Here is a 56,416-nt window from a genome sequence, read left to right as displayed (position 1 = left end):
AAAAATATCAAAACGTTGGCGGTGTAATTACACCAACGGGTGTGAAAATATCAAGTGAGAAATTCGTGCAAATGGTTTACCAACAGGCGTTGGCAAACCTGGCCGATATTTCGCAACTTAAAAACATCACATCGATGCTAAAAAACTACACGTCTACAGGGTGGCAATTTTCTTTGGAGTCGAAAAACGGCCCATCTGAAACGCTGCTTGGTGTAGACGATAATGGTGAATTGTGGCTCGCCGGTCTTGTTCGCGGGATACAGGAATATGTTGAACAGTTGATCCCGACATCATTAGCGAACAGATATAAAGGGCTTCAATGGGCGCTGGTGGATAAATCAGGAAAGCTCGGGCTTATCACCATTGACGATGATGGCGCTATGAACATTGTCGGGATGGACGATGCACTTCAGGATCGTGTTTCTTCCCTTTGTTCATCAACATTTTCCCGTCGCATTGTGGGATTTCAATATGTGGTTTTAGCAGATGATTTAAAGTCGGCACTGCTCGCTATTGATGATGATGGCGGTTTCTATATTCCAGGTATTGAAGGCCCGCTTCAGGATAATTTGGGTGAGTCCCTTGCAACGATAAAAACCGAGAACGGCGTGCCGGCGGCGGCATGGCGAGGAAATGTTGTGTGGTCAGAGAGGCCAGTGCTCACCGCTCAAAAACTGACATCTACCGGATTTATTTTCAGTTATGTGCCTGGTGGCGAAGCAACAGCCGGCAATGGGGTTAAGTACGAACCATCCATTCGAGAAATGCCGATCGATGCGAACGAGGTGCATGGCGGTGGTTCGGGTGGCCAATCACTGAACACGCCGAAGGATGGTGCTGGCATTAATATTGTCAATCGCGATCCTGCGTTTCGTGGTCGAGTACTCGTCGGCGCAAATGGAAGGCCGGAAGGCGGCGGTATGGATCCTGTAAGCGAGTCAGACCTGTCTACGCTTAACGATGCGCAGTATCCGGCTGCAGGATGGCGCCAGGGTAATGTGTTGCCGATGTATTATGCGATTCTCCATCAAAATCCTGGCAATCAGGTCTTTATTCATGCCCCATTTGCGGCAGGCGGCCGCTCTTTTGCTGAGATAAGCAAAGGGACCATCCCTTATCAAAACTCGCTGGAATTCGTGCAGCTTGGGAAAAATGCATCCGATGGAGTAGGGAAACGCTACACGTTCAAATTCATGACGTTTGAGCATGGAGAAACGGATAACGACAACGGCAGCTCGCAGAATCCTGGTGATTATCTCGCGAAAATGACGCCTTATTTCTCGGGCATGCAAGTTGACTTCAAAGCGATTACCGGCCAGACCGAGAATTTCGCAGAGGTAGTTGGGCAGGTCGGCAGTCGCATCAATACAAAAAATCAGCAGGTAGACGATCAAGGCAACCCAATCGGCGAGCCTGTGATTGTACAGCGGTACTCTGTCACCGCCACCGACCAGTTAACTTATGTGCGTCAGAACGCGGCAAAGGCCATCATGTACGGCCCCAAATACCCGCTTAACTGGCTCTATAACGATGCAACGCTGAGCCATCTGAATGCCGCCGGTAAAGTGCTGCAAGGCGAATATGCCGCACAGGCTATCTACTGGCATCTGTATGACCCAGTGAAAAAAGGAACCTGGACGGGGCTCAAAGCTCGCTCATTATCAGTGAATGGTAGCACTATCGACATCGTGTTCGATGTCCCATACCCGCCGCTGGTAATTGATACAACAACAATTGCTGATTGCCCTGGGCAAGGCTTCTCGTTGCAAGATGCCTCTGCTGAGGTTCAGTCGGTAGTAGTTATCGCACCAAACACTATCCGGCTTAATCTCAATCAGTCTCCAGCAGTTACAGATCACCTATTGATTGGATTCACCAACACTGTTCCAGCAACCCAAGACTTTATCTATCCACTGGTTTGCCTGCGTGATAGCTCAACTCAAACATCACGCTGGCTCACTAAGAATAACCAACCCTTTCCGCTATATAACTGGGCATGCCTCGATCGCCTACCACTGAATGGAGCATTTTAAATGACAGCAGCTATCAATACTGGCAAAGCCTATGCGGGTTTTCGTGCCGCTCTCGACTTGTCGGCATCAATCCTTGACCCACAGGCGCTCTTTAATGCCTACAAAGCGCGGGTAGTGGCAGACGGAGGCACTATCCCGGACGAGTCTGGTTGCTTGGCGCGGTTTTCATTTTTACTGAACAATGGAATGTATGACCGAGCGACGGTATGTGCTGCGCCGGCATTCGGACTAAAGGCGGATGGTTCAGGAAACGTCCAGACCATTTACAACCTGCTTGGTGTTGACGGTGATTTGATTGCAGGTTCCCAGGGCACTCCACCGTTGCCGATGACGTATGATGCTACCGCGCGCGCGGTTATCATTCAAATTACATCCGGCGGTGGCTGGTTCTTAAAGAGTCGCGCAAACCAGGTTATTCAAAAGGGGGGCGCGTACCTTATCGCTGGCCGCATGAGCGATCTGTACCGTGCGGACAATAACGGTATTCAGCTTGGGTACAATATCAATAACCTGCCGCTGGCATATCTGCGGACAATGATCACTAACAATAACGCCATAACCGAATCGTGGCGATATGGTACGCGTGACAGTGCCTGGCCAGCCGGCACTGGCGGAGCGGTAGGTGCTGCAACATCAATCTATGCTGACTATGTGCCATCAGCAGGACTTTTCAAAGTCGCGTCTGGTGTCATTGAAGGCTATGAGAAAGGAAAGCTGTCGGTAACTTCCTCTGTGGCAGCTACCGGTAAGCTTGCAGATCTGAGCAGTTTCACTGCCCCATTATTGGTTGGTGGGACGCAGGGAGCGGGCAGTGTAGGCGCATGCTATGGCGCTTTCAAAGATGTGATATTACTGCACACTGCCGATGAGTCTGATGCGGTATTGGCTTCTCGTCTCGGGATGTGATGCGCTGCCGGGAGGGAACCCGGCTATTCATAGAAACTATCTTTCTTTACCGATCAATATCCTACCTATCTAACAAAAATCCGAACTTTCCCCCGTCAAAATCTTGCGCATATACTGTGTAAAAACACAGTAACAAGGCAACATTATGACTTTCTTTTATCCAACACCAAACCCAACCAAGCTCAAAATCCCGCTGTTCGCCGACAAGGTGCCAGCGGGGTTTCCCAGCCCCGCAGCAGATTACGTCAGCTCGCGCATCGATCTGAACGAGTACTGTATCAGCCATCCCAATGCGACTTATTTTCTCTATGCGACAGGTGATTCCATGCTTGAAGCCGGCATCACTGAGGGCTCTATGCTTGTGGTTGATCGTAGCATCAGCCCCGCTCATGGCGATATTGTGATTGCCAGCATAGCCGGCGAGTTCACCGTGAAGCGCCTCTGTTTGCATCCTCGCGCGCAATTGGAGCCCATGAACCCGAAGTATGAGCCGATCCTGCTTCATGATGGCGGCGACGATCTGGAGGTGATGGGCGTTGTTGTGTCTTCGATAACGAGGCTCAAGTGATGTACGCGCTTGCTGATGTGAACAGCTTCTACGCGAGCTGTGAAACGTTATGGCGTCCAGACCTGCGAGGTCGTCCTGTCGTAGTTCTGTCGAATAACGACGGATGCGTTGTAGCCAGGAGCAAGGAAGCGAAGGCGTTAGGGCTAAAGATGGGAGAACCCTATTTCAAAATTAAGCGGGAATTTGAGCGAGCAGGGGGCATCGCGTTCAGCAGCAACTATGAGTTATACGCAGACATGTCTCAGCGTGTGATGGCTGTTTTAGAAGAGATGGCACCTCGCGTGGAAGTGTATTCAATTGACGAAAGTTTCCTTGATCTGACTGGCGTTCGTAACTGCATTGATCTGGATACTTTCGGTCGTCAGGTGAGGGCCAAGGTACTGCGCAACACAGGGCTAACTGTGGGTGTTGGCATTGCCCAAACCAAGACGTTAGCCAAGCTGGCAAACTTCGCGGCGAAGAAGTGGGACAAGACCGGTGGAGTAGTGGATCTATCCAATGAAGGGCGCCAGCGCAAATTGATGGGCCTCGTGCCTGTCGATGAGGTCTGGGGTATCGGACGCCGGATATCGAAAAAGCTCAACATGATGGGGATTGAAACGGCACTACAACTGGCCGATGCAAGCACTACGATGATCCGTAAGCATTTCAGCGTTGTGATAGAGCGAACCGTCCGCGAGCTACGTGGTCAGCCTTGTCTCGAGCTGGAGGAGTTTGCGCCGACAAAACAACAGATCATCTGCAGCCGCAGCTTCGGAGATCGGATAACCGAGTATGACCAGATGCATCAGGCTATTTGCATGTACGCGACGCGTGCAGCGGAGAAGCTGAGGGAGGAGCATCAGTATTGTCGGCATGTCAGCGCGTGGCTCAAAACCAGCCCATTTGCCATCAATGAGGAATACTACGGCAATACCGCAAGCATAAAACTGAGCGTACCCACACAGGATACTCGCGACATTATCGCCGCGGCTATGCGTTGTCTGGATGCGATTTGGCAACCCGGTCATCGGTATCAAAAAGGCGGCGTGATGCTGCAGGATTTTTACAGTCAGGGCGTGGCTCAGTTGGGGTTGTTCGATGAGTACAAACCACGGCATAACAGCGAGCAACTGATGGGGGTGCTTGATCGGATCAATAACTCTGGCAGGGCAAAGCTGTGGTTCGCTGGACAAGGGGCGCACCAGGCGTGGTCAATGAAGCGTGAGTTACTATCGCCAGCATACACTACACGGCTGGGTGATCTGCCTCGCGCTCGGGTTTATTAAATCAGCGAGGGTGTGACTGACTAACCTGTATTAGCTCAGATTTTAATTTAGAGTTACTGCGGATAGCACAGAAAACTATCGGACAGTAGTATTTGATAGTCAAGTGGGATTTAATCTAATCAATAAATCTATTTTCACATAATGCATTATCGAGAGGGAGTGCCTTACAAGCAGCCTTGATAAATTTCTCTATTTAGGCCGGATTAGATGCCTCACTTTCCGGCCTGACTATTACTATTACTATTACTATTACTATTACTATTACTATTAAATTATATTCCAAATTTCTATTATAAAAAACCAGTAAATCTTCATGTGTGGATAAGTTTGAATTTATTCATTTCTGTCGAGTTCTTCTTTATCAAAGGAGTTGATTATTAACATTGGCGGGTGAGAAGGTGGCATCATAACGGCAATGTCATCATCGATTACTGGAGGTGGCATGCTATTGCTACTATTCATGGAATCAAGCACTATATTAGTATAATAGAACCACGGCTTATTTTCTATGGAGTAATTAGTGAGGTTAAGAATCTCATTGATCTCATGCCTTAAGACTAACTCAGCGGTGTTATATAAGAAAGAAGATGATATTTTACTAAACCTATTTCTTTTTTTTATGTCTTGTCTTATAAGGTTGTACGTATAAACCCCACCGACTGCTAATTCCATCATTCTTTGTATAAAATTAGACCAATGGTCGTTTGCAACATTTTCACTTGTATCAAAATGTCTACCATTAGTCCCGGATATTATTTTTTCTAGTGTTGCTGAGAAACTTTCCTCGCAGGTTAACCCCTGACTGGGTTGGTTCTTTGAACCCTCACATGCTGAGCTATTCCAAGGGGAGTTGTCAATAAATTTCGCATTAATAAATTGTTGGCACAATTCACCTGGTTGATTGGTAGATATTGTGTCATCGTATATTACAATGTATTTTGAATGCTCTAGGTCTGTATCTTTTTTTAAATTGAAATTCCATTGGCAACCTGGGCCATTAAAATGTAATTTACGGGTTTTGAAGGTGAATGTAGGCCATTCCTTATATAGGTGGAATTGTGTTTTCTCATTTTCTGCCGCAAGAGAACCTGTCTTAGGTGAAGAGTGTCGTTTGGCCTGAAACAACATTGCATTGCCTACCGTATTCGGCTGGGATGCAGAATGATGAGTATTAATTATTAATAGATCTGCAATTTCTACAGATATTTTACTTTTGGTAGGTGTTACTTTTGGCGTTTGATGGGTATAAACCGCGTCGATTATATAGTACTTTTGAGAGTGATTTTTGTTTAAAAGTTCTTCCAGTGTCTTGTGGTTTTCAACAAATGAGCTTATAAAGCTTGGTTCATCAATGATTTTTCCAATGGATTTGGATTTCTCATATGCCATGCTGTGTATGAGTTTAATATATTCGTCAAAAACATCACGGAGTGTCATTATTATACACCTAAAGGTTTAATGTGATCTGAGCTAGTTTGATAACTCTAGCTTCCTGTTTCGAGTGGCTGATTAATTATAGAAACATTAGTTTGGATTGTGCAATCTGATAAATTACTACATTCGATCTCGAACCAAACAGATTGGTGATGTTGATCATAGCACTAATTCTCCCTTTACTAATGCAATTTTGCATTAACAAGGAAAGATGAATTCAGCAAGACCCGTTAGTTTAAGTACTATGTCGTAGTTGTGTCAGGACATGCTTATGCTAATACACTTAACCAGCTCGGAGCTATCATTGTTGATATTGCCGACTGATTTTCCTACAGGATGCCAGGCGAAATCATCGGGAGGAGTTGACGCTTCGTTTGCGAGCTCTTCCGCTCTCGCGGATGTAGTGTCCGGACTTATCCACTCCCGTGCAGCTGCTGGCGGCAGAACGACAGGCCGCCGGTCATGAATATCAAGCAGACCCGAATCGCTGGCGCTGGTCACAATGACAAAACCGTCATCATCAGGAGGATCTTTAGCATCGGGGTGATAGCGGCTTATTGCGGCGAAAAATATAGGTGCTTTCGATTCGTGATAGATGAAATAGGGCTGCTTTACTTTGGCGTCGTGCTGGTCTTTCTTCCACTCGTACCAGCCATCTGCCATCACTAGCGCGCGACCGTGGTTCCATAGCGGCTTGAACATTCTGCTGGTGGCGGCTGTTTCAACGCGAGCATTGATAACCGGCTGACGCTTCATTTCACGCCACCAATCAGGGCCATACCCCCACTCAACAGGATCAAGGTGTAGCTTGTCGTCACGCTGAATCAATATCAGAACGCGAGTGCCTGGCGCCACGTTGTAACGTGCAATGGGCACGTTATCCAATGCGCCGACAAATTCTAGATCGGATGCCAGAACATCTAGATAATCTGCACGAGTTTGAATTTGAGCAAAACGGCCACACATACTGATATCCCTTTAGAGGACGATAGTGGAAGTATAGACGAGGGGAGTGTTTGTAAATCCTCTTGTAGATGATGGCCTTTCTCTAGTGATAGACTACTCATCCCGTTATGGCGTAACAACATAGTACATTTCAAATTGTGTACATATGAGTGTACATATCTGGCAGGGTAAAGCTGGATAGCGTCGATAACATCATGTAGTTAAACAATATTGTATTTCTTCATGTGATCTGTCGTGTGGGTCACCACTGTAGATAAGGAATTATTAATGCCTGTTATTACCCTTCCTGACGGTAGTCAGCGTCATTTCGATCACCCCGTTTCCCCGATGGATGTCGCGCGCGATATCGGCCCTGGCCTGGCGAAAGCCTGTATCGCCGGCCGCGTCAACGGCGAGCTGGTCGACGCCGGCGATCTGATCGAATCGGATGCGCAGCTGGCCATCATCACCATCAAAGATGAGGACGGCCTGGAAATCATGCGCCACTCCTGTGCTCACCTGCTGGGTCATGCGATCAAGCAGCTGTGGCCGGATACCAAAATGGCGATCGGTCCGGTGATCGACAACGGTTTCTATTATGACGTGGATATCGACCGCACCCTGACGCAGGAAGACCTGGATCTGCTGGAAAAGCGGATGCACGAGTTGGCCGATAAGGATTACGACGTCATCAAGAAGAAGGTCAGCTGGCAAGAAGCCCGCGACACCTTCGCTGAGCGCGGCGAAATCTACAAAGTGGCGATCCTGGATGAGAACATCAGCCATGACGATCGTCCTGGCCTGTACCACCACGAAGAATACGTCGACATGTGCCGTGGCCCGCACGTGCCGAACATGCGTTTCTGCCACCATTTCAAGCTGCAGAAAACCTCCGGCGCTTACTGGCGCGGCGACAGCAAAAACAAAATGCTGCAGCGTATCTACGGCACCGCCTGGGCAGACAAGAAGCAGTTGAACGCCTACCTGCAACGCCTGGAAGAAGCGGCCAAGCGCGATCACCGCAAGATCGGCAAACAGCTCGACCTGTATCACATGCAGGAAGAAGCGCCGGGCATGGTGTTCTGGCACAACGACGGTTGGACCATCTTCCGCGAGCTGGAAGCCTTCGTGCGCATGAAGCTCAAAGAGTACCAGTACCAGGAAGTGAAAGGTCCGTTCATGATGGACCGCGTGCTGTGGGAAAAAACCGGCCACTGGGAAAACTACAAAGACGCCATGTTCACCACCGCGTCGGAAAACCGCGAATATTGCATCAAGCCGATGAACTGCCCGGGCCACGTGCAGATCTTCAACCAGGGCCTGAAGTCCTACCGCGATTTGCCGCTGCGCATGGGCGAGTTCGGCAGCTGCCACCGCAATGAGCCATCGGGTTCCCTGCACGGCCTGATGCGCGTGCGCGGCTTCACGCAGGATGACGCCCACATCTTCTGTACCGAAGAGCAGGTGCGCGCCGAAGTGAACGAATGCATCCGCATGGTGTATGACGTGTACGGCACTTTCGGCTTCGACAAGATCGCCGTCAAGCTGTCCACTCGCCCGGAAAAACGCATCGGCACCGACGACATGTGGACCCGTGCGGAAGAAGACCTGGCCGCCGCGCTGACCGAGAACGGCATTCCGTTTGAATATCAGCCGGGTGAGGGCGCCTTCTACGGACCGAAAATTGAATTTACCCTGCATGATTGTTTGGATCGCGCATGGCAATGTGGTACCGTGCAGCTCGATTTCTTCTTGCCGGGCCGTTTGGGCGCTTCGTATGTTGGCGAAAACAACGATCGCGTCGTGCCGGTAATGATTCACCGCGCCATTTTGGGCTCCATGGAACGTTTCATCGGTATCCTGACCGAAGAATACGCCGGGTTCTACCCGACCTGGATCGCTCCGGTGCAGGTGGTGGTGATGAATATCACCGACAGCCAGTCTGATTACGTCCAGCAATTGACCAAAAAACTGCAGGATGCAGGCATTCGCGTGAAAGCGGACTTGAGAAATGAGAAGATTGGCTTTAAAATTCGCGAACATACTTTACGTCGAGTCCCTTACATGTTGGTGTGCGGCGACAAAGAGGTCGAAGCAGGCAAAGTTGCCGTTCGTACCCGCCGTGGCAAAGACCTGGGAAGCCTGGACGTAAACGAAGTCGTAGACAAGCTGCTGAAAGAGATTCGCAGCCGTAGTCTTCATCAACTGGAGGAATAAAGTATTAAAGGCGGAAAACGAGTTCAACCGGCGCGTCCTAATCGCATTAACAGAGAAATTCGCGCGCAAGAAGTTCGCCTAACCGGCGTCGATGGCGAGCAGATTGGTATTGTCAGTCTGAATGAAGCTCTTGAAAAAGCTGAGGAAGCGGGCGTTGATTTAGTAGAAATCAGCCCAAATGCCGAACCGCCAGTTTGCCGAATCATGGATTACGGCAAATTCCTCTACGAGAAGAGCAAGTCGACGAAAGAACAGAAGAAGAAGCAAAAAGTTATTCAGGTCAAGGAAATCAAATTCCGTCCTGGCACCGATGATGGCGACTATCAGGTCAAACTACGCAACCTGATTCGCTTTCTGGAAGATGGCGATAAAGCCAAAATCACCCTGCGTTTCCGCGGGCGTGAGATGGCGCACCAGCAGATCGGTATGGAAGTGCTTAACCGCGTCCGTAAAGACCTGTGTGAAGATATGGATCTGGCAGTGGTCGAATCCTTCCCTACGAAGATCGAAGGCCGCCAGATGATTATGGTGCTCGCTCCTAAGAAGAAACAGTAAGGCTTACAAGTAATGGAACCCGCGCGGCGCTTGCGCTGTGTGGGTTTTATTCGCCCAACTGATTCGTTGTTTAACAATGCGAAGTGGATTTAATTAAAATGCCAAAGATTAAAACTGTACGTGGTGCAGCCAAGCGCTTCAAAAAAACCGGCAGCGGTGGTTTTAAGCGTAAACATGCCAACCTGCGTCATATTCTGACCAAAAAAGCAACCAAGCGTAAACGTCACCTGCGTCCGAAAGGCATGGTGTCTAAAAACGATCTGGTCCTGGTTACCGCGTGCCTGCCGTACGCATAAGCCATTTTTTTTGAATTTAGAATAAGACTTTAGGAGAGAGCATATGGCTCGCGTAAAACGTGGTGTAATTGCACGCGCACGTCACAAGAAAATTATGAAGCAGGCGAAAGGCTACTACGGTGCCCGTTCGCGCGTATATCGTGTTGCCTTCCAGGCAGTAATCAAAGCAGGCCAGTATGCTTACCGTGACCGTCGTCAACGTAAGCGTCAGTTCCGTCAGCTGTGGATTGCACGTATCAACGCAGCTGCTCGTCAGAACGGTCTGTCTTACAGCAAGTTCATCAACGGCTTGAAAAAAGCGTCGATCGAAATTGACCGTAAGATCCTGGCTGACATCGCAGTCTTCGACAAAGTGGCCTTCGGCGCACTGGTTGAGAAAGCGAAAGCAGCTCTGGCGTAAGTCAGTAGTAGAAGAGGGAGCTTGCTCCCTCTTTTAATCTTTGTTTTCAGCGACAAATATTGACTTTCATTGTCCGCAGCTATATCACTGGTGGGCAATCATCGACAAGGTACCGCAATCATGCACGCAGCTATTTTTCGTTTCTTTTTTTACTTTAGCGCCTGATTTCAGGAGGCTTTGCGCGTAAGAAAAGAAACGAAAAGTAGCGCCTAAGCCTCCCTCGTGGAGGCTTTTTTGTTTTTGGCCATCGTCCCGCCTTGCAACGCGTTGCGGTGAGTATGGCTGGCGTTCAGCTCAGGTGAGCCGCCCGGCCGGCAACGCATTGAAAAGTCTTTGAAGATTGCTCAAAGGCGTGTTCGAATATAGATAACAATTACTTAGGGCCATCCCGGCCAGAGGAAGAGGAAAGCAATGCCACATCTCGCAGAGCTGGTTGCCAATGCCAAGGCAGCCGTAGAAGATGCCCAGGATGTTGCCGCGTTAGATTTGGTGCGCGTCGAATATTTTGGCAAGAAAGGTCATTTCACCTTGCAGATGCAGTCTCTGCGCGACGTCCCGGCGGAAGATCGTCCGGCGGCCGGCGCGGTGATCAACCAGGCCAAGCAGGAGGTGCAAGACGCCCTGAACGCGCGTAAGAACGCGCTGGAAAGCGCTGCGCTGAACGCGCGCCTGGCGGCTGAAACCATCGACGTCTCCCTGCCGGGCCGTCGCATGGAAAACGGCGGTCTGCATCCGGTGACCCGCACCATCGACCGTATCGAAACCTTCTTCGGCGAGCTGGGCTTCTCCGTTGCCACCGGCCCGGAGATTGAAGACGATTACCACAACTTCGACGCGCTGAACATTCCAGGGCATCACCCGGCGCGCGCCGACCACGATACTTTCTGGTTCGACGCCACGCGCCTGCTGCGCACCCAGACTTCCGGCGTGCAGATCCGCACCATGAAGAACCAGCAGCCGCCGATCCGCATCATTGCGCCGGGCCGCGTTTATCGTAACGACTACGATCAGACGCACACCCCGATGTTCCATCAGATGGAAGGGCTGATCGTCGATAAAGACATCAGTTTCACCAATCTGAAGGGCACGCTGCACGATTTCCTGAACAACTTCTTTGAAGAAGACCTGCAGGTTCGTTTCCGTCCGTCCTACTTCCCGTTCACCGAGCCGTCCGCTGAAGTGGACGTGATGGGCAAGAACGGCAAATGGCTGGAAGTGCTGGGCTGCGGCATGGTGCATCCGAACGTGCTGCGCAACGTGGGCATCGATCCGGAAGTTTACTCCGGCTTCGCCTTCGGTATGGGCATGGAGCGCCTGACGATGCTGCGTTACGGCGTCACCGACCTGCGCGCATTCTTCGAAAACGATCTGCGTTTCCTCAAACAGTTTAAGTAAGGCGGGAATATCACATGAAATTCAGTGAACTCTGGTTGCGCGAGTGGGTAAACCCGGCCATCAGCAGCGAAGCATTATCCGATCAAATCACCATGGCCGGCCTGGAAGTGGACGGCGTGGATCCGGTTGCCGGCGCGTTTAACGGCGTCGTCGTGGGCGAGGTGGTCGAGTGCGGTCAACACCCGAACGCCGACAAACTGCGCGTCACCAAGGTTAACGTAGGCGGCGATCGCCTGCTCGACATCGTCTGCGGCGCGCCAAACTGCCGTACCGGCCTGAAAGTGGCGGTCGCCACCGTGGGCGCGGTGCTGCCGGGCGACTTCAAAATCAAGGCCGCCAAGCTGCGCGGCGAGCCTTCGGAAGGCATGCTGTGCTCGTTCTCCGAGCTGGGCATTTCCGACGATCATGACGGCATCATCGAGCTGCCTCTGGATGCGCCGATCGGCACCGACATCCGTGACTACCTGAAACTGAACGACAACACCATCGAGATCAGCGTCACGCCGAACCGCGCCGACTGCCTGGGCATCATCGGCGTCGCGCGCGACGTGGGCGTACTTAACCAGGTTGCGCTGACCGAGCCGGACATGAGCCCGGTGGCCGCCACCATCGACGCCACGCTGCCGATCCGCGTTGACGCGCCGCAGGCGTGCCCACGCTATCTGGGGCGCGTGGTGAAAGGTATCGACGTCAAGGCGCCAAGCCCGCTGTGGATGCGTGAAAAACTGCGTCGTTGCGGCATCCGTTCTATCGATGCCGTGGTAGACGTCACCAACTATGTGCTGCTGGAGCTTGGCCAGCCGATGCACGCTTTCGATCTGAGCCGCATCGACGGCGGCATCGTGGTGCGCATGGCGGAAGAAGGGGAAACCCTGACGCTGCTGGACGGCAACGAAGCCAAACTGAGCGCCGACACCTTAGTGATCGCCGATCATCAAAAAGCGTTGGCGATGGGCGGCATCTTCGGCGGCGAGCATTCCGGCGTCAACGGGGAAACTCAGGACGTGCTGCTGGAGTGCGCCTTCTTCAGCCCGCTGTCGATCACCGGCCGCGCACGCCGTCACGGCCTGCACACCGATGCGTCTCACCGCTATGAGCGCGGCGTCGATCCGGCGTTGCAGTACAAAGCGATGGAGCGCGCCACGCGCCTGCTGCTCGACATCTGCGGCGGCCAGGCCGGCCCGGTTATCGACGTAACCCACGAAAACGAACTGCCGAAGCGCGCCACCATCACGCTGCGCCGCGAGAAGCTGGATCGTCTGATCGGCCATGTGGTGCCGAGCGAGCAGGTCAGCGACATTCTGCGCCGCCTGGGCTGCCAGGTGACCGAGCAGGGCGACAGCTGGCAAGCGGTCGCGCCGAGCTGGCGTTTCGATATGGAAATCGAAGAGGATCTGGTGGAAGAAGTGGCGCGCGTTTACGGCTACGACAACATCCCGGATGTGCCGGTGCGCGCCGATCTGGTGATGACCCAGCATCGCGAAGCCGATCTGACGCTCAAGCGCGTGAAGACCATGCTGGTCGATCACGGCTACCAGGAAGCGATCACCTACAGCTTCGTCGATCCGAAAGTGCAGGCGCTGCTGCACCCGAATGAAGACGCGCTGATCCTGCCGAGCCCGATTTCGGTCGAAATGTCGGCGATGCGCCTGTCGCTGTGGACCGGTTTGCTGTCCGCGGTGGTGTATAACCAGAACCGTCAGCAGACGCGTCTGCGCCTGTTCGAAAGCGGTCTGCGCTTTGTGCCTGATAGTGCGGCAGATCTGGGTATTCGTCAGGACGTCATGCTGGCAGGCGTGATCGCCGGCCATACGCACGATGAGCATTGGGATCTGGCGCGCAAGCCCGTCGACTTCTATGATTTAAAAGGGGATCTGGAGTCTGTCCTCGAACTGACCGGTAAATTATCCGAAATTCAGTTCCGGGCGGAAGCCAATCCGGCCCTGCATCCAGGGCAGAGTGCGGCGATTTATTTGCACGGCGAACGCGTAGGTTTCATCGGTGTGATTCACCCGGAACTTGAACGTAAACTGGATCTTAACGGCCGCACCGTGGTGTTTGAACTGGAGTGGAACAAGCTTGCGAGCCGCGCCGTGCCTCAGGCGCGGGAGATTTCGCGCTTCCCGGCAAACCGCCGTGATATCGCCGTTGTGGTGGCTGAAAACGTCCCCGCAGAAGATATTTTGGCCGAGTGTAAGAAAGTTGGCGCAAATCAGGTAGTTGGCGTAAACTTGTTTGACGTGTACCGTGGCAAGGGCGTGGCAGAAGGTGACAAGAGCCTGGCTATCAGTCTGGTATTGCAGGATACCGCTCGTACACTGGAAGAAGAGGAGATAGCCGCTACCGTTGCAAAATGCGTAGAGGCTCTAAAACAGCGATTCCAAGCATCCTTGAGGGATTGAACCTATGGCGCTTACTAAAGCTGAAATGTCAGAACACCTGTTTGAGAAGCTTGGGCTTAGCAAACGGGACGCCAAAGACCTGGTGGAACTGTTCTTTGAAGAGGTCCGTCGGGCCCTTGAGAATGGCGAACAGGTAAAACTGTCGGGTTTTGGCAACTTTGATCTGCGTGACAAGAACCAACGTCCGGGGCGTAACCCGAAGACCGGCGAAGACATTCCGATTACGGCGCGCCGCGTGGTGACCTTCCGTCCGGGGCAGAAGCTGAAAAGCCGGGTAGAAAACGCCAGCCCGAAAGGGTGAGTGACGTGTGATATCAAAAAAGGCCGCTTGCGCGGCCTTTTTCTTTTTGGGTATAAAATTCAGTTTATTCCTAATGGGCAATGTAAGAATTAAAATCCTGCGTTCAAACGCTACGGCGAAAGTTTATTTAAGCTAAATTTCGGAATATTCTTATCTCTTATTTGGTGAGTGACGTTGTTTTCGCTTCAATAACGGCCGTGATAATGGCCAGGGCCATCGCCACGGTGGCCGCCGCCCCAGTGCGGGCCCCAGCAGCAGGCGCTGAGGCTTGCTGTCAGGGCCACAACGGCCAGCAGGCTGCCTATACTTTTAATCATCTTATTATCCTCCGATGGAAATTTGCTTAATTATAATTGCCGCGCCGCTTGAGAGCCGTCAGTTATTCGTTAAGCCTTGTCAGCGATTATGATAATTAAAGGCGAGGGCAAACAGTGTAGGGATTGTGTAAGGCCGTCGAAAACAATCTGAAAATAGGCATCGGTGAGATAGTGGTTAAATAAACGCGCTGATATAACCACTGCAGCAAGAAAAATAGAGTGAGAAGGCAAAATGAAAAAGATCCTGTTGCTGATGTGTTTCCCGCTGTTGCTGCCGCTGGCGGCGCAGGCCGATGTCTCTGTCGATATCAATGTGCCGGGCGTTTCTCTGCATCTGGGGGATCAGGACCGTCGCGGCTACTACTGGGATGGTTACGACTGGCGTCCACCGCAGTGGTGGCATGCGCATCAGGGCCGCGGTCTGGGTGAGCGCAATGCGCGCGGCATGTACTGGGACGGCGGCCGCTGGCAGCCATCGCCGCCGCGTGGCTATGATCACCGTGAGCCGGCACGCAGCGGTAATCCGTTCCGCGGCGATCGCGATAATCGCGACCACGAGCGCAATCATGACGATCGCGGTGCCTCCGACCGCCGCGATGACGGCCGCGGCCAGCCTTATCCACCGGGCAACGCCGGCCCGCATCGTTAACCCTGAGTTTATCGGCGGCTGGTTTTGCCATCATCGTTGCGATGACGGGCAAGGCCAGCCGCTGCTTTCCTGCGCCATCATCCACGCAAGGCTTCCCCTTGCGGCGTTAACCCCCTAATATTCGACTCAAACGTCAATTATCCGGCCACGACAGCGGCCGGCAGGGAACCGCCGCGCCATGCCAACCAGCCGTACCTTCACCTTATTGTTGCAACATCAACGCTACCGCGATAAACGCCAGATCGGTCTGTTGGCGCTGTGCGTGGCGGTGGCGTTGCTGTTCAGCCTTTGCGCCGGCGACCAATGGATATGGCCGTCAGAGTGGTTCAGCGATCGGGCGCAACTGTTCGTCTGGCAACTGCGTTTGCCGCGCGCGCTGGCGGTGATGCTGGTCGGTGCCGCCCTGGCGGTGGCGGGCGCGGTAATGCAGGCGCTGTTTGAAAACCCGCTGGCGGAGCCCGGTCTGCTGGGCGTCGCTAACGGCGCCGGCGTAGCGCTGGTGCTGACGGTGTTGTTGGGGCAGGGGTTGTTGCCGGTGGCGCTGATGAGCGCCGCCGCGATAGCCGGTGCGCTGGCGATGACCTTCTTGTTGCTGGGCTTCGCTCGCCGCCGACGTCTGACCAATGCGCGGCTGTTGCTGGTCGGCGTAGCGCTGGGCATCGTGTGCAGCGCGCTGATGACCTGGGCGGTCTATTTCAGCACCAGCCTCGATCTGCGGCAGCTGATGTACTGGATGATGGGCGGTTTCGGCGGGGTCGACTGGCGCCAAAAGTGGCTGGTGCTGGCGCTGCTGCCGGTGCTGCTGTGGTTGTGTGGCCAGGGCAAAGCGCTCAACCTGATGGCGCTGGGCGAGGTACAGGCGCGGCAACTAGGGCTGTCGCTGCATCTGTGGCGTAACCTGCTGGTGCTGGCGATCGGCTGGCTGGTCGGCGTCAGCGTGGCGCTCGCCGGGGTGATTGGCTTCGTTGGGCTGGTGATCCCGCATATCTTGCGGCTTATCGGCCTGACCGACCAACGCTATCTGTTGCCGGCCTGCGCGCTGGCCGGGGCCGGGGTGTTGCTGGTGGCCGATGTGGTTGCCCGCATTGCGCTGCTGGCGGCCGAGCTGCCGATCGGCGTGGTGACCGCCACGCTGGGGGCGCCGCTATTTATCTGGTTACTGACCCGGGCAAAAGGCGTAAGGTAGTTCTCTTCATTCACCTGCCATTACAAAACCAAAGGATGACAACCGATGAGCAAGCCAATCGACAACCTGCCGTTACAAACCATTGAAAATCAGCCGACCACGCTGGGCGCCTACCGGGGTAAGGTGTTGCTGGTGGTCAACGTGGCCTCGGAGTGCGGCCTGACCAAACAGTACGAAGGGCTGGAAGCGCTGTACGAAGCCTACCGCGATCAAGGGCTGGAAGTCCTCGGGTTCCCGTCCAATGAATTCCTGGGCCAGGAGCCGGGCAGCAACGAAGAGATCCTGGCGTTTTGCCGTGGCACCTTCGGCGTGCAATTCCCGATGTTCGCCAAGATTGAGGTGAACGGCGAACGCCGTCATCCGCTGTACCAGGCGCTGATTGCCGCACAGCCGGAGGCTGTCGCACCGCAGGGCAGCGAGTTTCTGGCGCGGATGACCAGCAAAGGGCGTGCGCCGAAGCACACCGGCGATATTCTGTGGAACTTCGAGAAATTCCTGATCGCGCGCGACGGCACGGTGATCCAGCGCTTCTCGCCTGACACTACGCCGGAAGATCCGGCGCTGGTGGCGGCGGTGAAACAAGCGCTGGCAGGATAAGACAGATGCTGCAACTCGTTGAGGTTGGGGTGGCGGGGCGCCTGGCGCCTTTTTCGGCACAGATTGACGGCGGGTTGCAGGTTCACCTGATCGGCCCCAATGGCGCAGGGAAGAGCACCCTGTTGGCGCGGGTGGCGGGCATGCTGCCGGGGCTGGGCGAAATCTGCCTGGACGGACGCGCGTTAGCCGATTATCCGGGGAGCGAGCTGGCGCGCCGACGCGGTTATCTCAGCCAGCAACAGCCGCCGGTATCGCTGATGCCGGTGTTTCAGTATTTGGCGTTGCACCGGCCTGCCGGCGCGGCGCAAACCGAGGTGGAGCACGCCATCCTCTATCTGTGCCAGCGGTTGAAGCTGGTGGATAAGCTGTCACGCACGTTGACGCAGCTTTCCGGTGGCGAATGGCAGCGGGTGCGGCTGGCGGCGGTGTTGCTGCAGGTGTGGCCCAGCGTCAATCCGCACAGCCGATTGTTGTTGCTGGATGAACCGACCAATAGCCTGGATGTGGCGCAAAAGGTCGCGCTGGATCGCCTGCTGCGCGAATTCTGCCAAAGTGGGCGCAGCGCGCTGGTGTGTGCGCACGATCTGAATCATACCCTGCAGCAGGCCGATCGGGTTTGGTTGCTGCACGCTGGGCAGCTGGTCGCGCAGGGCATCACCCGTGAGGTGATGGCGCCCGACCTGTTGTCGCAGATCTATGAAGTGGATTTTCACCTGCAATGGGTGGGGAACCAGCGTTGGATCATGACGCGCACGGCTTAATTCGTCCCGGCAGCATAAATGTAAACGAAAACTAAACGTAGTGAATATAAATAGCCGGGTAATCATCGGCTATTATTGTTCCACCGCTCATTTTATCGTGGGTTTTATTGAAAAACGTCAATGACGTGCTAGGCTTGATTCGGCAAAAATAAAATAAGTAAATAATTATTAATATATATAATAAATTGATTTTCATAGTAAATTTAAATTAATGATGACGGCACCTATCCATCAGTTCTCCCACTGATGACACGTCTCGTCTTAAGGTTTAGTTAAGCTTGCGGCCTTACATTGTCAGTTAATCCACGGAAACGATTCTTCTCTGGCGTTTAATATTCGTTAAACGAAAGGGATTTACAGTGTCATCAAAAGCAGCTCGATACGTTTGGGGTTAACTATGGATCAATTTTTGCCTTTCTCTCGTCCGGCCATCGGCGATGAAGAAATCGCCGCGGTAGAGAAAGTGTTGCGTTCCGGTTGGATCACCACCGGGCCGCAAAACCAGCAACTGGAAAGCGACTTCTGCTCCACTTTCGGCTGTAAGCACGCCATCGCCGTCAGTTCCGCCACGGCGGGTATGCACATCACGCTGATGGCGCTGGGTATCGGCCCCGGCGACGAAGTCATCACCCCTTCGCAAACCTGGGTCTCCACCCTCAACATGATCGAGCTGCTGGGCGCCACGCCGGTGATGATCGACGTTGACCGTGATACGTTGATGGTCAGCGCCGCCGATGTCGAGGCTGCCATCACCCCGAACACCAAAGCGATTGTTCCGGTGCATTACGCCGGTGCTCCCCTGCAAATGGATGCGCTGCGCGCCGTAGCCGCACGCCATCGCTTGCCGCTGATCGAAGACGCCGCCCACGCGGTCGGCACGCGCTACAACGGCGAATGGGTCGGCGCACGCGGCACGGCGATTTTCTCTTTCCACGCGATTAAAAACGTGACCTGCGCCGAAGGCGGCCTGATCGCCACCGACGACGATGCGCTGGCGGATCGCCTGCGTTGCCTGAAGTTCCACGGTCTGGCCGTCGATGCCTTCGATCGCCAGCAGCTTGGCCGCAAACCGCAGGCCGAAGTGGTGGAGCCGGGTTACAAATACAACCTGTCCGACATTCATGCGGCGATCGCCGTGGTGCAACTATCGCGCTTTGCTGAGCTGAACGCGCGCCGTAAGGCGCTGGCACAGCGCTACCTGAGCGCGCTGGAAGGCTCGCCGTTCCAACCGTTGGGCGTGCCGGATTATCCGCATGATCACGCCTGGCACCTGTTTATGGTCCGCGTCGATCCCGCGCGTTGCGGCATCGATCGCGACCAGCTGATGGAGCGCCTGAAAGAGGTTGGCGTCGGCACCGGGCTGCATTTCCGCGCCGCGCATACTCAGAAATTCTACCGTGAGCGTTATCCGCAGCTTTCTTTGCCGAATACCGAATGGAACTCGGCGCGGCTGTGCACCTTACCGCTATTCCCTGATATGACCGACGCCGACGTGGATCGCGTGGTCAATGCCTTGTCTTCTGTTGTGGAGTCTTTACGTGCCTCGCGTTGAACCGATTAAAAAAGTCTCGGTAGTCATCCCGGTATACAACGAGCAGGAAAGCCTGCCGGCGTTGCTGGAGCGGACTACTGCCGCCTGTAAGCAGTTATCTCAACCTTATGAAATCATCCTCGTCGACGATGGCAGCAGCGACAACTCCGCTGACATGCTGACTGCGGCGGCGGAAAAGCCGGATAGCCACGTGATCGCCGTCTTGCTGAACCGCAACTATGGCCAGCACTCGGCCATTATGGCCGGTTTCAATCAGGTGACCGGCGATCTGGTGATTACGCTGGACGCCGATCTGCAGAACCCGCCGGAGGAGATCCCACGGCTGGTCAGCGTGGCGGAAGAGGGCTATGACGTGGTGGGCACCGTGCGCGCCAACCGTCAGGACTCTTGGTTCCGCAAAAGCGCCTCGCGCGTGATCAACATGATGATTCAACGCGCCACCGGCAAGTCGATGGGGGACTACGGCTGCATGCTGCGCGCCTACCGTCGTCATATCGTTGAGGCGATGCTGCACTGCCATGAGCGCAGCACCTTTATCCCGATCCTGGCGAATACCTTCGCCCGCCGCACGACCGAGATCGACGTGCGTCACGCCGAACGCGAGTTTGGTGACTCCAAGTACAGCCTGATGAAGCTGATCAACCTGATGTATGACTTGATCACCTGCCTGACCACCACGCCGCTGCGTTTGCTCAGCGTGGTCGGCAGCATCGTGGCGCTGTCCGGGTTTGTGCTGGCGCTGGTGCTGATAGCGCTGCGTCTGCTGCTCGGCCCTGAATGGGCCGCCGGCGGCGTGTTCACCCTTTTCGCCGTCCTGTTCACCTTTATCGGCGCCCAGTTTGTCGGCATGGGGCTACTGGGTGAATACATCGGCCGCATCTATACCGACGTGCGCGCGCGTCCTCGCTATTTTGTTCAGAAAGTGGTCGGTGCACAGCAGGACCACAATACTCAGGAAGAAGAATGATGAAAGCTATTGTATTTGCTTACCATGATATTGGCTGCGCCGGTCTGAAAGCGCTGACTGAGGCGGGTTATGACGTGCAGGCCGTGTTCACGCACACCGACGACCCTGGCGAGAACAACTTCTTCTCCTCCGTGGCCCGTTTGGGCGCCGAATTGGATCTGCCGGTCTATGCGCCAGAGGACGTAAACCACCCGCTGTGGGTTGACCGCATTCGCGCACTGCAGCCGGACGTGATCTTCTCGTTCTATTACCGCCACATGCTGAGCGACGAGATCCTGTCGCTGGCACCGCAGGGCGGTTTCAATCTGCACGGTTCGCTGCTGCCACGTTACCGTGGCCGTGCGCCGGTGAACTGGGCGCTGGTGAACGGCGAAACCGAAACCGGCGCCACGCTGCACAAGATGGTGAAACGCCCGGACGCCGGCGACATCGTCGGGCAGCAAAAAGTGGCCATCGCCGACAGCGATACCGCGCTGACGCTGCACAAAAAAGTGCTGGAAGCCGCGCAGATCGTGTTGAAAGAGCAACTGCCGAAGCTGAAGAACGGCACTGCCACCTTCACCAAGCAGGATGAGTCCCAGGCCAGCTACTTCGGCCGCCGCAGCGCGGCGGACGGCGAGATCCTGTGGCACAAATCCGCCAAAGAGATCAACAACCTGGTGCGCGCCGTCACCGAGCCGTACCCGGGGGCGTTCAGCTACCTCGGCCAGCGCCAGCTGATCGTCTGGCGCTCTCGCGTGCTGGATACCCAACACGATAAGCAGCCGGGCACCGTGCTGAGCACCTCGCCGCTGGTCATCGCCTGTGGCGAAGGCGCGCTGGAGATCGTCGCCGGTCAAAACGACAGCGGTCTGTACGTGCAGGGCAGCCGCCTGGCGCAGGAAATGGGCATCGTCACCGACGTGCGTCTGGCCGCCAAGCCGAACGCCGCGATGAAACGCCGCACCCGCGTACTGATCCTCGGGGTCAACGGCTTCATCGGCAACCACCTGACCGAGCGCCTGCTGCGCGACGATCGCTACGACATCTACGGTCTGGATATCGGCTCTGACGCCATCAGCCGCTTCCTCGACAACCCGCGCTTCCACTTCGTGGAAGGCGACATCAGCATCCACTCCGAGTGGATCGAGTATCACATCAAGAAATGCGACGTGGTGCTGCCGCTGGTGGCGATCGCGACGCCGATCGAATACACCCGTAACCCGCTGCGCGTGTTCGAGCTGGACTTCGAAGAAAACCTGAAGATTGTTCGCGACTGCGTGAAATACAACAAGCGCATCATCTTCCCGTCTACTTCCGAAGTGTATGGCATGTGCGACGACAAAGAGTTCGACGAAGACCATTCGCGCCTGATCGTTGGGCCGATCAACAAGCAGCGCTGGATCTATTCGGTCTCCAAACAGCTGCTGGATCGGGTGATCTGGGCTTACGGCGCCAAAGAAGGCCTGAAGTTCACGCTGTTCCGTCCGTTCAACTGGATGGGGCCGCGCCTGGATAACCTGGACGCGGCGCGCATCGGTTCTTCCCGCGCCATCACCCAGCTGATCCTCAACCTGGTGGAAGGTTCGCCGATCAAACTGATGGACGGCGGCGCGCAGAAACGTTGCTTCACCGACATCAACGACGGCATCGAAGCGCTGTTCCGCATCATCGAGAACCGCGACGGCCTGTGCGACGGCCAGATCGTCAACATCGGCAACCCGACCAACGAAGCGAGCATTCGCGAGCTGGCGGAAATGCTGCTGGAAAGCTTCAACAACCACCCGTTGCGCGACCGCTTCCCGCCGTTTGCCGGCTTCAAGGACGTGGAGAGCAGCAGTTACTACGGTAAAGGGTATCAGGACGTCGAGCACCGCACGCCGAGCATCAAAAATGCTCACCGCCTGCTGGGCTGGCAGCCGACCATCGAGATGAAGCAAACCATCGCCGATACGCTGGACTACTTCCTGCGCACTACCGTTCAGGAAGGGAACGGTGCATGAAGAAAGTCGGTCTGCGGGTTGATGTAGATACCTTCAGCGGCACCCGTGAAGGGGTGCCGCAGTTGCTGGATCTGTTCGAAAAGTACGACATTCAGGCCAGCTTCTTCTTCAGCGTGGGACCGGACAACATGGGGCGCCATCTTTGGCGCCTTTTGCGTCCGAAATTTTTGTGGAAAATGCTGCGTTCGAACGCCGCCTCGCTGTACGGTCTGGACATTCTGCTGGCCGGCACCGCCTGGCCGGGGCGCAACATTTCACGCGCGCTGGGGCCGCTGATGAAGCGCACCGCCGAAGCCGGCCATGAGGTCGGGCTGCACGCCTGGGATCACCAGGGGTGGCAGGCCAGGGTCGGCAAGTGGAGCGAGGCGCAGCTGACCGAACAGGTACAGCTGGGCGTCGACGCCCTGAGCGCCAGCACCGGCCAGCCGGTGAAATGCTCCGCCGTGGCGGGCTGGCGCGCCGATACGCGCGTGCTGGAGGTCAAACAACGCTTCGGCTTCCATTACAACAGCGATTGCCGCGGCACCCATCCGTTCCGTCCGGTGCTGAGCGACGGGCGCCACGGTACGGTGCAGATCCCGGTGACGCTGCCGACCTTCGATGAAGTGATTGGCAGCGAAGTCAGCATGGCCGACTTCAACGACTATATTCTGCGCGCCATCGAGAACGATCGCGGCGTGCCGGTGTACACCATTCACACCGAAGTGGAAGGCATGTCGCAGGCGGCGATGTTCGAACAGTTATTGCAACGCGCACAGCGGCAGGGCATCGAATTCTGTCCGCTGAGCGCGCTGTTACCGCAAGATTTGGCGTCACTGCCGTTGGGCCGCATCAAGCGCGCTCCTTTCCCCGGCCGCGAAGGTTGGCTGGGCTGTCAAACCGATGTGAAGGACGTTACATGAAGGCGCTAAAAGGATCCTGGGCCATTGTGCTGGCCGTTTTTTTTGCTCTGGTTTACCTGATCCCGCTTAACGGCCGCCTGCTGTGGCAGCCGGATGAGACGCGTTATGCCGAGATCAGCCGTGAAATGCTGCAGCGCGGCGATTGGGTCGTGCCGCACCTGCTGGGGCTGCGCTATTTCGAAAAGCCGGTGGCAGGTTACTGGTTCAATAACATCAGCCAGTGGCTGTTTGGCGAAAACAACTTTGCGGTGCGTTTCGGCTCGGTGTTCAGCACCGGCATGACCGCGCTGCTGGTGTTTGCGCTGGCGATGCTGATGTGGCGCAATGCGCGCCGCGCCAGCCTGGCGGCGCTGATGTTCCTGTCGATGGTGCTGGTGTTCAGCATCGGCACCTACAGCGTGCTGGATCCGATGATCTCGCTGTGGCTGGCGGCGGCGATGGTCAGTTATTACCTGACGCTGAAAGCCACCTCGGTCAAAGGCAAGCTGGGCGCTTACGCGTTGCTGGGCCTGGCCTGCGGCATGGGCTTTATGACCAAGGGCTTCCTGGCGCTGGCGGTGCCGGTGATCGCGGTGATCCCGATCGTCATTCAGCAACGCCGCATCAAGGATCTGCTGTGCTATGGCCCGGTGGCGATCGTGACCGCTACGCTGCTCAGCCTGCCGTGGGCGCTGGCGATCGCGCAACGTGAACCCGATTTCTGGAATTACTTCTTCTGGGTCGAGCATATTCAGCGTTTCGCCGAAGATAACGCCCAGCACAAGGCGCCGTTCTGGTATTACCTGCCGGTCCTGCTGGCGGCGGTGCTGCCGTGGCTGGCGCTGCTGCCCGGTGCGCTGCTCAAGGGGTGGCGCGAGCGCGTACAGCGTCCGGAGCTGTTCTTTCTGCTGAGTTGGGCGCTGATGCCGCTGATCTTCTTCAGCATCGCCAAAGGCAAGCTGCCGACCTACATTCTGCCGTGCATGGCCCCGCTGGCGCTGCTGATGACCGCCTATGCGGAAGACTACGCCGCCACGCTGCGCGCCAGGCTGTTCAAGGCTAACGCCTGGCTGAACGGCCTGTTCGGCCTGATCGGCATCGTGGCGCTGGTGGTGTTGAGCTCCGGTCTGCTGCCGAAGGCACATCTGTTTACTCCGCAGGAGTGGCCGAAACTGGTGCTCGGCCTGATCGCCTTCGGCGGCTGGCTGCTGTTCGCGCTGGTTTCCGTACGCGACAACGGCCGCCAATGGCGCTGGGCGGCGGCTTGCCCGGTGCTGCTGTGCCTGGTGATCGGTTACGCCATCCCGCAACAGGTGACCGATTCCAAACTGCCGCAAAACTTTGCCCGCGCCACGATGGCCGAACTGAGCGACAGCCGCTATGTGTTGAGCGACAGCGTCGGGCTGGCGGCCGGCCTGGCCTGGGAGCTGAAGCGCAGCGATGTGCTGATGTACAGCCAGAAAGGCGAGGTGGCCTATGGTCTGGAGTACCCGGACGCCAAGGGGCACCTGATCAGCGATGCCGACTTCCCGCAGTGGCTGGCGCAGGCGCGCAAGCAGGGGAACGTGTCGCTGGTGCTGCAGCTGTCCCGTGGCGAAGCGCTGCCGCAGGAACTGCCCGCCGCAGACAAGGTGGATCGCATGAACCGCCTGGTGCTGATGTGGTATAAACAGCAACCATGATGGGTTTTCTGTTGGTGATTGTGGTCAGCCTGCTCACCTGTGGAGGGCAGCTGTGCCAGAAACAGGCGGCGCACTGTTGGGAACGGGCGGACGAGGCGCGGCTGAAGCTGACGCTGCGCTGGTTGGCGCTGGCGGTGCTGCTGCTGGGGCTGGGCATGGCGGTGTGGCTCAATGTGCTGCAACGCCTGCCGCTCAGCCTGGCTTACCCGATGCTCAGCCTGAACTTCGTGATGGTGACGCTGGCGGCGCGCTGGCTGTTTCATGAGCCGACGACCGCCCGCCACTGGTGCGGCGTAGCGTCGATTATGTTGGGGATCCTGCTGATGAGCGTGCATTCATGAGGGGCTATGCCTGGGGCGCCGCCAGCGTGTTGCTGGTGACGTTGGCGCAGTTGCTGATGAAGTGGGGCATGGTGCAAATCCCGCTGATGTCGTTCGCCGACGTCTCGTTGGCGCTGATCGGCGGCTACTGGCTGCCGCTGTTGGCGGTGGGCGGCGGCATCTGCGGTTATGCGCTGTCGATGCTGTGTTGGTTCTTTGCGCTGCGCCACCTGCCGTTAAACCGCGCTTATCCTCTGTTGAGCGTCAGTTATGCGCTGGTCTATCTGGCGGCGGTGATCCTGCCGTGGTTCAACGAGTCCGCTACGCTGCTGAAAACGCTGGGCACGCTGTTTATTCTGTTCGGCGTCTGGCTGATTAACAGCAAGTCCGAGACTCAATCGCCGGAATAGGGCCAAAACCGGCGATCCTGTCATTATCTCCCTTATGGCGCTTGCCTTTTTCCCCGTGCGGGAGATAAATTAACGCCAAATAGCGCTCTCCTTACGTGGTGCCGGCTTTGCCTCGCAGGCGGTGTGGTGGTGTACCGGATGGCATAACGCGGCAACGTGTTCAATGAAGGGATATTATGCGGATGCGTGTGTGGTTTTTATTAGCCAGTTTGATCCTCGCCGGGTGCAGCAGCCATGCGCCGCCGCCCAGCGGCCGCCTGGCGGACTCTATCGTGGTGGTGGCCCAGCTCAATGAGCAGTTGCGCCAGTGGTACGGCACGCCATACCGTTACGGCGGCCTGGATCGGGGCGGGGTAGATTGTTCCGGCTTTGTTTACCGCACGTTCCGCGATCGTTTTGACATGCAACTGCCGCGTTCGACCGAAGAACAGACCTCGCTGGGCACCAAGGTCTCACGCGATGAGCTGATGCCGGGCGATCTGGTGTTTTTCAAAACCGGCGGCGGTGAGAACGGCCTGCACGTCGGCATTTACGATACCAACGACCAATTTATCCACGCGTCGACCAGCCGTGGGGTGATCCGCTCCTCGCTCGATAACGTCTACTGGAAGCGGGTGTACTGGCAGGCGCGACGCATTTAGCCTTAACCCATTGATTTGGTGTATCATGGCGGGCATCTCATGTTTTGGACGGTGCCTGCCATGAACAGCCTGCGTTTACTGATCTCCGACTCCTACGATCCCTGGTTCAACCTGGCGGTGGAAGAGTGCATCTTCCGCGAAATGACCACGCAGAAAATTCTCTTCCTGTGGCGCAATGCCGAAACGGTGGTGATTGGCCAGTCGCAGAACCCCTGGAAAGAGTGCAACACCCGGCGCATGGAGCAGGACGGCATTCGGCTGGCGCGGCGCAGCAGCGGCGGCGGGGCGGTATTTCACGACCTGGGCAACACCTGTTTCACCTTTATGGCCGGCAAGCCGGGCTACGACAAGAGCGTCTCGACCGACATCATTCTGCAAGCGCTGCGGCAGCTGGGCGTCGCGGCTAGCGCGTCGGGGCGCAACGATCTGGTGATGGAAACCGCCGACGGGCCGCGTAAAATATCCGGCTCAGCCTATCGAGAAACCCAGGATCGCGGTTTCCACCACGGCACGCTGCTGCTGAACGCCGATCTGGAGCGGCTGGCGGACTACCTCAATCCCGATCCCAAAAAGCTGCAGGCCAAGGGCATCACCTCGGTGCGTTCACGCGTCGCCAATTTGGCGGAGTTTTTGCCGGGCATCAGCCATGAGCAGGTATGCGACGCCATCGTGCAGGCTTTCTTCGCCCACTATGGCGAAACGGCCGAGCCGGAGATCATTTCGCCGGACGTGTTCCCCGATCTGCCCGATTTTGCCGCGCAGTTCGCCAAACAAAGCAGCTGGGAATGGAATTTCGGCAAGGCGCCGGCGTTCAGCCACTTGCTTAACGAGCGCTTTGTCTGGGGCGGCGTAGACCTGTTCTTCGATGTGGAGAAGGGGGCTATCGTTCGCGCGCAGGCGTTCACCGACAGCCTTAATCCTGCCCCGCTGCAGCGGCTGGCGGATATGCTGGTGGGCTGCCCGTATCGAAGCGAGCCCGTTGCCGCCTGCTGTGACCGACTGATGGCGGACTATCCTCAGCAGGCGGCCGAATTAGCCGAACTGCGGCAATGGCTGAGTGAAACGATCCGTTAGCGGAGGCCAGGTGATGAAGGGATGAGCGTGCTCATCCTTTTTTTATCGCTGAAATCGACGTTTTGCACGCCGGTAGCGCAGATTTTCTGAAAATCAAGGTGGGCATTTTTTTGCGTTTTCAATGCCGAGAATAACGGGCGGAATTGATGCGTTATTAAATTTAATCAGTCATCGTTAACGGCAGGAAAAATCGGCGTTAAGGCGGGAAGATTATTTTACTTTATTTAAGATTTTTCTTAAATAAAACAACGGAGATAAGTCAAATTTAGCCCACCATCCAATCCACTTAAGCCAAATACCTTTTCATATCACGCGTTGGGCGAGAAAGGTGGCATAAGTTCAGCTGCTTTTCTTTTGCGCCTTTCGCGATTGTCGTATAGCTTTAATCTATCAATTAAATGATATTTCATGGGTATTTACATTGATATTTCCGATTAATCCCAGAAGGATTGATCGATAAAATATATTGATATACGATGATACGCTAGCCATTCATCCTGTGGCATTAAAATGAACATCCAACTCGAAGCTGACTTTATTAGTAGCTATGTTTTTCAACCTGTTTACTCAATGGAGGGGGGGCTGTTGGCGGTGGAAATGTTGAGCCGATTCAACAGTCTCGACGGTGATTTAGCCATGCCGGCCGAAATTGGGATTAATTTATTGGCGCCTGAACAAAGGATTGAGTTATTTAATGAGCAACTGAAACTTGCGGAGCAGCATGCGGCTTGGTTTACCGGTAACAACGTGCAGTTGACCATCAATATCGAAGAAATCATCGTTGAGCTTATTCTTTCCGATTCGGCGTTGTGCCAACGGATCGGGCAATATCCTTTTATTGCATTTGAAGTGAGTGAGAGTTTTCCGAATCTTTCGGCCGGGAAGAACAACCCGAGCGTGCGGCGATTAAGCGAAATGTTTACGCTGTGGCTCGATGATTTCGGTTCCGGTAAAGCCACGCTGACCGCGTTGTACGATGGTTTGTTTGACTACGTAAAGATAGACAAGCGTTTTTACTGGCAGCTGTTTACCCATCAGGGATATGACGTGGTCATCGACTCGTTGTTAAAGAATATCAACCTGTTATGTAAAGGCGTGATCGTCGGAGGAATAGAGAAAAAAGAGTATTTTAATAAACTCAGGTACGCCGGTGTTTTAGGTCTGCAAGGTTTTTTATGGCCCAGCGTTGGTGTGGATAATCTGCAAGCTTTGCTGGCGACGCCCAGCGAGTTCAATAATTAAGAAGTGATATAAAAAATTACACACAATGAGGTAAATCATGCGCGGAGTGAGGTTACCGTGATTCCGCTACCGTAATTGATCCTCGTTGTTGGGCTGATAACACCCTTTATCAGCCGGCATTAAACCGCGCTTCCTCAGCCAGGCGGAACGCCAAACTCCCCGCATCCGTCCTGACGACAGGCGGATGCGTTCTCCCTGCATTCCTTCGGTGTTAATCCGCTCGTTCAGGCTCTACACTACGCTGAAACGGAGGGCCTATGCCGCAGTTCGATAACGCTTACTACCAACAGTTACCCGGTTTCTACACCGCTTTGAACCCGACGCCGCTTAAGGATGCGCGCCTGCTGTACCACAGCGAGCCGCTGGCGCGCGAGCTGGGGCTGGACGAAAGCTGGTTTACTCAGGATAAAACCCCGATTTGGGCGGGAGAAACGCTGCTGCCGGGCATGCAGCCGCTGGCGCAGGTGTACAGTGGCCACCAGTTTGGCGTGTGGGCAGGGCAGTTGGGTGATGGCCGCGGCATTTTGCTTGGCGAACAGGTTCTGGCGGACGGCAGCCACCGCGACTGGCACCTGAAGGGCGCCGGGCTTACGCCGTATTCGCGCATGGGGGACGGCCGCGCGGTGCTGCGTTCGGTTATCCGCGAGTTTCTGGCCTCTGAGGCGCTGCACCATTTGGGGATCCCCACCACCCGAGCGTTGACCATCGTCACCAGCAGGCAGCCGGTGTTCCGCGAGCAGCCGGAACGCGGTGCCATGCTGATGCGGGTGGCGGAAAGCCACGTGCGCTTCGGCCACTTCGAACACTTTTACTACCGTAAACAGCCGGAGCAGGTACGGCAACTGGCGGATTTCGTCATTGCCCGTCACTGGCCGCAGCTGCAGGAGCAGGCCGAGCGCTACCTGTTGTGGTTTACCGACGTGGTCGAACGCACGGCGCGCCTGATCGCCCATTGGCAAACCGTCGGTTTCGCGCACGGCGTGATGAACACCGACAACATGTCGATTCTCGGTATCACCATCGATTACGGCCCTTACGGCTTCCTTGACGACTACCAGCCCGGCTATATCTGCAACCATTCCGATCACCAGGGGCGTTACGCCTTCGACAATCAGCCGGCGGTGGCGTTGTGGAACCTGCATCGTCTGGCGCAGACCCTATCGGGGCTGATGACCACCGAACAGCTGCAGCAGGCGCTGGCGGCGTATGAGCCGGCGCTGATGCGCGCCTACGGCGAACAGATGCGCGCCAAACTCGGCTTCTTCACGCCGACGGCGCAGGACAACGACGTGCTCACCGGTCTGTTGAGCCTGATGGCGCAGGAAGGGCGGGACTATACCCGCACGTTCCGCCTGTTGAGCGACACTGAACAGCAACAGGCGCAGTCGCCGCTGCGCGACGAGTTTATCGATCGCGCGGCGTTCGACGCCTGGTATCAGCAGTATCGTCAGCGTTTGCAACAGGAGCAGGTGAGCGATGCGGAGCGGCAACGGGCGATGAAGGCGGTGAATCCGCGGCTGATCCTGCGCAACTACCTGGCGCAGCAGGCGATTGAGGACGCGGAGAAAGACGACGTGGGCCGTTTGCAGCGATTGCATCAGGCCCTGCTGCGGCCGTTCGACGATGTGCCGGAATATGACGATCTCGCCGCGCTGCCGCCGGACTGGGGCAAGCACCTGGAGATTTCCTGCTCCAGCTGAGATGAAGAAAGGGCGCTTGATAGCGCCCTTAAATTTTTTATTGGCGCAGGTAGACCTGCGGCAGCGACACTTCGGGATGATGCACCACGCCGAGATCGGCCTGATACCAGCGGGTGAGGATCTCCGTTTGCAACACTTCCTGCGGCGTGCCGCTCGCCACCAACCGCCCCTGATGCAACAGCAGGATCCGATCGGCGTACAGCGCGGCCAGATTGAGATCGTGCAGCACGCAGCAGACGCCCAGCGGTTGTTGGCGCGTCAGCGAGCGCAGCAGGCGCAGGGTGTGCTGCTGGTGATACAGATCCAGCGCCGAGGTCGGTTCGTCGAGGAACAGCCAGGCGGGGGACGGCTGCGGTTGCCACAGCTGCGCCAACACCCGCGCCAGCTGCACCCGCTGTTGTTCGCCGCCGGACAGCTGGCGGTAGTCGCGCTGCGCCAGCGCCAGGCAGTCGGTTTGCGCCATCACCTGTTGGATCGCCTGATGCTCGTCGCGTTTGCCGTGCGGCGAACGCCCCATGCTGACCACTTCTTCCACGCTGAATGGAAACGCCAAATCGCTGTACTGGCGCATCACGGCCCGGACTTTGGCCAACTGTTGCGGCGCCCAGTGTTCCAGCGGGCGGTCAAGCAGCCGACATTCGCCGCAGTCCGGCGTCAAATAGCCGGTCAGCAAGCGCAGCAGCGTCGATTTGCCGGCGCCGTTAGGGCCGATAATCGCCACCATTTCACCGCCGGCAAGGCTGAGCGAAACGTCGTTGATCAACCGGCGCGTACCGAGGCTGTAACGCAGCTCCCGGGCTGTCAGGCAGGCGGCGTTATCCACCGGCTCGCTCCCGCTGGCGCATCACCAGCCACAAGAAATAGGGACCGCCGATCAGGCTGGTCATCAGCCCCACCGGCATTTCGGCCGGCGCCACCAGCGTGCGCGCCAGCGTATCGCTGACCAGCAACAGGCAGGCGCCGCCCAGCGCGGAGCAGGGCAGCAGCCAGCGGTGATCGCCGCCGAGGCGCATGCGCACCAGATGTGGCACCACCAGGCCGACGAAGCCGATCACGCCGCTCATCGCTACCGCCGCGCCGATCAGCAAGGCGCTCAGTAACAGCAGCTGCAGCTTGGCGCGCTGGACGTTCACCCCGAGGTAGTGGGCCTCTTCGTCCCCCAGCTGCAACAGGTTCAGCCGGCGCGCCTGCAGCAGCGTCAGCAGCGCCGCAGGCAGGATCAGCGAGGCGGAAACCGCCAGGGTCGGCCACTGCGACTGGCTGAGGCTGCCCATCATCCACAGCGAGAACTGGCGCAGCTGTTGATCGCTGCTGACGTAAGAGAGCACGCCGATGGCCGCCATGCACAGGGCGTTGATGGCGATGCCCGCCAGCAGCAGCCGCGACAGATTGCCGTGCCCGCTGCGGCTGATGCCGTAGATCAACAATGACACCAGCAGGCTGCCGAGGAACGCCGCCAGCATATGGCCGTACAGCGCGATCGTCACCGGCAACGCCAGCGGCATCACGATGAACAGGGCGACAAACAGCGCGCCGCCGCTGCTGATGCCCAGCAGGCTCGGATCCGCCAGCGGGTTGCGGAACAGCCCCTGCATCACCGCGCCGGATACCGCCAGCGCGCAGCCGATCACCACCGCCAGCAGCACGCGCGGCAGGCGAATGTTCAACCAGATGTGCCAGGCTGCGTCGCTGAAGGGTTCGCGCCACAGGGTGCGAAACGACAGCGTCAGCGCGCCCAGGTTGGCGGCGACCAGCGCCAGCAGCGTCAACAGCACCAGCAGACCGATGATGGCCAGCTGAGGCGAGGTGCGACAGCGCATTACTTTTGCTCCGCCGCGTGGCGCAGCTTGGCCAGCGCCGCCGGCGTTTCCAGACCGAAGCCCAGCAGCGCCATGTCATCGACGATCAGCACGCGGCGTTGCTTGCCTGCCGGTGTCAACGCCAGGCCCGGCAGCGTCCACAGCTGCTGTTCGCCGCCGAGGGTGCGCACGCCGTCGGTAGTGACCAGCAACAGATCCGGCGCGCTGGCGATGACGCCTTCCTGCGACAGCGGACGGTAGCGGTCAAAGCCCTGCATGGCGTTTTTCAGGCCGGCGGCGGCAATCACCGCGTCGGCGGCGGTGTGTTGCCCGGCGGCCATCGGCGTGATGCCGCCGTGGCTCATCACGAACAGCACCTTGACCGGCAGCGGGGAGGTATCGACCGCCGCCAGCTGTTGTCGATAGCGCTCGCTCAGCTGTTTGCCTTGCTCAACGCGCTGCAGCGCAGCGGCGATCGTAGCGATTTTCTGCGGCACCGCCTGCAGGGTGGTGTCACCCGGCACGCTGACCACGTTGACGCCGCTGTCCGCCAGCTGTTTGAGCACCAGCGCCGGCTGTGCCAGCTCGGTCGTCAGTACCAGCGTCGGCTTCAGCGCCAAAATGCCTTCGGCGTTCAGCTGGCGCATATAGCCGACGTCCGGCAGCTTTTTCACCGCTTCCGGATGCAGACTGGTGCTGTCGCGGGCGATCACCTCGTCGCCGGCGCCGAGCGCGAAGGCGATTTCCGTCACGTCGCCGCCGATCGAGACGATGCGCTGCGCCGCCGCAGCGGTGAGCGGCAGCGCCAGCGACATCATCAACGCCAGGCGGCGGATCAAGGAAGATTTCATGCGGCGATGTCCTTGGCGGCGAGCGCGGCAACCTGCTCGCGCCACTGGGTTTGTTCCGGCTGCCCTTCGGTACGCTGGCCATACAGCTGCGCAATCTGCGTGCCATCGGCGGCGAACAGCTCCAGGCTGGTGACGATACCGTCCTTGGTCGGTTTGCGGGTGATCCAGCTTTCGGCGATGGCGTCTTCGATCAGGTGCAGCGTGAAGCGGCGGTTGAACACGTTGATCCAGCCTTCCTGCGGCATCAAACGTTCGATCTGGCCGGTGAAGATCTGCACGCAGCCGCGGTTGCCGACGAAGATCATGATCTCGTTCTGCTGCTGCTGCGCTGCTTCCAGCAGCTGCGACAGCGCGCTGTTGTCCACCTGATAGGCCAGATCGTCGCCGACGGCGCGGAACGCCTGCTGGCGCGTCAGTTTGTTGCGGCTGAGCAGCTGGAAGAACTGGTGAACGTCGGTCATCGCACGCCATTCACCGTCGATTTTGGCATGATCCTGCGTCGTTTCATCCGCAGTGCTCGCCTCGGCGGGCTGCAGCGCCAGCACCGGGTTTTCTTCGCTCAGGTGGCGTTCCACCAGTGCCATCCAGGCCGGCAGATCGGTCTCTTCGGTGGTGTAGACCTTGTGCAGCGCATCGCCCTGTTGGTCGAAGAACTGGATGCTGTGGCGCACGCCGCGCTTGTTGGTTTCGCTCATGGCGAAAACGCTGGTCCAGTGGTTGAGGAACAGGCGCAGATCCAGCTCGCGCGGGTTGAGGATCAGCCCGGCGTGGCCGTTGAGGTGCTGGTTGCGGTAGCGGCCCATCTGCTCATGCACCGCATAGCTGTTGCGGGTGATGGACTTGGTGACGCCGACCTGCTCAAGCTCGGTCAGCAGGGTGCGCGCGTCGGCCTGCAGGCGGCGGGTGTCGTGGCCGACGCGGGCGTGCGTCAGCTCCGCTTCGCTGACGCCGAGGATCGCCGCCAGATCGCGGGCGTATTTGCCGGGGTGATCGATTTTAGCCTGTTGGTAGCGTTCGTATAGGGTGTTGCTCATGCGGGATTCTCCTGCGCTGTAATGCGAACGGCGGACAACCGGGTTGTCCGCCAGATAGTCAAATGATTACCACTGGTAGCTGACCAGCAGTTTGGCGTTGCGGCCATCCTGCGGGACGCCCTGCGGCGAGTAATATTCCTTGTCGAAGGCGTTGCCCAGCACCACGGTGGTGGTCATGCCCTGCAGCCGATCGCGGCCCTTGTAGCTGAGATAGAAGTCGTTGACGCCATAGCCGCCTTGTTCCGAGTAGGTGGCGGGCACTCGCTTGGCGCGTTCGGCGAAGGTGGCGACCCAGCCGGCGGACAGACCGGTTTCGCCCAGCGGCACGTCCAGCGAGCTGGTAACGGTATCCGGGCTGATGTCGGCCAGCCAATCGCCGCTTTTCGCGTTCAGCTCGCCATTGCGAGACTTGTCCTTGCCGCGTGTACGGTTGTAAGCCAGATCCCAGTTAAACCACTTGGTCTGATAGTTCAGCGAGGTGTCCCAACCCCAAATTTTGGCGCGAGAGATATTCGCTGAGGCGGTCTGCGTGCGAGTGACATACATGAAGATGTAGTCTTTGGCGTCGGTATCGAAGTAACTGGCCTTGAATTGCAGGCTGTCATCCGCCAGCAGCAGATCGTCGAAGCGCAGCCCGAAACCGGCTTCGGTGGTGCTGGTGGTTTCCGGCCGCAGATTAGGATTGGGCACCCAATAGTTGCCGGGGAAGTGGCGCGAATCGTTGTACATCTCGCCCATGGTCGGGGCACGGAAGGCCTGGGAATAGGAACCGAACAGCATCAGCCAGTCGGTCGGCGAGTAGCTCAGGGCTCCGCGGGACGACCATTTGTCGGCCTTGACGTCTTCGTGGCCCTGGCTGCTGCCTTTGTAATCGTCGTAGCGCGTGCCTGCCAGCACGGTGACCGGAATGTCGCGCAGCGTAATTTCATCCTGCAGCCAGCCGGAGGCGAAGTTTATCTTGGCCTGCGGGAAGCTGGTGGTGGCGCCGCCCGGCTGCTGTTTCTGTTCATAGATCTCGGAGCCGTAGGTCAGCAGGTGTGACGCAAAGCTGTCGGCGAACAGGCGCGTGCGGTTTTCCAGCTTGCCGCCGTTGGTGGTCTGCTTGCGGAATTCGTCGGTCGCGCCGGCGTTGTGTGCATTGATTTTGACTTCCGAGGTGTACAACTTGGCGGTGGCGTCCAGCCAATCCTGGCCGACCGGCTTGAGCTTATAGCTCAATGCCGCATCGCGCTGGATGGTCGAGCGGTTGGTCATCGGGTTGCCGCTCGAGCTGCCCGGCGTCTGCGGATTTTTCGGCTCTTGAGCGCTGTTGTTGTAGTAGCGCAGATCGCCGCTCAGCGACTGATTGTCGTCGATCTTCCAGGTGCCTTTGGCCAGCACGTTGCTGATGGTTTCGTCGTTAGGCGCATCGAAGCCGTTGCCCTGGCGCAGATCGCCGACGTCGCGGGTGCCGAAAGACAGCAAACCGTCGAGGTTATCGGTCTTGCCGTAGGCGCTGGCGCCCATGCCCAGGCTGTGATCGCCGCTGCCGGCGGTGCCGTAGACGCGGAACCCGCTATCGTGGCCCGGCAGCAGCAGATCGGCGGCATCAACGGTCTCGTAGGCGATAACGCCGCCCAGCGCGCCGCTGCCGTACAGCAACGCGGAGGGCCCGCGCACGATTTCAATGCGCTTGACCAGCGCCGGATCGAGGAAGGTGCCGCCGATGTGGCCGGTATCGGTCCCCTGGCGGATGCCGTCGACCAGCGTCAGCACGCCGTTTTTGCCGTAGCCACGCATCGTCACGTCCTGGCCGTTGCTGCGCCCGGTGCCGTTGACGGTGATGCCCGGCACGCGGCGCAGCATATCGGCGGCCGAGGTGGCGGTCTGGCTTTCCGGCGAGTTGCCTTCGATGACCGTGACCATCATCGGCGCTTCAAAGCTGCTGCGCTGGTTGCCGGTGGCGACCACGGTCATGGTCTCGTCGGCGGCTTTGGCTTTTTTGGCCGGCGCCGCGTTGGAAGAGGATGTTGTGCTGGTGTTTTGTGCCAAGGCCACCGTAGGCAGAGCGCAGGCAATCGCCAGACTCAAAGCGGAAAAACGCAGCCGGGTGGAAAATGTCAGAGGCATGGTGCAACTCTCCGTATGTAATAAAACATATCAATAGATTTGCTGGCTGCCTGGATCAAAAGATCGGGGTGGCTGGCGTTTGAGGGTTCTGTGGTTATTTGGTCAGGATCAATTTCCCGGCTTTGGTCTGCCGCAGCTGATAGCGCTGGCCCTGATGGGTAATGAACGCGATGCCGTCGGCGCCGAGCAGCTGTGCGCTGTCGTAGCTGGGCGGCGCGTTTGCGCTGTGCTCGGTCGGGGCCGCGGCGGCGGGGGTAGGCGTGTTGGCAGTATCCATTATCATTGTGCTTATAAAACAGACCATTAAATGGTAATTAATATCAAACTGAGAATCATTATCATGTGAAGGAAAGGTTACATCAAGGAAAATTTTCTTACCGATGGAACCTTTTTGTCGAATGGACATCCGGCGGCGGGCCGGGCGTACCCGGCCCGTAAAAAAGGGGCGTTATTTCAGCAGGGTTTCGATGCGGTCAAACAGACGCTCGGGCTTGGTGATCGGCGCAAAGCGCGTGACGCGCTGGCCGTCGGCGGTGAGCAGGAACTTGGTGAAATTCCATTTGATGCGGCGGCTGCCCAGAATGCCGGGCGCCAGGCGTTTCAACTCATTGAACAGCGGGTGCGCGCCGGGGCCGTTAACGTCTATCTTGCTGAACAGCGGGAAACTGACGCCGTAGTTGAGGCTGCAAAAGTTGGCGATCTCCAGCGGGCTGCCCGGCTCCTGAGAACCAAACTGGTTGCAGGGGAAGCCGAGCACCACCAGGCCGCGTTCGCGATAGTATTGCCACAAATTTTCCAGCCCGCGGTATTGCGGGGTGAAGCCGCACTTGCTGGCGGTGTTGACCACCAGATAAGCGCGCGCCGGGTAATCGCCCAGCGTTTTTTGCTCGCCCTGCAGCGTGACGCAGGGGATGGATAACAGAGAGTGAATCATGCCGTGGCTCCAGGTGCGTTTCGGCGGGTGCTAAAGCGTTGCAATCAGTATAGATGAGCGGGACAGAAGGGATAAAGCCGGGGCGAGGCCCCGGCCTGCGTTGCGTCAGAAACGGCTATCGACCGCATCCGCCAGCATCGCCAGCAACTGTTCGCTGTCGGACCAGCTCAGGCAAGGATCGGTGATTGACTGGCCATAGGTCAGCGGCTGGCCGGCGACGATCTTCTGCGTGCCTTCCACCAGGAAGCTTTCCGCCATCACGCCGGTGATGGCGGCGGAGCCGGCACGGATCTGTTGGCAGACGTTGTCGGCCACTTCCAGCTGGCGGCGGTGCATTTTCTGGCAGTTGCCGTGGCTGAAGTCGATCACCAGGTGTTCCGGCAGATCGAACTCGCGCAGGCTGTCGCAGGCAGTGGCGATGTCGCTGGCGTGATAGTTCGGCGTTTTGCCGCCGCGCATGATGATGTGGCCGTACGGGTTGCCGCTGGTCTGGTAGATGGTCATTTGGCCATGTTTGTCCGGCGACAGGAACATGTGCCCGGCGCGCGCCGCGCGAATGGCGTCGATGGCGATGCGGGTGTTGCCGTCGGTGCCGTTTTTGAAGCCGACCGGGCAGGAGAGCGCCGAGGCCATTTCACGGTGGATCTGGCTTTCGGTGGTGCGCGCGCCGATGGCGCCCCAGCTGATCAGATCGGCGATGTATTGGCCGACCACCATGTCCAGGAATTCGGTGGCGGTTGGCAGGCCGAGCTGGTTCACTTCCAGCAGCAGGCGGCGCGCCATTTCGATGCCGCGGTTGACCTGGAAGGTGCCGTCCAGCGCCGGATCGGATATCAGGCCTTTCCAGCCGACGACGGTGCGCGGTTTTTCGAAATAGGTGCGCATCACGATCTCCAGGCGATCCTGGTAGCGTTCGCGCAGGGCGTTCAACCGGCCGGCGTAATCGACGGCGGCGTCGAGATCGTGGATGGAGCAGGGGCCGATCACCACCAGCAGGCGGCGGTCTTCACCGGTGAGGATTTTTTCAATGCGTTTTCGTGACGCGGTCACGTTGTCGGCGACGGCCGCCGAGATCGGCAGCTTGTCCGCCAACGCTTGCGGCGTGACGAGGCTGTCGATGCGCGCGGTCCGCAGTTCATCTGTTTTGTGCATGTTGTTCCCTGGAAACTGTTCTTCTCTGCGGCAGGAGTGCCGGGAAGTGATGGCGATCACAATAACGCAAAAAGCGCTGAATTCAACCGTAGAGATTGTGTTCTGTTGATCAAAGCCGCGAAAAAAAGCACAAAAAAATCAGCGGCTGCTGAAATAAACGGCAGGTGGCGGGGCGCGGCGGCCCCGCGAGGAAAAGGTCAGAACATGCGGCGGCTCATGCCGAGGATGTCGAGGATTTTGGTGGAGATCTCTTCGACCGAATAGTTGGTGGTATTGAGGTAGCGGATCTGATTTTTGCGGAACAGCGCCTCGACTTCGGCGATCTCCATACGGCACTGGCGCAATGAAGCGTAACGGCTGTTTTCACGCCGTTCCTCGCGGATCGCCGCCAGGCGTTCCGGATCGATGGTCAGGCCGAATAATTTATGCTGAAACGGTTTCAGCGAGGCCGGCAGGTGCAAATTGTCCATATCGTCGGCGATAAACGGGTAGTTGGCGGCGCGGATGCCGAACTGCATCGCCAGATAAAGGCTGGTGGGGGTTTTGCCGCAGCGCGACACGCCGAGCAGGATCACCTGCGCCTGATCGAGGTTGCGCAGCGAAATGCCGTCGTCGTGCGCCAGCGTATAGTCGATGGCGGCAATGCGCGCGTCGTACTTGCCGAGGTTGCTGGCGGTCAGACCGTGGGTGCGGTTCGGCACCGGCGTCGGCTCCACTTCCAGCTCGCCCTGCAGCGGGCCGACCAGCGCCTGCACGATATCCTGGCAGAAGCCCTGGCTCTGCACGATCACATCGCGCACTTCCGGCGAGATGATGGAGTAAAACACCAGCGGCCGCACGCCGGTTTCATTATAGATATCATCGATTTGTTGGCGAACTGCGCGAGCGCGCGCCTCGGTTTCGACAAACGGCAGGGTATAGGTGGTCGCCGTGACCGGGAACTGCGACAGCACCGCGTGTCCCAGCACTTCGGCGGTGATCGCCGTACCATCCGAAATATAAAAAACGCTTCTTTCCACCCGAGGCTCCTTACCTGAAAACGGTGTTACTGCTGTCATCACTGTCAATATCATGAGCCGCAGACGATCCACCGGTAAAGGGGCGAGGGGAAAAATTGTGACGGCGGGGCGGTAAAGCGCCTTGCGGCGGCGCGTGAAGAAAAGCGCGCTTTGGCGGCGGTAAAAATCGCGGCGCGGCGACGCTTTTCGATCCGAAACGTAAATTTGTCGCTATTTTCACCAAAAACGGTAGCGTTTGCGTGGTCATTAAAACAGAAGTTTAAAAAGAGCGTAATTTGTTGAGAACTAAGCTTTTCGTGCGATTGGGAACGGTTCCCAGGCAAATCAGCCGGTTAGGACATTCTCTTAAAAACCACTTTCTTCAGTGGGTTGATCGATTCACCTTTCCATTTTCCCCGGATCAGTGTGCTAGTCTGATTCGGCTCCGTGTTAGCGGCGCCGTAAAGCAAGCGAATTAAATCCGTCTTTACCCTACTGATAGCAATAAGGATTGTCTCGATGTCCAACAATGGCCCAGACTTGCGTAATGTGCTTTGGTACAACCAGCTTGGCATGCACGACGTTGACCGTGTCGGCGGTAAAAACGCCTCCCTCGGTGAAATGATCACCAATCTTTCCGATTTGGGCGTGGCCGTGCCGAACGGTTTTGCCACCACCGCACAGGCGTTTAACGATTTCCTCGAACAAAGCGGTGTTAACCAGCGCATCTATCAGCTACTGGATCAGACCGACGTTGACGACGTTGCACAACTGGCCAAGGCCGGCGCCCAGATCCGCCAATGGGTGATCGACACGCCGTTCCACGCCGAGTTCGAACGCGAAATTCATCAGGCTTACCAACAGCTCGCCGACGGCGAACCGGAAGCTTCTTTCGCGGTGCGCTCCTCCGCCACGGCGGAAGACATGCCGGACGCGTCCTTCGCCGGCCAGCAGGAAACCTTCCTCAACGTGCAGGGCATCGACGCCGTAATGGTGGCGATCAAGCACGTGTTCGCATCGCTGTTCAACGACCGTGCCATCTCTTATCGCGTGCATCAGGGTTATGACCACCGCGGCGTGGCGCTGTCGGCGGGCGTACAGCGCATGGTGCGCTCGGATTTGGCCTCTTCGGGCGTGATGTTCACCATCGATACCGAGTCCGGTTTTGATCAGGTGGTGTTTATCACCTCCGCCTTCGGCCTGGGTGAAATGGTGGTGCAGGGCGCAGTGAACCCGGATGAGTTCTACGTGCACAAACCGACGCTGCAAAACGGCAAGCCGGCGATCGTGCGCCGCAACCTGGGTTCGAAAAAGATCCGCATGGTGTACGCGCCGTCGCAGGATCACGGCAAGCAGGTGCGCATCGAAGACGTGCCGGAAGCGCAGCGCAGCCGTTTCTCGCTGACGGATGACGAAGTGCAGGCGCTGGCGCAGCAGGCGATCCTGATCGAAAAACATTACGGCCGCCCGATGGATATCGAGTGGGCGAAAGACGGCCATACCGGCAAGCTGCTGATCGTGCAGGCGCGCCCGGAAACCGTGCGCTCCAACGAACAGACCATGGAGCGCTACCAGCTGAACGGCTCCAGCCCGGTGCTGGTGGAAGGCCGCGCCATCGGCCACCGCATCGGCGCCGGTCCGGTGAAAGTGATCCACGACATCAGCGAAATGGATCGCATCCAGCCGGGCGACGTGCTGGTCACCGACATGACCGACCCGGACTGGGAACCGATCATGAAGAAGGCCGCCGCGATCGTCACCAACCGCGGCGGGCGTACCTGTCACGCGGCAATCATCGCCCGTGAGCTGGGGATCCCGGCGGTGGTGGGCTGCGGTCACGCCACCGACGTGCTGAAAGACGGCCAGAAAGTCACCGTCTCCTGCGCGGAAGGCGACACCGGCTTTGTTTACAGCGATATGCTGGACTTCAGCGTGCAGAGCTCCGAAGTGACCGAGCTGCCGGATCTGCCGCTGAAGATCATGATGAACGTCGGCAACCCGGATCGCGCCTTCGACTTTGCGCGTTTGCCGAACGAAGGCGTGGGCCTGGCGCGGCTGGAATTTATCATCAACCGCATGATCGGCGTGCACCCGCGTGCGCTGCTGGAGTTCGATCAGCAGACGCCGGCGCTGCAAAACGAGATTCGCGCGCTGATGCAGGGTTACGATCATCCGGTCGAGTTCTACGTCGGCCGCCTGACCGAGGGCATCGCGACGCTGGGCGCCGCCTTCTGGCCGAAGCGCGTGATCGTGCGCCTGTCCGATTTTAAATCCAACGAGTACGCCAACCTGGTGGGTGGCGACAAGTATGAACCGCACGAAGAGAACCCGATGCTGGGCTTCCGCGGCGCGGGCCGCTACGTGGCCGACAGCTTCCGCGATTGCTTCGCGCTGGAGTGCGAGGCGGTGAAACGCGTGCGTAACGAAATGGGGCTGACCAACGTCGAAATCATGGTGCCGTTTGTGCGCACCGTGGCGCAGGCGGAAGCGGTGGTGGCCGAGCTGGCGCGTCAGGGGCTGAAGCGCGGCGAAAACGGGCTGAAAGTGATCATGATGTGCGAGATCCCGTCCAATGCGCTGTTGGCGGATCAGTTCCTCGAACACTTCGACGGCTTCTCCATCGGCTCCAACGACATGACCCAGTTGGCGCTGGGGCTGGATCGCGACTCCGGCGTGGTGTCGGAGCTGTTCGACGAACGCAACGACGCGGTGAAAGCGCTGCTGTCGATGGCGATTCAGGCGGCCAAGCGCCACGGCAAATACGTCGGTATCTGCGGCCAGGGCCCGTCCGACCACGAAGACTTCGCCGAGTGGCTGATGGAGCAGGGCATCGACAGCCTGTCGCTTAATCCGGACACCGTGGTGCAGACCTGGATCAATTTGTCGAAAAAGAAATAATGTCTCGGCCTCGCTGAGGCATTAACGCTGGGCCGCAGTTAACGCTGCGGCCTTTTTATTTCTGAATGTAAATAACGGCGCGTAAAATAATCAATTCGACGAAAAAAGAATAAAAAAAAAGCCCACCGTAGGAGATGGGCAAAGACTACACACAGCAATTCACATGTATGGCATTACATTGTTCAGAAAGGTTGCTTTAAAATCAGTGATTTGAAGCAATAGATGGCCATAATACTAGATTTTTGAACGCGACTAGTCATTAAGAATCATCCTAATCGATAGCGGCATCACATTTTATTTGCGGGAGTTATCTCTTTTTGCCGTTTGCAACAAACAGGGATTTACATTGCACCTTTCATTCGCGGCACCGTAATCAATATATGGCGGCATTATATTGGGTGGAGATATTACTCGAATGGGGTAGGAATAACGGCAGGAATGAAAAGTTCCGCCCGACGATGCGGGCGGAAGAGGGGAATCAGCGTTTTTCCAAATCTTCGATGACTTGCTCCGGCGCGGTGGTCGGCTCCGGCGCTTCATCCATCCAGGCGGTCAGCAGGCGATAAGATACCGCCAACACCACCGGGCCGATGAACAGGCCAATCATGCCGAAGGCCAGCAAGCCGCCGATAACGCCGGACAGGATCAGCAGTAGCGGCAGATCGGCGCCCATGCGGATCAGCACCGGGCGCAGCACGTTATCCAGCGTAGCCACCACGCAGCTCCAGACCAGCAGCACGGTGCCCCAGGTGGTATCGCCGTGCCAGTACAGCCAGATGATGGCCGGCACCAGCACCAGCAGCGGCCCCAATTGCGCCACGCAGCAGATGAAGATCAGCATCGTCAGCAGAGTGGCGGCCGGAATGCCGCTCACCGCCAGACCGATGCCGCCCAGCACCGACTGCACCAGCGCCGTCACCACCACGCCCAGCGCGACGGCACGGATCGCCTGGCCGCCCAGCAGCACCGCCGCATCGCCACGCGCAGAGCCGAGGCGCACCGCAAAGTGGCGGATGCCCAACGCCACCTGCTCGCCGCGCGCATACAACAGGGCACTGAACAGCAGCATCAGCGCGCAGTGCAGCAGCAGACGGCCGATATGCGCGGCCTGCGCCACGAACCAGGTGGCGGTTTGGCCGAAGTACGGCTGCACCTTCGCCAGCAGCGCGGCGCCGCCGGCGTTAACCAGCGTATGGTAGCTGGTATAGAGCCTGTCGCCGATCATCGGCACGGACTGCAGCCAGGCGAGATCGGGAATATGCAGTTTGCCCGGCGAGCTGGCCCAGGCGATCAGCGGCGCGCTGTTATCCACCACGCTGCTGATCAGCAGAGAGATAGGCAAAATGAACAGCAGGATCAGCAGCAGGGTCATCACCAGCACCGCCAGCGAGCGGCGGCCCCACAGCAGCTTTTGCAGTTTGAGCAGCAGCGGCCAGGTGGCGATCACCACCATTCCCGCCCAAGCGAAGCCGAGAATGAACGGTTGGATCACCCAAAAACAGGCGACGATCATGATGGCGATAAACAGCACGCCGAAAATAATTCGCGGTAAGTCGTAACGCGATTGCGGGAGTGGCATCAGTGGCTTCTCATCCTGGTCAATTAAATCCCTGGCACCGGCGAATCGGGTGCCTGTCGGTCGGTTTATTACCGCCGGACGGCCGCCTGTGGCGGCGTTCGCAGGGCGGTAATAATGTGAATGCCTTCACTAAACGAGTATGTTAGTTTTTAGTGTCACTAAAAAATAGGGTGGGTCTGAATTAAAGGCCCGATTCAGCGTACATCAGCGCATAAAAAATAGACGGACAGGGTCAAAAAAGCGAATGATCCCACAGATTTCTCAGGCGCCCGGCCTCGTTCAACGGGTGCTCGACTTTTTGGAAGCACTGAAGCAAAACGGATTCAACGGCGACACCGCCACCAGCTATGCCGACCGGCTGACGATGGCCACCGACAACAGCATCTATCAGCTGTTGCCCGATGCGGTGGTGTTCCCCCGTTCCACCGCCGACGTGGCGCTGATCGCCCGCCTGGCCGGGGAAGAGCGATTCAATACGCTGACCTTCAGCCCGCGCGGCGGCGGCACCGGCACCAACGGCCAGTCGCTCAATACCGGCATCGTGGTCGATATGTCGCGCCATATGAACCGCATTCTGGAGATCAACGTTGAACAAGGCTGGGTAAAAGTCGAAGCCGGGGTGATCAAGGATCAGCTGAATCAATATCTGCGGCCGTTCGGCTACTTCTTCTCGCCGGAACTGTCCACCAGCAACCGCGCCACCCTGGGCGGCATGATCAATACCGACGCCTCCGGCCAGGGTTCGCTGGTGTACGGCAAAACCTCCGATCACGTGTTGGGCCTGCGGGCGGTGCTGCTGGGCGGCGAGATGATCGATACCCGCGCCATGCCGACGGCGCTGGCGGAAACGATTGCTCTGGACGAGACCGCCGAAGGGCGTATCTACCGCACGGTGCTGAACCGCTGCCGCGAGCAGCGCTCGCTGATCCTGGAGAAATTCCCCAAGCTCAACCGCTTCCTCACCGGTTACGATCTGCGCCACGTGCTGAGCGACGATCTGCAAACCTTCGATCTGACGCGCATCCTGACCGGCGCCGAAGGCACGCTGGCGTTTATCACCGAGGCGCGGCTGGACATCACGCCGCTGCCGAAAGTGCGCCGTTTGGTTAACGTAAAATACGACTCCTTCGACTCGGCGCTGCGCAATGCGCCCTTTATGGTCGAAGCCAAGGCGCTGTCGGTGGAAACCATCGATTCCAAGGTGCTGAACCTGGCGCGTGAAGACATCGTTTGGCACTCGGTGAACGAACTGATCGCCGACGTGCCGGATAAAGAGATGCTCGGGCTGAACATCGTCGAGTTCGCTGGTGACGATCGGGCGCTGATCGACGGCCAGATGGAAAACCTGTGTCAACGGCTGGACGAATTGATCGCGCAGCGGCAGGGCGGCGTGATTGGTTACCAGATCTGTGGCGATCTGGCGGGCATCGAGCGCATTTATAACATGCGCAAGAAGGCGGTCGGGCTGCTGGGCAACGCCAAAGGGCGCGCCAAGCCGATTCCGTTCGCCGAGGACACCTGCGTGCCGCCGCAACACCTGGCGGACTATATCGTCGAATTCCGTCAACTGCTCGACGACCACCACCTGAGCTACGGCATGTTCGGCCACGTCGACGCCGGGGTGCTGCACGTGCGCCCGGCGCTCGACATGTGCGACCCGCAGCAGGAGGTGCTGATGAAGCAGATCTCCGATCGGGTGGTGGCGCTGACCGCCAAATACGGCGGCCTGCTGTGGGGGGAGCACGGCAAGGGGTTCCGCGCGGAATACAGCCCTGAGTTCTTCGGCGAAACGCTGTATGAAGAGCTGCGCCGCATCAAGGCGGCATTCGATCCGGATAACCGCCTGAACCCGGGCAAGATCTGTTCGCCGCTGGCGGTGGATGCGCCGATGATGCAGGTGGACGCGGTCAAGCGTGGCACCTTCGATCGCCAGATCCCGGTCGAAGTGCGCACCTCATTCCGCGGCGCGCTGGAGTGTAACGGCAACGGCCTGTGCTTCAACTTCGACGTGCGCAGCCCGATGTGCCCGTCGATGAAGATCAGCGGCAACCGCATTCATTCACCGAAAGGGCGGGCGACGCTGGTGCGCGAGTGGCTGCGTCTGTTGGCCGAGCAGGGCGTCGATCCGCTGGCGCTGGAGAAAGAGCTGCCGCAGCAGCGAGTCAGCCTGCGCGGTTTGATCGAAAAGACCCGCAACAGCTGGCATGCCAGCAAGGGCGAGTATGATTTCTCGCACGAAGTGAAAGAGGCGATGTCCGGCTGCCTGGCCTGCAAGGCCTGCTCCACCCAGTGCCCGATCAAGATTGACGTGCCGGGATTCCGTTCGCGCTTCCTGCAGCTCTACCACACCCGCTATCTGCGCCCGGTAAGCGACTACATGGTCGCCGGCGTGGAGAGCTATACCCCGTTGATGGCCCGCGCGCCGAAGGTGTTCAACTTCTTCTTCCGCCAGCCGTGGCTGCGGGAGATGAGCCGCAACGCCATCGGCATGGTCGATCTGCCGCTGCTGTCCAGCCCGACGCTGCGTCAGCAGCTGTCCGGCCACCGCGCGACCACGCTGACGCTGGAGCAGCTGGAAGGGCTGAGCGCCGATCAGCGCGCCGATCACGTGCTGATCGTCCAGGATCCGTTCACCAGCTATTACGACGCCAAAGTGGTGGCGGACTTTGTCCGGCTGGTGGAGAAGCTCGGCTATAAACCGGTGCTGCTGCCGTTCTCGCCGAACGGCAAGGCGCAGCATGTGAAGGGGTTCCTGACGCGGTTCGCCCGCACCGCGCGCAAAACCGCCGATTTCCTCAACCGTGTGGCGCAGCTCGGCATGCCGCTGGTGGGCGTCGATCCGGCGCTGGTGCTGTGCTACCGCGACGAATACCGCGAGATCCTCGGCGCCGAGCGCGGCGATTTCCAGGTGCAGCTGGTGCACGAATGGCTGCAGCAGCGGATCGCGGATCGCGCCGAACAGCCGGCGACCGGCGAACCCTGGTATCTGTTCGGCCACTGTACCGAAACCACCGCGCTGCCGGCCAGTGGCCAACAGTGGGCGGCGATCTTCGCGCGCTTCGGCGCCAAACTGGAGAACGTCAGCGTCGGCTGCTGCGGCATGGCGGGCACTTACGGCCATGAAGCCAAGAACCTGCAAAACTCGCTCGGCATTTATGAGCTATCATGGCACCCGACGCTGCAGCGTTTGCCGCGGCAGCGCTGCCTGGCGACCGGCTATTCCTGCCGCAGCCAGGTGAAACGCATCGAGGGCAATGGCGTGCGCCACCCCTTACAGGCACTTCTGGAGATGATTGAGTGAAATTGTGGAAACGTGAAACATCGCTGGAGCAGCTGAACCGCGCCGGCGACGGCTGCATGGTCAGCCATGTGGGCATCGAGTTTACCCAGCTGGGCGAGGATTTCCTCGAGGCCACCATGCCGGTCGATGGCCGCACCCGGCAGCCGTTCGGGCTGTTGCACGGCGGGGCGTCGGTGGTGCTGGCGGAATCGATGGGATCGATGGCCGGTTACCTGTGCAGCGAGGGCGAGCAGAAAGTGGTGGGGCTGGAGATCAACGCCAACCACCTGCGCGCGGTGTTCGATGGCCAGGTGCGCGGGGTGTGCCGCGCCCTGCACGTTGGCCGCCGTCATCAGGTGTGGCAAATCGAGATCTTCGACGCGCGCGATCGGCTGTGCTGCACCTCGCGTCTGACCACGGCGGTCATCGACTGATTCCCGCCGGTTTCCGCAGGCGATCGGCCTGCGGAGCCTTGCGCCTTACAGCTGAAACGGCACGCGTTTGACGAAGTCCTTCTGAAACGCGTTTGCCTTCTCCCAGGTGCCTTCCATTGCATATTTTTGGCAGATCAGCGTCAGCGTGTGGCGAGCGAAGTGGTAGCTTTGCACCCGAAAAAGCTGGCAGCGCTGTGGGTTGTTGATCTCGACGATCAGCCGGTTGTGCAGCTTGCTGAGCGCATGCAGGTAGCTGTCGTCGTCGCCGTTCTCCAGACACAGATTGGCCATGGTGAGGCTGACGCTGTTATACCGCTTCAGGTGGTCGATATTGCATTCCGGGCGCCGCAGCGCCGCTTCGGCCATGTAAAAGTCCACCGTGGCGTCGCGCACGCTGAATTTGTAGTCATCAATCTTGCCCAGCAACCATGCGTTGATCGAAAGAGTCATTGGCTTCGCGCTCAAATTACAATTGAATGATAATCATTATCATATAAACTGCCGCGTTGCCGATCAATCCCCGGCGCGGCGTTTTTTCATCGCGCGGGGGTGTAAAAGGCCGTCGACGACCCAATTTAATCCTGAGCGACTAAACTTTAACCTGAGGGTGCGCGCTTGCGCCGCGCCACGAAATGCCGATAAACGCACATTTACGACAGACAGAATGCAGAAATAGGTATTTTCTATGAATGTTTAGAACGGCAACGCCCCGCGGCGCTGTAACGCTGACGGGCCACCGGGGAGTGCGGTACGGTGATGCAGGATAGAGAACAAATTCATAGGGATAGCATGCACGCCTTGCCGCCAGACGCCGCAAGCCGCCACGGGTGTCCCGTTGGCTTGCCGCGCGCCGCAGCGAAAAACCGCGCTCGCGGCGGATACCCCCGCAAAACAAACGGTTGAAGTGATAATCGTTATCACTAACATATAAGCAACCCAGATTGGCTGTGGCCAAACACGAGTGTGAGGTAGACCCTATGCAAACGGAAAATGTCGGCACTTTTTCTCTGGATGAAAATGTCTGGCAAGGCATTTCGCTCAGCGACAGCGCCGTACGACAAATAACCAAACTGATGCAGCAGGATCCGCAGGTGAAAGGGCTGCAGCTAGGGGTGAAACAATCCGGCTGCGCCGGCTTTGCCTATGTGCTGGATCTGACCCGCGAACCCGCCGATGACGATCTGCTGTTTGAGCGCGACGGCGCCAAACTCTATGTGCCGCTGAAGGCCATGCCGTTCATCGATGGCACCACGGTAGATTACGTCCGCGAAGGGCTGAATCAGATATTCAAATTTAACAACCCTAAAGCTCAGCATGCCTGCGGGTGCGGCGAGAGCTTTGGCGTTTGAGCGATGCAATCAACATGACACGAAGCAATGTAGAAATGCCTAATGAAGTGCAGGCTTGGGTCAGCGAAGGTCGCTACAAAGAAGGTTTCTTCACCCAGCTGGCAACCGATGAGTTGGCCAAAGGCATCAACGAAGAGGTGGTGCGCGCCATCTCGGCCAAGCGTAACGAACCCGAGTGGATGCTGGAATTCCGCCTCGAGGCCTACCGCGCCTGGCTGCAGATGGAAGAGCCGCACTGGTTGAAGGCCAATTACGATCGCCTGAACTACCAGGACTACAGTTACTATTCGGCGCCGTCCTGCGGCAGCTGCGACGACGCCTGCGGTTCGCAACCCGGCGCCGAGCAGCAACCGGGCGCGGCGACGGAAAAAGATTACCTGACCAGTGAAGTGGAGCTGGCGTTCAACCAGCTCGGCGTGCCGGTGCGCGAGGGCAGCGAGGTGGCGGTGGACGCCATCTTCGACTCGGTCTCTGTCGCTACCACTTACCGTGAAAAACTGGCGGAGAGCGGGGTGATTTTCTGCTCGTTCGGCGAAGCGATCCAGGAATACCCGGATCTGGTGCGTCAGTACCTGGGGCGCGTGGTGCCGTCCAACGATAACTTCTTCGCCGCGCTGAACGCCGCGGTGGCTTCCGACGGCACCTTCGTTTATGTGCCGAAGGGCGTACGCTGCCCGATGGAACTGTCGACCTACTTCCGCATCAACGCCGCCAAAACCGGCCAGTTCGAGCGCACCATCCTGATCGCCGACGAAGGTAGCTACGTCAGCTATATCGAGGGCTGTTCCGCCCCGGTGCGCGACAGCTATCAGCTGCACGCGGCGGTGGTGGAAGTGATCCTGCATAAAGACGCCGAAGTGAAATACTCGACGGTGCAGAACTGGTTCTCCGGCGGCGAGAGCAAGGGCGGTATCCTCAACTTCGTCACCAAGCGCGCGCTGTGCGAAGGCGCCGGCTCGAAAATGTCCTGGACCCAGTCGGAAACCGGCTCGGCCATCACCTGGAAATACCCGAGCGTGATTTTGCAGGGCGACAATTCGATCGGCGAATTCTTCTCGGTGGCGCTGACCAGCGGCCATCAGCAGGCCGATACCGGCACCAAGATGATCCACATCGGCAAAAACACCAAGTCGACCATCATCGCCAAAGGCATCTCCGCTGGCCACAGCGAGAACACCTATCGCGGCCTGGTGAAAATCCTGCCGGGGGCGGAAAACGCCCGTAACTTTACCCAGTGCGACTCGATGCTGATCGGGCCGGACAGCGGCGCCCACACGTTCCCTTACGTTGAAGCGCGCAACAACAGCGCTCAGCTGGAGCACGAAGCCACCACCTCGAAGATCGGCGACGACCAGCTGTTCTACTGCCTGCAGCGCGGCATCAGCGAGGATGACGCCATTTCGATGATCGTCAACGGCTTCTGCAAGGACGTTTTCTCCGAGCTGCCGCTAGAGTTCGCCGTCGAGGCGCAGAAACTTCTGGCCATCAGCCTGGAACACAGCGTGGGTTAATCGCCGCATTTTTAGCGCCGCCGGCGCTATCTGAGGACACAGCATGTTAAGCATCAAGAATTTGAAAGTCAGCGTGGAAGGCAACGAGATCCTCAAGGGATTGGATCTGGAGATCAAACCGGGCGAAGTGCACGCCATCATGGGGCCGAACGGCTCGGGCAAGAGCACGCTGTCCGCCACGCTGGCCGGGCGTGAAGAGTACGAAGTGACCGAAGGGGAAGTCACCTTCAAGGGCAAGGATCTGCTGGAGCTGGATCCGGAAGATCGCGCCGGCGAAGGCGTGTTCCTGGCCTTCCAGTACCCGGTGGAGATCCCCGGCGTCAGCAACCACTTCTTCCTGCAGACGTCGGTCAACGCGGTGCGCAAATACCGTGAGCAGGAGCCGCTGGATCGCTTTGACTTCGCCGATTTCATCGAAGAGAAAATCGCGCTGCTGGATATGCCGGCCGATCTGCTGACCCGTTCGGTCAACGTCGGCTTCTCCGGCGGCGAGAAAAAGCGCAACGACATTCTGCAGATGGCGGCGCTGGAGCCGGATCTGTGCATTCTCGATGAAACCGACTCGGGCCTGGACATCGACGCGCTGAAGATCGTCGCCAACGGCGTCAACTCGCTGCGGGACGGCAAGCGCGCGTTTATCATCGTCACCCACTATCAGCGCATTCTGGACTACATCCAGCCGGATTACGTACACGTGCTGTCCCAGGGGCGCATCGTCAAATCCGGCGATTTCTCGCTGGTGAAACAGTTGGAGGAGCAGGGCTATGGCTGGCTTACCGACCAACAGTAATTCAAACGCGCTGCAGCAGCTGTATCGCCTGTTCGAAGGCCGCGGCGGCGAGCGTTCGCCGCATGCGCTGGCGCACTGGCAGCAGGCGCTGCGCCTCGGCTGGCCAACGCGCAAGCATGAAAACTGGAAATACACGCCGCTGGAGAGCCTGCTGGAGCAGCAGTTCCTCGAACCGCAGCCCGCGCCGGTGAGCGCTGATCAGCTTGAGGCGCTGGCGCTCGGCATCGATGCCTGTCGGCTGGTGTTTATCGACGGCCGCTACAGCGCCGCGCTGAGCGATGGCGATTTGGGCGACTACCAGTTCGAATTGACCGCCTACGGCACGCCGCAGGCGCTGCCGGAGCCGATCCAGCCGGAAATTTTCCTGCACCTGACCGAAAGCCTGGCGCAGGAAACCAGCCTGATTCGCTTGCCGGCCGGCAAGGTCCCGGCCCGCCCGCTGTACCTGCTGCACATCAGCAGCGGACGCGGCGCCACCGGGGAAGTGAACACCGTGCATCATCGTCACCATCTGGAGATCGGGCGCGGGGCCGAGGCGGAAGTGATTGAACACTACGTCAGCCTGGGCGAGGCCGCGCACTTCACCGGCGCGCGCCTGACCGCCAACGTGGCGGACAACGCCGGGCTGTTGCACTGCAAGCTGGCGTTTGAAAGCCAGCCGAGCTACCACTTTGCCCACAACGATCTGGTTATCGGCCGCGACGCGCGGGTGAAAAGCGACAGTTTCCTGCTGGGCGCCGGTCTGACACGCCACAACACCAGCGCGCAGCTGAACGGCGAAGGCGCAAACCTGGTGATCAACAGCCTGGTGCTGCCGGTGGGCAAAGAGATCTGCGATACCCGCACCTATCTGGAGCACAACAAGGGCTATTGCGAAAGCCGCCAGCTGCATAAAACCGTGGTCAGCGATCGCGGCAAGGCGGTGTTCAACGGCATGATCAAAGTGGCCAAGCACGCGATTAAAACCGACGGCCAGATGACTAACCATAACCTGCTGTTGGGCAAGGTGGCGGAGGTGGATACCAAGCCGCAGCTGGAGATCTACGCCGACGACGTCAAATGCAGCCACGGCGCCACCGTGGGGCGCATCGATGAAGAGCAGCTGTTCTATCTGCAGTCGCGCGGCATCGACAAACACGCGGCGCAGCAGATGATCATTTTCGCCTTCGCCGCCGAGCTCACCGAAGGCATCGCCAATGACACCATCCGGGAACGGGTGCTGGCGCGCATCGCCCAGCGCCTGCCGGGGGAGGCTGAATGAGTTATCCGATTGAACGCGTGCGCGGCGATTTCCCGCTGCTGGCGCGTGAGGTGAACGGCCAACCGCTGGCCTATCTCGACAGCGCCGCCAGCGCGCAGAAACCGCAGGCGGTGATCGACCGCGAGCTGGAGTTCTACCGCCACGGTTATGCGGCGGTGCATCGCGGCATTCATACCCTGAGCGCCGAGGCGACCCAGCAGATGGAAGCGGTGCGGGAACAGGCGGCGCGCTTTATCAACGCCGCCTCGGCGGAAGAAATGGTGTTCGTCAAGGGTACCACCGAAGGCATCAATTTGGTGGCCAACAGCTTTGGCCGCCACCTGCTGCAGCCGGGCGATGCGATTCTCATCACCGAGATGGAGCACCACGCCAATATCGTGCCGTGGCAGATGCTGGCGCAGGAGCGCGGGCTGCAGCTGCGGGTGTGGCCGCTGCAGCCGGACGGTACGCTGGATCTGGCGCTGCTGCCGGAGCTGGTCGACTCGTCCTGCAAACTGCTGGCGCTGACCGAGGTCTCCAACGTGCTGGGCACCGTCAACCCGGTGCGCGACATCATCGCCCGCGCCAGAGCCCTGGCGCCGGAGCTGACGGTGCTGGTGGACGGCGCGCAGGCGGTAATGCACCAGCGCGTCGATGTTCAGGCGCTGGACTGCGATTTTTACGTATTTTCCGGCCATAAGCTGTACGGCCCTTCCGGCATCGGCATGCTGTACGGCCGCCAGGCGTTGTTACAGCAGATGCCGCCGTGGGAAGGGGGCGGCTCGATGATCCGCCAGGTCAGCCTGACGGCGGGCACCACCTTCGCCGATCCGCCGTGGCGCTTCGAGGCCGGTTCGCCGAACACCGCCGGCATCATGGGGCTGGGGGCGGCGTTCGATTACGTCGAAGCCCTGGGCCTGAATGCGATCCACGATTATGAACAGTCGCTGATGCACTATGCGCTGGAGGCGCTCAGGCAGTTGCCGACGCTGAAAGTTTATGGTCCGGCCCATCGCGCCGGGGTGATCGCCTTCAACCTGGGGGAGCACCATGCCTATGATGTCGGCAGCTTCCTCGACCAGTACGGCATCGCCATTCGCACCGGCCATCACTGCGCGATGCCGCTGATGGCGTTTTATCAGGTGCCGAGCATGTGCCGCGCTTCGCTGGCGTTATATAATACCCGCGAAGAGGTGGACCGGCTGGTGGCCGGGCTGCAACGCATTCATCAGCTATTAGGCTAGGCCGGGGCGCGTCCCCGGCGGTACAAAAGGATCCCCATGGCGAATTTGCCGGACAAAGATAAATTGGTGCGTAATTTCTCCCGCTGTTTGAACTGGGAGGAGAAATACCTGTACGTGATTGAACTCGGCGCCAAATTGCCGCCGCTGGACGAGGCCGAGCGGCAGGCCGGCAACCTGATTTCCGGCTGTCAGAGCCAGGTATGGATCGTGATGCGCCGTGATGAGCAGGGGCAGGTCGAGTTTCACGGCGACAGCGACGCGGCGATCGTCAAAGGGCTGCTGGCGGTGGTGTTTATTCTTTATCGTCAATTGACGCCACAGCAGATCGTCGATCTCGATGTGCGGCCGTTTTTCAGCGAGTTGGCGCTCAGCCAACATCTGACGCCTTCGCGTTCACAGGGGTTGGAGGCGATGATCCGCGCCATTCGCAGCAAAGCGGCGCAGCTGGCCTGACCCATAACGGCCGCACCCTCAAGGCTCATTGATACCTTCGCTTTGTCAATGAGTCTTTACAATCCGCAGTTTTCCTCCTGGCAATGCTCCCAATTCAGTGATATTTCAGCAGCTTACCTATTGACGTTTCGTTGACAATCAGCGGCGGCGATTACGTTATAACGTGTTGATTTTTAGAGGACTTATTGCCTTTGATACCAGCGTTGCTAGTATTAATCAGGTATTGTCTGATTTACCCACCGCCAGGCGCTCGTTAGCCTTGGGGGCGAACCGTCATAAAAAAATATAGGGATGATAATGAAACGTGCGTTGAGTTTAATGGGCATGGTCTTCGCCACCGTATTGGCCGGCACGCAGGCCGCCAGTGCGACCGAGTACCCGCTGCCGCCGCCGGACAGCCGTCTGATCGGTGAAAACACCACTTATACCGTGCCAAACGACGGCCGTCCGCTGGAGGCGATCGCCGCCGACTACAAGATCGGCCTGCTGGGCATGCTGGAAGCCAACCCTGGCACTGACCCGTTCCTGCCTAAGCCGGGTTCGGTGCTGACCATTCCGACCCAAATGCTGCTGCCTGACACCAAGCGTGAAGGGATCATCGTCAACCTGGCCGAGCTGCGCCTTTACTACTACCCGAAAGGCGAGAACAAAGTGATCGTCTATCCGATCGGTATCGGCCAGACCGGGATGCACACGCCGCTGGAGGTGACCTCCGTCAGCCAGAAGATCCCTAACCCGACCTGGACGCCAACCGCCAATATCCGTAAACGCTATCAGTCCCAGGGCGTGACGCTGCCAGCGGTGGTGCCGGCCGGCCCTGAGAACCCGATGGGGTTGTTCGCCCTGCGTCTGGCGATGGGGCGCGGTGAATACCTGATCCACGGCACCAACGCCAACTTCGGTATCGGCATGCGCGTCAGCTCCGGCTGCATTCGTCTGCGTCCGACGGATATCGAAGCGCTGTTCAATCAGGTGCCGCGCGGTACGCGGGTGCAGGTGATCAACGATCCGGTGAAGATTTCGGTTGAGCCGGACGGCAAACGCTATGTGGAAGTGCATCAGCCGCTGTCGCGGGTAGAAAGCGACGATCCGCAGACCATGCCGATTGCGTTGTCTAAAGCGGAGAAAGCCTTCGCTGCGGATGCTCAGACCGATCGCGCCGTGTTCGATAGCGCGGTTGTACGCCGTTCTGGCATGCCGGTGCTGGTCAACGTAGGGGAGAGCCCGTCGGCGGTGAGTTTGACGCCTGCAGCGACGCCTGAGGCGAATAAGAGCCCATTCAAGGCCGCGCCAATCAGTTCCGTGAACTAAGTTTGCAGGATTGTGTGGTCGAAGAGGGGTTCAGCGTGCTGAGCCTCTTTTTTTTGCCTGCGGTGCAGGAAAAACCAGTCCAAGGGACAGGCAAAAAAAAACGGCGCACAATGTGCGCCGTTTTCAATAACCAAAGCTATCTTACTTTTTGTAAGCGTGAGCTTGGTTGTCCAGACGCTGGTTAGCGCGTGCTGCGTCGTCTTTAGCAGCTTGAACGTCAGAACGCATTGCGTTCACGTCGTTGCTCAGCTGATCAACTTTAGCGTTCAGAGTCTGAACGTCAGAAGACAGTTGATCGATTTTAGCGTTGCTAGAGCAGCCAGCCAGCAGAGTGGAACCCAGGATTACCGCGCCCAGTACCAGTTTAGTACGATTCATTATAACACCCTCTAGATTGAGTTAATCTCCATGTAGCGTTACAAGTATTACACAAACTTTTTTCGAAAGAGAATAATTTTTTAGTGTTGAGGTGCTTTATTTTGATCGTTCGCTCAAACTTGCATCTGGTTTTACAAATTAGTTAAAAAAACGAGGGAAAACAGCCGGCTTCCATGGGACTACTCCGATTCTTTATTAGCTAAATAATGAGCGGATCGCGGTTGCGTTTTGAGAAAAATAGTTTACTGCCGATAAAAAAAACGCCGCAAAGCGGCGTTTTGATCAAGGCAATTATGTCACGTTTTATATTACAGCACGTGTACCGAGGCAGTGTTGGTGGTGCCGCTCGGCACCAGCGCGCCGGAAACCATCACCACGACGTCGCCTTTCT

At 58.0% G+C, this 56,416-nt stretch carries 53 protein-coding genes, 1 other RNA gene and 1 other annotated feature (2 of these 55 only partly in view); of the genes, 37 read left to right on the top strand and 17 right to left on the bottom strand.

The genetic code is table 11. The features are described from left to right. The 4 genes from ACSBQQ_RS07590 to umuC all read left to right on the top strand — a co-directional run. On the top strand, positions 1-2,033 hold the 3' portion of the coding sequence (locus ACSBQQ_RS07590; protein WP_060437371.1) for a hypothetical protein. 274 nt of this gene lie to the left of the window's left edge; 2,033 of the gene's 2,307 nt are visible here — the last part of the coding sequence; the start codon falls outside the window, past its left edge; the stop codon is at positions 2,031-2,033. Beyond that, positions 2,034-2,939 carry a hypothetical protein gene (locus tag ACSBQQ_RS07585; RefSeq protein ID WP_060437140.1) on the top strand — a complete coding sequence of 302 codons (906 nt, stop codon included), beginning with the start codon at positions 2,034-2,036 and terminating at the stop codon, positions 2,937-2,939. It begins immediately after the preceding gene. Positions 2,940-3,084: 145 nt separating this feature from the next. Continuing rightward, a complete protein-coding gene (gene umuD / locus ACSBQQ_RS07580; protein ID WP_033637997.1) occupies positions 3,085-3,507 on the top strand; it encodes a translesion error-prone DNA polymerase V autoproteolytic subunit in 423 nt (140 codons plus the stop codon). After that, positions 3,507-4,775, top strand: a complete 1,269-nt coding sequence (gene umuC, locus ACSBQQ_RS07575) for a translesion error-prone DNA polymerase V subunit UmuC (RefSeq protein WP_060428202.1) — start codon at positions 3,507-3,509, stop codon at positions 4,773-4,775. The genes umuD and umuC overlap by 1 nt, the downstream gene beginning before the upstream one ends. 333 nt (positions 4,776-5,108) lie before the next feature. Here umuC and ACSBQQ_RS07570 read toward each other — a convergent pair whose 3' ends face one another. Both ACSBQQ_RS07570 and ACSBQQ_RS07565 read right to left on the bottom strand, forming a co-directional pair. Then, complete coding sequence (locus ACSBQQ_RS07570; protein WP_154632414.1) at positions 5,109-6,212, bottom strand: hypothetical protein; 1,104 nt, start codon at positions 6,210-6,212, stop codon at positions 5,109-5,111. A 255-nt stretch (positions 6,213-6,467) separates the two neighbouring features. Next, positions 6,468-7,175 carry an SOS response-associated peptidase family protein gene (locus ACSBQQ_RS07565; RefSeq protein ID WP_060428200.1) on the bottom strand — a complete coding sequence of 236 codons (708 nt, stop codon included), beginning with the start codon at positions 7,173-7,175 and terminating at the stop codon, positions 6,468-6,470. Between the two features lie 267 nt (positions 7,176-7,442). On the opposite strand from ACSBQQ_RS07565, the gene thrS reads away from it, so the two are divergent. The 8 genes from thrS to ihfA all read left to right on the top strand — a co-directional run bounded on the left by thrS (position 7,443) and on the right by ihfA (position 14,720). Beyond that, the gene (gene thrS / locus ACSBQQ_RS07560) at positions 7,443-9,371 is read left to right on the top strand and encodes a threonine--tRNA ligase (RefSeq protein WP_025159696.1); all 1,929 of its coding nucleotides are present in this window, start codon (positions 7,443-7,445) and stop codon (positions 9,369-9,371) included. Positions 9,372-9,374: 3 nt separating this feature from the next. Further along, positions 9,375-9,926 carry a translation initiation factor IF-3 gene (infC, locus tag ACSBQQ_RS07555; RefSeq protein WP_048233542.1) on the top strand — a complete coding sequence of 184 codons (552 nt, stop codon included), beginning with the start codon at positions 9,375-9,377 and terminating at the stop codon, positions 9,924-9,926. Positions 9,927-10,024: 98 nt separating this feature from the next. Then, positions 10,025-10,222 carry a 50S ribosomal protein L35 gene (gene rpmI, locus ACSBQQ_RS07550; RefSeq protein WP_004931418.1) on the top strand — a complete coding sequence of 66 codons (198 nt, stop codon included), beginning with the start codon at positions 10,025-10,027 and terminating at the stop codon, positions 10,220-10,222. 43 nt (positions 10,223-10,265) lie between these two features. Further along, a complete protein-coding gene (gene rplT / locus ACSBQQ_RS07545) occupies positions 10,266-10,622 on the top strand; it encodes a 50S ribosomal protein L20 (protein WP_004931417.1) in 357 nt (118 codons plus the stop codon). Positions 10,623-10,738: 116 nt separating this feature from the next. Next, positions 10,739-10,861 (top strand) — a sequence feature (Phe leader region). Further along, positions 10,743-10,787, top strand: a complete 45-nt coding sequence (gene pheM, locus ACSBQQ_RS07540; protein ID WP_121626058.1) for a pheST operon leader peptide PheM — start codon at positions 10,743-10,745, stop codon at positions 10,785-10,787. (Overlaps the previous feature by 45 nt.) A gap of 172 nt (positions 10,862-11,033) precedes the next feature. Continuing rightward, positions 11,034-12,017 (top strand): phenylalanine--tRNA ligase subunit alpha, encoded by a 984-nt coding sequence (gene pheS / locus ACSBQQ_RS07535; protein ID WP_004931416.1) that lies wholly within the window; start codon positions 11,034-11,036, stop codon positions 12,015-12,017. Between the two features lie 14 nt (positions 12,018-12,031). Further along, positions 12,032-14,419, top strand: coding sequence for a phenylalanine--tRNA ligase subunit beta (pheT, locus tag ACSBQQ_RS07530; protein WP_060418479.1), 2,388 nt, complete (start codon positions 12,032-12,034; stop codon positions 14,417-14,419). Positions 14,420-14,423: 4 nt separating this feature from the next. Then, on the top strand, positions 14,424-14,720 hold the full coding sequence (gene ihfA / locus ACSBQQ_RS07525; RefSeq protein ID WP_004931414.1) for an integration host factor subunit alpha: 297 nt from the start codon (positions 14,424-14,426) through the stop codon (positions 14,718-14,720). A 185-nt stretch (positions 14,721-14,905) separates the two neighbouring features. Here ihfA and ACSBQQ_RS07520 read toward each other — a convergent pair whose 3' ends face one another. Beyond that, entirely contained in the window at positions 14,906-15,037 is a 132-nt protein-coding gene (locus ACSBQQ_RS07520; protein ID WP_265094593.1) for a hypothetical protein, read from the bottom strand. A 232-nt stretch (positions 15,038-15,269) separates the two neighbouring features. On the opposite strand from ACSBQQ_RS07520, the gene ACSBQQ_RS07515 reads away from it, so the two are divergent. The 15 genes from ACSBQQ_RS07515 to ACSBQQ_RS07445 all read left to right on the top strand — a co-directional run bounded on the left by ACSBQQ_RS07515 (position 15,270) and on the right by ACSBQQ_RS07445 (position 30,681). Next, positions 15,270-15,686: a DUF2502 domain-containing protein gene (locus ACSBQQ_RS07515; protein ID WP_039566415.1), complete on the top strand. Its 417-nt coding sequence runs from the start codon at positions 15,270-15,272 to the stop codon at positions 15,684-15,686. Between the two features lie 178 nt (positions 15,687-15,864). Next, on the top strand, positions 15,865-16,872 hold the full coding sequence (gene btuC, locus ACSBQQ_RS07510; protein ID WP_033653920.1) for a vitamin B12 ABC transporter permease BtuC: 1,008 nt from the start codon (positions 15,865-15,867) through the stop codon (positions 16,870-16,872). A 45-nt stretch (positions 16,873-16,917) separates the two neighbouring features. Then, a complete protein-coding gene (locus ACSBQQ_RS07505; protein WP_060387687.1) occupies positions 16,918-17,469 on the top strand; it encodes a glutathione peroxidase in 552 nt (183 codons plus the stop codon). Between the two features lie 5 nt (positions 17,470-17,474). Then, complete coding sequence (gene btuD, locus ACSBQQ_RS07500) at positions 17,475-18,230, top strand: vitamin B12 ABC transporter ATP-binding protein BtuD (RefSeq protein ID WP_033638333.1); 756 nt, start codon at positions 17,475-17,477, stop codon at positions 18,228-18,230. A gap of 397 nt (positions 18,231-18,627) precedes the next feature. Further along, entirely contained in the window at positions 18,628-19,782 is a 1,155-nt protein-coding gene (gene arnB, locus ACSBQQ_RS07495) for a UDP-4-amino-4-deoxy-L-arabinose aminotransferase (protein WP_033638335.1), read from the top strand. Further along, entirely contained in the window at positions 19,739-20,749 is a 1,011-nt protein-coding gene (gene arnC, locus ACSBQQ_RS07490; protein ID WP_202637380.1) for an undecaprenyl-phosphate 4-deoxy-4-formamido-L-arabinose transferase, read from the top strand. The genes arnB and arnC overlap by 44 nt, the downstream gene beginning before the upstream one ends. Beyond that, complete coding sequence (gene arnA, locus ACSBQQ_RS07485; RefSeq protein ID WP_033638761.1) at positions 20,749-22,731, top strand: bifunctional UDP-4-amino-4-deoxy-L-arabinose formyltransferase/UDP-glucuronic acid oxidase ArnA; 1,983 nt, start codon at positions 20,749-20,751, stop codon at positions 22,729-22,731. Before arnC ends, arnA begins: the two co-directional genes overlap by 1 nt. Then, positions 22,728-23,633 carry a 4-deoxy-4-formamido-L-arabinose-phosphoundecaprenol deformylase gene (arnD, locus tag ACSBQQ_RS07480; RefSeq protein WP_033646311.1) on the top strand — a complete coding sequence of 302 codons (906 nt, stop codon included), beginning with the start codon at positions 22,728-22,730 and terminating at the stop codon, positions 23,631-23,633. Before arnA ends, arnD begins: the two co-directional genes overlap by 4 nt. Beyond that, complete coding sequence (arnT, locus tag ACSBQQ_RS07475) at positions 23,630-25,294, top strand: lipid IV(A) 4-amino-4-deoxy-L-arabinosyltransferase (RefSeq protein ID WP_033653922.1); 1,665 nt, start codon at positions 23,630-23,632, stop codon at positions 25,292-25,294. Before arnD ends, arnT begins: the two co-directional genes overlap by 4 nt. Next, positions 25,291-25,635, top strand: coding sequence for a 4-amino-4-deoxy-L-arabinose-phosphoundecaprenol flippase subunit ArnE (gene arnE, locus ACSBQQ_RS07470; RefSeq protein ID WP_033653923.1), 345 nt, complete (start codon positions 25,291-25,293; stop codon positions 25,633-25,635). The genes arnT and arnE overlap by 4 nt, the downstream gene beginning before the upstream one ends. Beyond that, positions 25,632-26,024 (top strand): 4-amino-4-deoxy-L-arabinose-phosphoundecaprenol flippase subunit ArnF, encoded by a 393-nt coding sequence (arnF, locus tag ACSBQQ_RS07465; RefSeq protein WP_049234262.1) that lies wholly within the window; start codon positions 25,632-25,634, stop codon positions 26,022-26,024. The genes arnE and arnF overlap by 4 nt, the downstream gene beginning before the upstream one ends. A gap of 176 nt (positions 26,025-26,200) precedes the next feature. Continuing rightward, positions 26,201-26,665, top strand: coding sequence for an NlpC/P60 family protein (locus tag ACSBQQ_RS07460; protein WP_016927954.1), 465 nt, complete (start codon positions 26,201-26,203; stop codon positions 26,663-26,665). Between the two features lie 60 nt (positions 26,666-26,725). Continuing rightward, positions 26,726-27,739, top strand: a complete 1,014-nt coding sequence (locus ACSBQQ_RS07455; protein WP_060428231.1) for a lipoate--protein ligase A — start codon at positions 26,726-26,728, stop codon at positions 27,737-27,739. Between the two features lie 510 nt (positions 27,740-28,249). After that, complete coding sequence (locus ACSBQQ_RS07450; protein ID WP_060426231.1) at positions 28,250-28,981, top strand: EAL domain-containing protein; 732 nt, start codon at positions 28,250-28,252, stop codon at positions 28,979-28,981. Positions 28,982-29,238: 257 nt separating this feature from the next. After that, the gene (locus ACSBQQ_RS07445) at positions 29,239-30,681 is read left to right on the top strand and encodes a protein adenylyltransferase SelO (protein ID WP_060428197.1); all 1,443 of its coding nucleotides are present in this window, start codon (positions 29,239-29,241) and stop codon (positions 30,679-30,681) included. A gap of 37 nt (positions 30,682-30,718) precedes the next feature. Here ACSBQQ_RS07445 and ACSBQQ_RS07440 read toward each other — a convergent pair whose 3' ends face one another. From ACSBQQ_RS07440 to ppsR, 9 genes are all read right to left on the bottom strand, one after another. Further along, on the bottom strand, positions 30,719-31,504 hold the full coding sequence (locus ACSBQQ_RS07440; RefSeq protein ID WP_033646306.1) for a heme ABC transporter ATP-binding protein: 786 nt from the start codon (positions 31,502-31,504) through the stop codon (positions 30,719-30,721). Beyond that, positions 31,497-32,501, bottom strand: a complete 1,005-nt coding sequence (locus ACSBQQ_RS07435) for a FecCD family ABC transporter permease (RefSeq protein ID WP_033638351.1) — start codon at positions 32,499-32,501, stop codon at positions 31,497-31,499. The genes ACSBQQ_RS07440 and ACSBQQ_RS07435 overlap by 8 nt, the downstream gene beginning before the upstream one ends. Beyond that, positions 32,501-33,331 carry a heme/hemin ABC transporter substrate-binding protein gene (locus ACSBQQ_RS07430; RefSeq protein WP_033638352.1) on the bottom strand — a complete coding sequence of 277 codons (831 nt, stop codon included), beginning with the start codon at positions 33,329-33,331 and terminating at the stop codon, positions 32,501-32,503. Before ACSBQQ_RS07430 ends, ACSBQQ_RS07435 begins: the two co-directional genes overlap by 1 nt. Next, positions 33,328-34,365 carry a hemin-degrading factor gene (locus ACSBQQ_RS07425; protein WP_060428195.1) on the bottom strand — a complete coding sequence of 346 codons (1,038 nt, stop codon included), beginning with the start codon at positions 34,363-34,365 and terminating at the stop codon, positions 33,328-33,330. The genes ACSBQQ_RS07430 and ACSBQQ_RS07425 overlap by 4 nt, the downstream gene beginning before the upstream one ends. A gap of 66 nt (positions 34,366-34,431) precedes the next feature. Next, entirely contained in the window at positions 34,432-36,474 is a 2,043-nt protein-coding gene (locus ACSBQQ_RS07420; protein ID WP_049212652.1) for a TonB-dependent hemoglobin/transferrin/lactoferrin family receptor, read from the bottom strand. 94 nt (positions 36,475-36,568) lie between these two features. Next, positions 36,569-36,751: a hemin uptake protein HemP gene (gene hemP / locus ACSBQQ_RS07415; RefSeq protein ID WP_016927944.1), complete on the bottom strand. Its 183-nt coding sequence runs from the start codon at positions 36,749-36,751 to the stop codon at positions 36,569-36,571. A 171-nt stretch (positions 36,752-36,922) separates the two neighbouring features. Next, complete coding sequence (locus tag ACSBQQ_RS07410; protein ID WP_033646302.1) at positions 36,923-37,408, bottom strand: glutathione peroxidase; 486 nt, start codon at positions 37,406-37,408, stop codon at positions 36,923-36,925. 105 nt (positions 37,409-37,513) lie between these two features. After that, positions 37,514-38,560 carry a 3-deoxy-7-phosphoheptulonate synthase gene (locus ACSBQQ_RS07405; protein ID WP_039566394.1) on the bottom strand — a complete coding sequence of 349 codons (1,047 nt, stop codon included), beginning with the start codon at positions 38,558-38,560 and terminating at the stop codon, positions 37,514-37,516. A gap of 197 nt (positions 38,561-38,757) precedes the next feature. Next, positions 38,758-39,618, bottom strand: a complete 861-nt coding sequence (ppsR, locus tag ACSBQQ_RS07400) for a posphoenolpyruvate synthetase regulatory kinase/phosphorylase PpsR (protein ID WP_049234269.1) — start codon at positions 39,616-39,618, stop codon at positions 38,758-38,760. A 459-nt stretch (positions 39,619-40,077) separates the two neighbouring features. Between ppsR and ppsA the strand changes: the two genes are divergently transcribed. Beyond that, positions 40,078-42,456: a phosphoenolpyruvate synthase gene (ppsA, locus tag ACSBQQ_RS07395; RefSeq protein WP_041034881.1), complete on the top strand. Its 2,379-nt coding sequence runs from the start codon at positions 40,078-40,080 to the stop codon at positions 42,454-42,456. Between the two features lie 110 nt (positions 42,457-42,566). Here the strand turns inward: ppsA and rprA are convergent. Together rprA and ydiK are read right to left on the bottom strand one after the other, a co-directional pair. Then, positions 42,567-42,676: antisense sRNA RprA (gene rprA / locus ACSBQQ_RS07390), an RNA gene on the bottom strand. A gap of 258 nt (positions 42,677-42,934) precedes the next feature. Beyond that, on the bottom strand, positions 42,935-44,035 hold the full coding sequence (ydiK, locus tag ACSBQQ_RS07385; RefSeq protein WP_033646299.1) for an AI-2E family transporter YdiK: 1,101 nt from the start codon (positions 44,033-44,035) through the stop codon (positions 42,935-42,937). A 244-nt stretch (positions 44,036-44,279) separates the two neighbouring features. On the opposite strand from ydiK, the gene ydiJ reads away from it, so the two are divergent. Both ydiJ and menI read left to right on the top strand, forming a co-directional pair. Next, entirely contained in the window at positions 44,280-47,336 is a 3,057-nt protein-coding gene (gene ydiJ, locus ACSBQQ_RS07380) for a D-2-hydroxyglutarate dehydrogenase YdiJ (RefSeq protein WP_060428193.1), read from the top strand. After that, positions 47,333-47,749 carry a 1,4-dihydroxy-2-naphthoyl-CoA hydrolase gene (gene menI, locus ACSBQQ_RS07375; protein ID WP_016927938.1) on the top strand — a complete coding sequence of 139 codons (417 nt, stop codon included), beginning with the start codon at positions 47,333-47,335 and terminating at the stop codon, positions 47,747-47,749. Before ydiJ ends, menI begins: the two co-directional genes overlap by 4 nt. 45 nt (positions 47,750-47,794) lie before the next feature. Here the strand turns inward: menI and ACSBQQ_RS07370 are convergent, their stop codons facing one another. Continuing rightward, a complete protein-coding gene (locus ACSBQQ_RS07370; RefSeq protein ID WP_004931369.1) occupies positions 47,795-48,199 on the bottom strand; it encodes a hypothetical protein in 405 nt (134 codons plus the stop codon). A 527-nt stretch (positions 48,200-48,726) separates the two neighbouring features. Here ACSBQQ_RS07370 and sufA point away from each other — a divergent pair. The 7 genes from sufA to ACSBQQ_RS07335 all read left to right on the top strand — a co-directional run bounded on the left by sufA (position 48,727) and on the right by ACSBQQ_RS07335 (position 55,647). After that, positions 48,727-49,098 (top strand): Fe-S cluster assembly scaffold SufA, encoded by a 372-nt coding sequence (sufA, locus tag ACSBQQ_RS07365; protein ID WP_004931368.1) that lies wholly within the window; start codon positions 48,727-48,729, stop codon positions 49,096-49,098. Between the two features lie 14 nt (positions 49,099-49,112). Continuing rightward, positions 49,113-50,609: a Fe-S cluster assembly protein SufB gene (gene sufB / locus ACSBQQ_RS07360; protein WP_033638360.1), complete on the top strand. Its 1,497-nt coding sequence runs from the start codon at positions 49,113-49,115 to the stop codon at positions 50,607-50,609. Positions 50,610-50,652: 43 nt separating this feature from the next. Further along, a complete protein-coding gene (sufC, locus tag ACSBQQ_RS07355; protein WP_016927936.1) occupies positions 50,653-51,399 on the top strand; it encodes a Fe-S cluster assembly ATPase SufC in 747 nt (248 codons plus the stop codon). Next, positions 51,374-52,660, top strand: coding sequence for a Fe-S cluster assembly protein SufD (gene sufD / locus ACSBQQ_RS07350; protein WP_060428191.1), 1,287 nt, complete (start codon positions 51,374-51,376; stop codon positions 52,658-52,660). Before sufC ends, sufD begins: the two co-directional genes overlap by 26 nt. Beyond that, positions 52,657-53,883, top strand: a complete 1,227-nt coding sequence (sufS, locus tag ACSBQQ_RS07345; protein ID WP_060418489.1) for a cysteine desulfurase SufS — start codon at positions 52,657-52,659, stop codon at positions 53,881-53,883. Before sufD ends, sufS begins: the two co-directional genes overlap by 4 nt. Before the next feature lie 36 nt (positions 53,884-53,919). Next, a complete protein-coding gene (gene sufE / locus ACSBQQ_RS07340) occupies positions 53,920-54,336 on the top strand; it encodes a cysteine desulfuration protein SufE (RefSeq protein ID WP_033646295.1) in 417 nt (138 codons plus the stop codon). 297 nt (positions 54,337-54,633) lie between these two features. Beyond that, positions 54,634-55,647 (top strand): L,D-transpeptidase family protein, encoded by a 1,014-nt coding sequence (locus tag ACSBQQ_RS07335; RefSeq protein ID WP_033638364.1) that lies wholly within the window; start codon positions 54,634-54,636, stop codon positions 55,645-55,647. Between the two features lie 141 nt (positions 55,648-55,788). Here ACSBQQ_RS07335 and ACSBQQ_RS07330 read toward each other — a convergent pair whose 3' ends face one another. Together ACSBQQ_RS07330 and pykF are read right to left on the bottom strand one after the other, a co-directional pair. Next, positions 55,789-56,025, bottom strand: a complete 237-nt coding sequence (locus tag ACSBQQ_RS07330) for a major outer membrane lipoprotein (RefSeq protein WP_004931354.1) — start codon at positions 56,023-56,025, stop codon at positions 55,789-55,791. Between the two features lie 308 nt (positions 56,026-56,333). Next, positions 56,334-56,416 carry the final stretch of a pyruvate kinase PykF gene (pykF, locus tag ACSBQQ_RS07325; RefSeq protein ID WP_033638367.1) on the bottom strand. 1,330 nt of this gene lie beyond the right edge of the window, so only the last 83 of its 1,413 coding nucleotides appear in the window; its start codon lies beyond the right edge, outside the window; the stop codon is at positions 56,334-56,336.

The organism is Serratia sp. G204Y, from assembly GCF_051172435.1.
Lineage (GTDB): Bacteria > Pseudomonadota > Gammaproteobacteria > Enterobacterales > Enterobacteriaceae > Serratia > Serratia sarumanii.
This window is presented reverse-complemented; position numbering and strand designations above follow the sequence as displayed.

What these genes read in the sequence shown, in the direction of transcription:
- ACSBQQ_RS07585 (WP_060437140.1), top strand. Translation starts at nt 2,034, where the DNA reads ATGACAGCAGCTATCAATACTGGCAAAGCCTATGCGGGTTTTCGTGCC.
- umuD (WP_033637997.1), top strand. Translation starts at nt 3,085, where the DNA reads ATGACTTTCTTTTATCCAACACCAAACCCAACCAAGCTCAAAATCCCG.
- umuC (WP_060428202.1), top strand. Translation starts at nt 3,507, where the DNA reads ATGTACGCGCTTGCTGATGTGAACAGCTTCTACGCGAGCTGTGAAACG.
- ACSBQQ_RS07570 (WP_154632414.1), bottom strand. Translation starts at nt 6,212, where the DNA reads ATGACACTCCGTGATGTTTTTGACGAATATATTAAACTCATACACAGC.
- ACSBQQ_RS07565 (WP_060428200.1), bottom strand. Translation starts at nt 7,175, where the DNA reads ATGTGTGGCCGTTTTGCTCAAATTCAAACTCGTGCAGATTATCTAGAT.
- thrS (WP_025159696.1), top strand. Translation starts at nt 7,443, where the DNA reads ATGCCTGTTATTACCCTTCCTGACGGTAGTCAGCGTCATTTCGATCAC.
- rpmI (WP_004931418.1), top strand. Translation starts at nt 10,025, where the DNA reads ATGCCAAAGATTAAAACTGTACGTGGTGCAGCCAAGCGCTTCAAAAAA.
- rplT (WP_004931417.1), top strand. Translation starts at nt 10,266, where the DNA reads ATGGCTCGCGTAAAACGTGGTGTAATTGCACGCGCACGTCACAAGAAA.
- pheS (WP_004931416.1), top strand. Translation starts at nt 11,034, where the DNA reads ATGCCACATCTCGCAGAGCTGGTTGCCAATGCCAAGGCAGCCGTAGAA.
- pheT (WP_060418479.1), top strand. Translation starts at nt 12,032, where the DNA reads ATGAAATTCAGTGAACTCTGGTTGCGCGAGTGGGTAAACCCGGCCATC.
- ihfA (WP_004931414.1), top strand. Translation starts at nt 14,424, where the DNA reads ATGGCGCTTACTAAAGCTGAAATGTCAGAACACCTGTTTGAGAAGCTT.
- ACSBQQ_RS07520 (WP_265094593.1), bottom strand. Translation starts at nt 15,037, where the DNA reads ATGATTAAAAGTATAGGCAGCCTGCTGGCCGTTGTGGCCCTGACAGCA.
- ACSBQQ_RS07515 (WP_039566415.1), top strand. Translation starts at nt 15,270, where the DNA reads ATGAAAAAGATCCTGTTGCTGATGTGTTTCCCGCTGTTGCTGCCGCTG.
- btuC (WP_033653920.1), top strand. Translation starts at nt 15,865, where the DNA reads ATGCCAACCAGCCGTACCTTCACCTTATTGTTGCAACATCAACGCTAC.
- ACSBQQ_RS07505 (WP_060387687.1), top strand. Translation starts at nt 16,918, where the DNA reads ATGAGCAAGCCAATCGACAACCTGCCGTTACAAACCATTGAAAATCAG.
- btuD (WP_033638333.1), top strand. Translation starts at nt 17,475, where the DNA reads ATGCTGCAACTCGTTGAGGTTGGGGTGGCGGGGCGCCTGGCGCCTTTT.
- arnB (WP_033638335.1), top strand. Translation starts at nt 18,628, where the DNA reads ATGGATCAATTTTTGCCTTTCTCTCGTCCGGCCATCGGCGATGAAGAA.
- arnC (WP_202637380.1), top strand. Translation starts at nt 19,739, where the DNA reads ATGCCTTGTCTTCTGTTGTGGAGTCTTTACGTGCCTCGCGTTGAACCG.
- arnA (WP_033638761.1), top strand. Translation starts at nt 20,749, where the DNA reads ATGAAAGCTATTGTATTTGCTTACCATGATATTGGCTGCGCCGGTCTG.
- arnD (WP_033646311.1), top strand. Translation starts at nt 22,728, where the DNA reads ATGAAGAAAGTCGGTCTGCGGGTTGATGTAGATACCTTCAGCGGCACC.
- arnT (WP_033653922.1), top strand. Translation starts at nt 23,630, where the DNA reads ATGAAGGCGCTAAAAGGATCCTGGGCCATTGTGCTGGCCGTTTTTTTT.
- arnE (WP_033653923.1), top strand. Translation starts at nt 25,291, where the DNA reads ATGATGGGTTTTCTGTTGGTGATTGTGGTCAGCCTGCTCACCTGTGGA.
- arnF (WP_049234262.1), top strand. Translation starts at nt 25,632, where the DNA reads ATGAGGGGCTATGCCTGGGGCGCCGCCAGCGTGTTGCTGGTGACGTTG.
- ACSBQQ_RS07460 (WP_016927954.1), top strand. Translation starts at nt 26,201, where the DNA reads ATGCGGATGCGTGTGTGGTTTTTATTAGCCAGTTTGATCCTCGCCGGG.
- ACSBQQ_RS07455 (WP_060428231.1), top strand. Translation starts at nt 26,726, where the DNA reads ATGAACAGCCTGCGTTTACTGATCTCCGACTCCTACGATCCCTGGTTC.
- ACSBQQ_RS07450 (WP_060426231.1), top strand. Translation starts at nt 28,250, where the DNA reads ATGAACATCCAACTCGAAGCTGACTTTATTAGTAGCTATGTTTTTCAA.
- ACSBQQ_RS07445 (WP_060428197.1), top strand. Translation starts at nt 29,239, where the DNA reads ATGCCGCAGTTCGATAACGCTTACTACCAACAGTTACCCGGTTTCTAC.
- ACSBQQ_RS07435 (WP_033638351.1), bottom strand. Translation starts at nt 32,501, where the DNA reads ATGCGCTGTCGCACCTCGCCTCAGCTGGCCATCATCGGTCTGCTGGTG.
- ACSBQQ_RS07430 (WP_033638352.1), bottom strand. Translation starts at nt 33,331, where the DNA reads ATGAAATCTTCCTTGATCCGCCGCCTGGCGTTGATGATGTCGCTGGCG.
- ACSBQQ_RS07425 (WP_060428195.1), bottom strand. Translation starts at nt 34,365, where the DNA reads ATGAGCAACACCCTATACGAACGCTACCAACAGGCTAAAATCGATCAC.
- ACSBQQ_RS07420 (WP_049212652.1), bottom strand. Translation starts at nt 36,474, where the DNA reads ATGCCTCTGACATTTTCCACCCGGCTGCGTTTTTCCGCTTTGAGTCTG.
- hemP (WP_016927944.1), bottom strand. Translation starts at nt 36,751, where the DNA reads ATGGATACTGCCAACACGCCTACCCCCGCCGCCGCGGCCCCGACCGAG.
- ACSBQQ_RS07410 (WP_033646302.1), bottom strand. Translation starts at nt 37,408, where the DNA reads ATGATTCACTCTCTGTTATCCATCCCCTGCGTCACGCTGCAGGGCGAG.
- ACSBQQ_RS07405 (WP_039566394.1), bottom strand. Translation starts at nt 38,560, where the DNA reads ATGCACAAAACAGATGAACTGCGGACCGCGCGCATCGACAGCCTCGTC.
- ppsR (WP_049234269.1), bottom strand. Translation starts at nt 39,618, where the DNA reads ATGACAGCAGTAACACCGTTTTCAGGTAAGGAGCCTCGGGTGGAAAGA.
- ppsA (WP_041034881.1), top strand. Translation starts at nt 40,078, where the DNA reads ATGTCCAACAATGGCCCAGACTTGCGTAATGTGCTTTGGTACAACCAG.
- ydiK (WP_033646299.1), bottom strand. Translation starts at nt 44,035, where the DNA reads ATGCCACTCCCGCAATCGCGTTACGACTTACCGCGAATTATTTTCGGC.
- ydiJ (WP_060428193.1), top strand. Translation starts at nt 44,280, where the DNA reads ATGATCCCACAGATTTCTCAGGCGCCCGGCCTCGTTCAACGGGTGCTC.
- ACSBQQ_RS07370 (WP_004931369.1), bottom strand. Translation starts at nt 48,199, where the DNA reads ATGACTCTTTCGATCAACGCATGGTTGCTGGGCAAGATTGATGACTAC.
- sufA (WP_004931368.1), top strand. Translation starts at nt 48,727, where the DNA reads ATGCAAACGGAAAATGTCGGCACTTTTTCTCTGGATGAAAATGTCTGG.
- sufB (WP_033638360.1), top strand. Translation starts at nt 49,113, where the DNA reads ATGACACGAAGCAATGTAGAAATGCCTAATGAAGTGCAGGCTTGGGTC.
- sufC (WP_016927936.1), top strand. Translation starts at nt 50,653, where the DNA reads ATGTTAAGCATCAAGAATTTGAAAGTCAGCGTGGAAGGCAACGAGATC.
- sufD (WP_060428191.1), top strand. Translation starts at nt 51,374, where the DNA reads ATGGCTGGCTTACCGACCAACAGTAATTCAAACGCGCTGCAGCAGCTG.
- sufS (WP_060418489.1), top strand. Translation starts at nt 52,657, where the DNA reads ATGAGTTATCCGATTGAACGCGTGCGCGGCGATTTCCCGCTGCTGGCG.
- sufE (WP_033646295.1), top strand. Translation starts at nt 53,920, where the DNA reads ATGGCGAATTTGCCGGACAAAGATAAATTGGTGCGTAATTTCTCCCGC.
- ACSBQQ_RS07335 (WP_033638364.1), top strand. Translation starts at nt 54,634, where the DNA reads ATGAAACGTGCGTTGAGTTTAATGGGCATGGTCTTCGCCACCGTATTG.
- ACSBQQ_RS07330 (WP_004931354.1), bottom strand. Translation starts at nt 56,025, where the DNA reads ATGAATCGTACTAAACTGGTACTGGGCGCGGTAATCCTGGGTTCCACT.